Origin of the sequence: Streptomyces sp. NPDC085927, from assembly GCF_044540975.1 — a bacterium.
Classification (GTDB): domain Bacteria; phylum Actinomycetota; class Actinomycetes; order Streptomycetales; family Streptomycetaceae; genus Streptomyces; species Streptomyces hirsutus.
Genome location: NZ_JBITSN010000017.1, coordinates 57,672 through 114,294 on the forward strand (window position 1 = coordinate 57,672; position 56,623 = coordinate 114,294).

Consider the following 56,623-nt stretch of genomic DNA (forward strand, 5'->3'; position numbering starts at 1 on the left):
GGTGGCCGCGCTGCTCGTCTTCCTCCACCTGCGCGGCGACCTCACCGGCACGCCCTTCGACGGTTCCGGCACCGACTTCCTGGCCGCCGGCCGGCCGTTGCCGCTCCCGGCGACCCTGACCCTGCTGACGCTGGTGCCGGGGAGCGCCGCGGTGGCGGTGGCGGTGGCGCTGCGCCCGCGAGAGCGGGCGGCGGGACCGTCCCGTTCGGAGCGGACGGCGTACGGCCGCTTCGGCGCGTACCGTGCCACGGCCGCGCGGGAGACGTTCGGGGCGTACGGGCGCTTCGGCAGGCACCTGGAGACGGCGGCCCAGGGCCGCCGCCCGTCCGCCGCCCAGCAGCGCACGCCGGAGGAGGCACAGGCACAACTACAAGCCCAGGCACAGACGCAGACGCAGACACAGACACAGACACAGCAGGATCGGCTGCGGGCGGACCTTCCGGGGCAGGACCCCGAGCGGGCGCACGGGCCGCACGGCACGGAGGGCGACCCCGATTCGGCGGCCGCGGCCCCGGCGTCCGGCACCGGCACGGCACCGTCCGGTCTCCCCTGGGGCATCGCGGTCCTGGCCGTGGGCCTGGCCGTGGGGGCCTACGCGAGCCGTACCGGCGCCGGCACCGCGCCCGGCGACCGGCCCGGCGCGCCGGCCGGTCTGGTGCTGGCCGCCGTCGGCCTGGCCCTGGCCGGTCCCGGCCTCACCCATCTGTGCGGCCGGCTGCTCCAGTCGGTCCGCCCGGGTGCCCTGCGCCTGCTGGCCGGACGGCTCCTCATGACGGAGGCCACCAGGATCGGCCGTCCGCTGGGCGTGGTCTGCGCCGTGCTGTCGGGCACGTACGCCCTGAGCTCGCTGTACTACGCCGACGGCCGGCCGGCCGGCCCCCTCGCCCTGCTCGGCGTGCTCCTGGTGACCGGCTGCACCGTGGCGACGCTGCTGACGGCCGCTGTCGAGGCCAAGCAGGCGCAGGCCGGCACCACGGCGGCGCTGCTGCGTCTCGGGGCTCCCGCCTCGACACCGCGCCGGGCCGCGGCGCTCAGGGCCGGCGCGCTCCTCGCCCTGTTCGGTCCGCTGACCGTGATCGTGGCCCAACTGTCGGCACTGCCCCTGGCCCTGTGAGGCCGCGCACCACCCACCCCGGAATCCCGAGGAAAATCTCCGCGGGGCGATGAGTTCCGTACGCGGCCCCGGTCCACCCCCTCGAACAACACGGCACGGGACCGCTCAGGGACCGGCAGACCCACGGGAGAGGCACCTCCATGACGCAGCAGATGATCTTCGTGAACCTGGCCGCCAACGACCTCGATGCCTCGAAGAAGTTCTTCACGGCGCTCGGTTACGAGATCAACGGACAGTTCAGCGACGAGAACACCGCCTCCGTCGTGATCAGCGACACCGTCGTCGTGATGCTGCACACCAAGCAGCGCTACGCGGAGTTCACGAAGAAGGAGATCGCCGACCCCACCAGGACCAGCGAGGTGCTGCTGGCCCTGAGCTCCGAGAGCCGCGAGAAGGTCGACGAGCTGGTCGAGAAGGCCCTCGCGGCGGGCGGCTCGGTCAGCGGGGAGACCCAGGACCAGGGTTTCATGTACGGCCGCGCCTTCGACGACCTGGACGGCCACACCTGGGAGATCGTGTGGATGGACCCGTCCGCACTGGAGGGCTGAGGGCAGACCTGGACCGAACCGGGCCGGAAGGGCCTCGGCGGCCGGGCACTCCGGCACCCGGCCTCCCGCCGCGGTCCACCTCCCGGCGTGGGCGGGTGAAGCCGACTCCCGCCCACGCCGCCCCTCATGGCAACCACAGTGACCACGAGATCGAGACGCCCGAGGAGTTCGACGCGATCGTCTCGGCCCGCGGCACACTCGCCGGGTTCCGGATCCAGTCCCTCGAACTGATCGACCGAATACCGGAGTTGCTCACCACCGGCACCGCCGGCGCCGTCTTCCTCGGCACGGCCGAGCACTTCGCCAGCGCGGCCCTTCCCCCATTCCCGGCTTCGCTCGAGCGGGGCCTCCAAGGACGGGCTGCCGGCCCGCTGCACCGCGGGAGTGGTCTTCCTGCCGGGTGCGGCCGGCACCGCGCAGGAGATCTTCGACAACACCACGCCGAACCACTGCGAGTCGCACGGCGCCTTGACCCCGATGGTGCTGGTGAACCGGTCGCACCGGACGGAGAAGCTGCCCGCCCGGCCGCTGCTTCAGTCGCTCGCCCGGGAGCGCTCGACGGAGGCGCGCATCGCCCTGGTCGACCGGATCGAGGAGGCCCCTGAGGCGTTGAAACGCATGGGCAGTTAACGAATCGGTAAAGCGATGGCCTGCTGTCGGCATATGCGTTGACACTACTTATGCGACGCTTATAGACCTGGGAGCCTCATGGGGGTGCTGATGCTTCATCAACACTCCCTCAACCCCCCGCATTTGCGTATCCCGTAAAGGACAAACGTGACAGTTCTGTCCGTATCACGCCGTACGGCCTCGCGCCGTACCGTCGCACGCACCGTACGCGCCCTCGGTGTCGTCTCCGCGTCGGCCGCACTCACCATCGGCCTCGCCGGCAGCGCGGCCGCGTGCAACATCAACGAGTTCTCGGCCGAGGCGAAGTGCGTCGGTGACAAGGGTGTCATCACCGTCACCGACGTCGACCCGGCGGGCGTGCCCGCCACCGTCACCGTGTTCCTGGAGAACAACGGTGCCGACGAGAAGAAGATCGGCGAGCAGGTCGTCAAGGGTTCCCGCGAGGGTGTGACCATCACCTTCGAGGAGGACTGGCAGCCCAACGCGGAGTACCGCATCCACGTCAAGGCCAAGCCCTACGTGGACGAGGACATCAAGCCGAACCTGACCACCCCGGCCACGGCCTGCAAGGAAGAGGAGGAGCCCCCGGCTCCGTCGGAGCCCGCTCCGACGCCGTCGGACTCCGCCTCGACCCCGCCCGAGGACGAGGAGGAGCCCGGCACGCCGACTCCGTCGGAGTCCGAGCCCGAGACCACCGCTCCGGCGGACACCTCGGACAACGCTCCGTCGCCCGCCGTCGGTGAGTCGAACCTCGCCGAGACCGGCGCCGACTCCAACACCGGCCTGATCGCCGGTATCGCGGCGGCCCTGGTCGCCGTCGGTGGCGGTGCGGTCTTCTTCGGCATGCGCCGTCGTGGGGCGAACAGCGACAGCTGACGCCTCGAGGACATGATGTGGTGGCCCGTCCCGGAAGGGGCGGGCCATCGCCGTGCCGGAGCCGTCGCCCCCGGTGGTTCACCTCACCCGAACGTCGCCCGTTCCAGCCAGAACTCCAGCAGCTCCCGGTCGCCCAGCACCTCCACCTCGGGTGCGTCGAGGGGCAGTCGCCGGTAGAAGGCGAGGAGCACGGAGGTGAGCGGGCCGCGGAGGGCGACCGTGGCCTTCTCGTGGCCGCGGTGCCAGGAGATGCCCTCCTCGGTCAGCTCGATGCTCCATTCCGCGTTCACTTCCGGGCCGGTGTCGGTGGCGTGCAGATGGATGCTCCGGTGCGGGCCGCGCAGCTCCCGGGCCGCGTCCTCCGGCAGCGTCCGCTGCGCCCACTGCACGATCTCCAGCCACTCGTCGATCGCGTCGGCGGCGACATCGGGCGCGACCTCGTAGGGCAGCCCGGCGGCGAGGGTCGCGTCCGCGCGGTGCACGGTCATCTCGTGCGTCATACGGCGGGCCCAGAACCCGGCGTTGCAGATTCCCGCCCAGCTCCACACCCCGGCGTCCGGCCCGGCCTCCCGCAGCGCCTCGACTAGCAGTTCGCCGGACTCGGCCAGCCACGCGTCCAGCGCGGCGGGTTCGCCCCGCACGCCGGGCCCGTCGAATCCCGGCACCCGCTCCTCGGGGATCTCCTCCCCGGCCCGGGTGCGCACCATCAGCGCGGCCCAGCGCAGCGCGCCGCCGACATGCCGGACGAGCTGCTCCAGCGACCATTTCGGGGTGGTGGGCACCGTGCCGCCCAGATCGGCCCCCGAGGTCACCACGGACCGCAACCGGCCTACCTGGTCGGCGATTTCGTCACAGTAGCGGTCGTGCGCGAGGGGTGTCATGCCGCTCACCCTAGAGAGGAACGCTTACCCGAGCACGACAATTTCGGCCGCGTCGAACTCCACTCCGACCTCGTCCCCGACCTCCGGTGCCGTCCGGAGGGCGCAGGCGGCCTCCAGGCGGGGCCCGTCGCCGTCCCCCGGCTGGAGGCGGACGGCGACATGGGTGCCGCGGAAGGTGCGCGCGGTGACGGTGCAGCGCGGGCCCTCCCCGTCCGGGACCAGACGGACGCCGGCGGGCCGGACCAGCAGGGTGCGCGTGCCCTGCGGGGCGTCCGCCGGCACCGGGATCTTGCCCCAGGGCGTCACCGCGACGTCCGCGGTGACCGTCGCCTCGGCCACGTTCTCGAAGCCGAGGAAGCGGGCCACGAACGCGTCGGCCGGGCGCTGCCACACCTCGAGTGGCGTACCGGACTGGGCGATCCGCCCGTCCCGCATCACCACGACCCGGTCGGCCAGGGCGAATGCCTCACCCTGGTCGTGCGTCACGGCGAGCACGGTGGTGCCCAGCCGGCCGAACAGCTCCCGTAGTTCGACGACGAGCCGCTCCCGGAGCGAGCGGTCGAGCTGGCCGAGCGGCTCGTCGAGCATCAGCAGCCGAGGGCTGGGTGCCAGCGCGCGGGCCAGCGCGACGCGCTGCTGCTCTCCGCCGGACAGGGCGGCCACGGCCCGCTCCCGCGCCCCGGGCAGTCCGACGAGCTCCAGCAACTCCCTTACCCGGTCTGCTTGTTCCCTGCGAGACGCACCGTGCATCCGCAGCCCGAAGGCCACGTTGCCGCCCACGTCCCGCTGCGGGAACAGCTGGTGGTCCTGGAACATCAGCCCGACCCCGCGCCGGTGTGCGGGCACGCCCGCCTGGTCGCGCCCGGCGAGCGAGATCCGTCCCGCGTCGAGGGGCTGCAGTCCGGCCACCGCCCGCAGCAGGGTGGACTTGCCGCTGCCGCTGGGCCCGAGCACGCACACGGTCTCGTGCTCGGCGACCTGGAGATCCACGGCGTCCAGCACCGCGCGCCCGCCGAAGCGGACGGTGGCACCCTCGAGGCTCAACAGCATCTAGAACTCCCCGGATCTGTCGGTCCGCAGCCGCTCGAGGAGCAGCAGCGCCACCGCGCACACGATCATCAGAATCGTCGACAGGGCCATCGCCTGCCCGTAGTTGAGCTCCCCCGGCCGGCCCAGCAGCCGTGCCACGGCCACCGGCAGTGTCGGGTTGTCCGGCCGCGCGATGAACACCGTCGCCCCGAACTCCCCCAGCGACACGGCGAAGGCGAACCCCGCCGCGACGAGTACGGCCCGTCGCACCATCGGCAGGTCCACCTCCCGCCACACCCGCCACGGCGACGCCCCGAGCACCGCCGCCGCCTCCCGCAGCCGCGTGTCCACGGCCCGCAGCACGGGCAGCATGGTCCGTACGACGAAGGGGACACCGACCAGTGCCTGCGCGAGCGGTACCAGGATCCAGGAGGAACGCAGGTCCAGCGGCGGCTCGTCGAGGGCGAGCAGGAACCCGAAGCCGACGGTCACGGCGGACACCCCGAGCGGCAGCATCAGCAGGGCGTCGAAGCCCCGCACCAGCGGTCCCGCGTCCCGCCGGGTGAGCGCGACGGACGCCAGGGTTCCGATCACCACGGCGATGACGGTGGCCGCGACCGCGTACCGCAGGGAGTTGCCGACCGCCTCGATCGGCGCTACCAGGAACACGCCCCCGTCGTCGCGGGTCAGCGCCCGGTAGTGGCCGAGGCCCGCGTCGCCGAAGGACCGTTCCACCAGCACCACGAGCGGCAGGAGCAGCAGGACGGCGACGGTGGCGACGACCCCGGCGAGCAGCGCCCACTGCCCGGTGCCGTGCGGCCGCCGCGCGGTCTGGGAGGCGTCCACCAGCCGCAGCGCGGTCTCCCGCCGCCGTACGGTCCAGGCGTGCAGGGCGAGGATCGCGCCCACCGCGACGAACTGGATCATCGTCAGGACGGCGGCGGTGGACAGGTCGAAGATCTCCGACGTCTGCCGGTAGATCTCCACTTCCAGGGTGGCGAAGGTGGGCCCGCCGAGGATCTGCACCACACCGAACGAGGTGAAGGTGAACAGGAAGACCATCAGCGCGGCGGCGGCCACGGCGGGCGCCAGGGCGGGCAGCGTGACGGTCCGCCAGGCCGTGAACCGGGAGGCGCCGAGCATCCGCGCGGCCTCCTCCTGCCGCGGGTCGAGCTGTCCCCACAGTCCGCCGACGGTGCGCACGACGACGGCGTAGTTGAAGAAGACGTGCGCCAGCAGGATCGCCCACACGGTGGTGTCCAGCCGCAGACCCCACAGCTCGTCGAGGAGCCCGCCGCGCCCCACGAGCGCCATGAACGCCGTACCGACGACGACCGTCGGCAGCACGAACGGGACGGTGACCACGGCCCGCAGCAGCTGTTTGCCGGGGAAGTCGAAGCGGGCGAAGACGTACGCACCGGGCAGGGCGATCAGGAGGGTGAGGGCGGTGGAGACCAGCGCCTGCCAGGTGGTGAACCACAGCACCTGCCGGACGTCGGACTGCGCCAGCACCTCCCCGATCCGCCCGATCTGCCAGACCCCGTCGGTCTTCAGTCCTCGCGCGACGATCGCGGTGACGGGGTAGGCGAAGAAGACGGCGAAGAACGCGACGGGCACGGCCATCAGACCGAGCCGCGCCGCGGTCCCACGCCGCCTCGCCGCGGCTCGGCTCACTTCAGTACGAGCGAGGTCCACGACTTGACCCACTGGTCACGGTGGTCGGCGATCTTCGCCGGGTCCATGGTCTCGGGGTTCTTGGCCTGCGGACCGTACTTCGCGAAGTCCTCGGGCACCTGGGCGCCCTCGCGCACCGGGTGGACGAACATGTTCAGCGGCATGTCGTCCTGGAACTCCTTGGTGAGCAGGAAGTCGAGCAGTGCCTTCCCGCCCTCGGGGTTCTTCGCGTTGCTGAGCAGCCCCGCGTACTCGACCTGGCGGAAGCAGGTGCCGTCGGCGACACCGGTGGGAGCGGTCTTCGGCCTCGGGTCGGCGTAGATCACCTCGGCGGGCGGGGAGGAGGCGTAGGACACCACCAGCGGCCGGTCGCCCTTGGCCTGCTTGCCGCCGGCCGAGCCGGAGAACTCCTCGTTGTAGGCCTGCTCCCAGCCGTCGACCACCTTCACGCCGTTGGCCTTGAGCTTCTTCCAGTAATCCGTCCAGCCTTCGTCGCCGTATTTCGCGGCGGTGCCGAGCAGGAAGCCGAGGCCGGGCGAGGAGGTGGAGGCGTTCTCGGTGACGAGGAGGTTCTTGTACTCGGGCTTGATCAGGTCGTCGAAGGTCCGCGGCGGGGCCAGGTCGCGCTCGCTGAACCACTCCTTGTCGTAGTTGACGCAGACGTCACCGGTGTCGACGGGCGTGACCCGGTGGCCGGCCCCGGTGGCCCGGAGCCCGGGAAGGACGAAGTCGGAGTCCTTCGCCTCGTACGGCTGGAACAGCCCGTTGTCGAGGGCTCGGGACAGCAGGGTGTTGTCCACGCCGAAGAAGACGTCGCCCTGGGGGTTGTCCTTGGTCAGGATCGCCTTGTTGACGGCCTGCCCGGCGTCGCCGTCCTCCAGGACCCTGAGCTTGTAGCCGGACTCCTTCTCGAAGGCGGCGACGACGTCCTTGGACGCGGCCCACGAGTTGTGGCTGACGAGGGTCACGGTCTTCGACCCGCCGTCGCTCCTGCCTCCGCCGTCGGACGAGCCGCAGGCGGACAGCGTGACCAGGCCCAGCCCGAGGGCCAGGATCGTGACCTTCTTGGTGATGTTCACCGGTTTTTTCCTCCTGGGGGTGACCAGGAAGAGACGCGGCCCTGCCCGGGACCCCTCACAGGTGTCCCGGGCAGGGCGCAACAGCTCGAGTGATGACCGATCTCCCTACCCAGAATGACCTGGGCGAGGTTCGGAGGGTCTGCGGCCGATGCCGCACTCTCAGCGCTGTGGCGCTCCCCTGTCGGAAAATGAACGTGTGGTTACCCGGTATGCAGTTGTCGTCCTTGTGCCGGCCAGGCTACCTCTCGCTCGCGGCGAGCTGACCACAGGCCCCGTCGATCTCCTGTCCACGGGTGTCCCGGACCGTCACCGGCACACCGTGCGCGGCGATCGCGTCCACGAACGCCTTCTCGTCCTCGGGCCGCGAGGCGGTCCACTGGGAACCGGGCGTCGGGTTGAGCGGGATCAGGTTGACGTGCACCGGCTTGCCCCTGAGCAGCCGCCCGAGCCGGTCACCGCGCCACGCCTGGTCGTTGATGTCCCGGATCAGCGCGTACTCGATGGACAGCCGCCGCCCGGACCTGGCCGCGTACTCGAACCCGGAGTCCAGGACCTCGCGCACCTTCCACCGCGTGTTCACCGGGACGAGGGTGTCGCGCAGTTCGTCGTCGGGCGCGTGCAGGGAGATGGCCAGGCGGCACTTGAAGCCCTCGTCGGAGAACCGGTTGATCGCCGGCACGAGCCCGACCGTCGACACGGTGATCCCGCGCTGGGACAGCCCGAGGCCGTCCGGCTCGGGGTCGGTCAGGCGGCGGATGGCGCCCACGACCCGGTTGTAGTTGGCGAGCGGCTCGCCCATCCCCATGAAGACGATGTTGCTCAGCCGTGCCGGTCCGCCGGGAACCTCCCCGTCCCGCAGCGACCGCATCCCGTCCACGATCTGGTGCACGATCTCCGCGGTGGACAGGTTCCGGTCGAGACCGGCCTGCCCGGTCGCGCAGAACGGGCAGTTCATGCCACAGCCCGCCTGCGAGCTGATGCACATCGTCACCCGGTCCGGGTACCGCATGAGCACCGACTCGACGAGGGTTCCGTCGAACATCTTCCACAGCGTCTTGCGGGTGGTGCCCTGGTCGGTGGACAGATGCCGGACGACCGTCATCAGCTCGGGAAGCAGCGCCTCCCGCAGCTTGGCCCGGGACCCGGCGGGAATGTCGGTCCACTGCTCCGGATCGTGCGCGTACCGCGCGAAGTAGTGCTGCGAGAGCTGCTTGGCCCGAAACGGCTTCTCACCGGCCGCTGCGACCGCCTCCTTGCGCTCGGCGGGCGTGAGGTCGGCAAGGTGCCGCGGCGGCTTCTTGGATCCGCGCGGCGCGACAAAGGTCAGTTCTCCGGGCTTAGGCATGGCTGTACCAGTGTCGCAGATCCATTGGGGTGACCGCGCGGACCGGCCGCGGGGCCCCGGACCGCCTGGGACGTCCTGCCGAAGTCTCTCCGGCAAAGCCCTTCCAGGACGGCGCGAGCCCCCGCGTCCGACAGGGCGCGGGGGCTCGAAGGGTGCCGGGGCCGACCGGGTCAGCTCCCGACGAAGACCACCGGCAGCCGGCCACCGAGGCCGTCGGCAGCAGGGAGTCCGGGCGGTCCTGCTGTGTCCCTGTGCGGCCGGCGCCGCGCGGCGCCGTGACCTTCCCTCACCCGGACCCGACGAAGACCACCAGCAGCAGCCACACCACCGGCGCCGTCGGCAGCAGGGAGTCCAGGCGGTCCATGATGCCGCCGTGACCGGGCAGCAGGGTGCCCATGTCCTTGATGCCGAGGTCCCGCTTGATCATGGACTCGCCCAGGTCGCCGAGGGTGGCGCTGACCGAGACCGCGAGCCCGAGCAGCAGCCCCTGCCACCAGGTGCCGTCGTCGATCAGGAACTGCATGCACAGCGCACCCGCCACCATGGCGAACCCGACCGCGCCCAGCAGGCCCTCGCGGGTCTTGCCGGGGCTGATGCGCGGAGCGAGCTTGTGCGTGCCGAAGCGCCAGCCGACGGCGTACGCACCGGTGTCGGCGACGACCGTGATCACTATGAACGTCAGTACCCGCCAGGGCCCGTCGTCCGCGGCCAGCATCATCGACACGAAGGTCGCCAGGAACGGCACGTAGAACGCGGCGAAGACCCCCGCCGTGACGTCCCTGAGGTAGTTCTCGGGCGGTTGGGCCATCCGCCAGACCAGCACCGCCAGCGCGGTGAGCGCCATCGCGATCCACGCGCCGTCGCTGCCCCACACGTACCCGGAGACGATCGTGGCCGCACCGCCGGCCGCGAGCGGAACGAACGGCGCCTCGATGCCCTTGCGCTCTTCCAGCCGCTTGGTCAGCTCCCGCAGGCCCACCACGATGGCGACGGCGACGACGCCGACGAAGACGGCCTTGACGACGAACAGCGACACGGCGACCAGCACACAGAGCCCGACACCGACCCCTATCGCGGCACGCAGATCACGCCCCGCGCTCTTCTTCTGCGGCGGGGGCGCCGGCTGCGGGGTGTCGGACATGGGCTCCGGATTCTGCGGCATCTCCCCGGGGTGGGGACGCGCCCGTGTCGGCTCGTCTCGGACCAGGGGGCCGCTCGGCCGCGCGGCCCCCTGGTCCGCCTCCTGACCACCGCCGTGTTCGGGTTCACCGGGCACGACCGGCATGGGGCGAGTCTGCTGCGCGTAGTGCGCGTCGTACGGGGGACCCGCCGGGACAGCTCCCTGGACGGGCCCCTGGTCGGGCGGCCCCCAGTACCCGGCCTGCGGCGCCCCCCAGGAAGAGTCGTTCATCAGACCTCGAGGAGTTCCGCTTCCTTGTGCTTCAGGAGCTCGTCCACCTGGGCGACGTACTTCGCGGTGGTGTCGTCGAGCTCCTTCTCCGCACGGCGGCCCTCGTCCTCGCCGACCTCGCCATCCTTGATCATCTTGTCGATGCTGTCCTTGGCCTTGCGGCGCACGGCGCGGATGGAGACCTTGGCGTCCTCGCCCTTGGCCTTGGCGACCTTGATGAACTCGCGGCGGCGCTCCTCGGTCAGCTCCGGGAACACCACGCGGATGATGTTGCCGTCGTTGCTCGGGTTGACGCCCAGGTCGGAGTCCCGGATGGCCTGCTCGATGTTGCGCAGCGCGCTCTTGTCGAACGGCGTGACCACGGCCATGCGCGGCTCGGGCACGGAGAACGAGGCCAGCTGGTTGATCGGCGTCAGTGCGCCGTAGTAGTCGGCCACGATCTTGTTGAACATCGCCGGGTGCGCACGGCCGGTGCGGATCGCGGCGAAGTCCTCCTTGGCGACCACGACGGCCTTCTCCATCTTCTCCTCGGCTTCGAGGAGGGTCTCTTCGATCACCACTTGCTCCTGCGTGTCTTGAGTAGGCCCGGCCGCGGTTCCCTGTCGGGGCGGCGGCCGGCTGCGTCGCGTCTTCTTCCTGCACGGTTCCCGACCGGTGGGACATTGTCCATCCCCCGGCCCGGCCCGTCCCGTCCGTCCCCCGGGGGCGTCACCCCTCGGACGGGTGCTTGTGGTCCGGTCACTTCCGGTCCGTCGGGTCACCCACCAGTGTGCCGATCTTCTCACCCTTGACGGCGCGCGCGATATTGCCCTCCGTCAGCAGTTCGAAGACGACGATGGGGAGCTTGTTGTCGCGGCACAGGGTGACGGCCGTGGCGTCGGCGACCTTCAGATCACGCGTGATGACCTCGCCGTACCCGAGGTGGTCGAACTTCACCGCGTCGGGGTTGGTCTTCGGGTCGGAGTCGTAGACCCCGTCCACGCCGTTCTTGCCCATCAGCAGTGCCTCGGCGTCGATCTCCAGGGCACGCTGGGCGGCGGTGGTGTCGGTGGAGAAGTACGGCATGCCCATGCCGGCACCGAAGATGACCACGCGGCCCTTCTCCAGGTGCCGTACGGCCCGCAGCGGGATGTAGGGCTCGGCGACCTGACCCATGGTGATGGCGGTCTGGACCCTGGAGTCCACGCCCTCCTTCTCCAGGAAGTCCTGGAGCGCGAGGCAGTTCATCACGGTGCCGAGCATGCCCATGTAGTCCGAGCGGGCCCGGTCCATGCCGCGCTGCTGGAGTTCGGCACCGCGGAAGAAGTTGCCGCCGCCGATGACGATGGCGATCTCGGCACCGTCACGGACGACCGCCGCGATCTCGCGTGCGATGGCGTGCACCACGTCGGGATCGACGCCGAGGCCTCCGCCACCGGAGAAGGCCTCTCCGGACAGCTTCAGCAGAAACCGTCCGTGCACTGTGCCGTCGTCGCTCTTCTCAGCCTTGGTCATCGGGGATCCCGCCTCTTTCACCTGTTGCACATACGAAGGAGGCCACTGCCGGTGGGGTGTGCTACGCATCCCATGCGGCAATGGCCTCCTCGTCAGATCTGCTGTCGTGCGGCACGCGCGCGTGCGTGACGGCGTGTCCGAACGACTGCTGACGACCCTATAGGGGTCGCACGCCCGTCGCGGTACGGACTCAGATGCCGACCTTGATGCGCGTGAAGCGCTTCAGGGTGACACCGGCCTCGTCCAGGACCTTCTGGACGGACTTCTTGTTGTCCAGCGCGTAGGGCTGGCCCAGCAGCGTGGCGTCCTTGAAGAAGCCGTTGAGGCGACCCTCGACGATCTTCGGCAGGGCGGCCTCGGGCTTGCCCTCCGCGCGGGTGGTCTCCTCGGCGACGCGGCGCTCGGTCTCGACGACCTCGGCCGGCACGTCCTCCTTGGAGAGGTACTGCGGCGCGAAGGCGGCGATGTGCTGGGCGACGCCCTTGGCCACCTCGGCGTTCGGCTTGTCGAACTCGACGAGGACACCGATCTGCGGGGGCAGGTCGGGCATCGTGCGGTGCATGTACGCCGACACGTAGCCGTCGGCGAACCGGGCGAAGCGGTCCAGGACGATCTTCTCGCCCAGGTTGGCGTTGGCCTCGTCGACGTACGCCTGGACGGTCTTGCCGGCCTCGATCTCGGAGGCGAGCAGGGCCTCGATGTCGGCCGGGGAGGTCGCGACGACGTGCTCGGCGATGGCGGTGGCCACGGCCTGGAACTTCTCGCCCTTGGCGACGAAGTCCGTCTCGCACTTCAGCTCGACGAGGACACCGGAGGAGTTGTCGTCGGCGATGATCGAGACCACGGCGCCGTTCTCGGCGGAGCGGCCCTCGCGCTTGGCGACGCCCTTCTGGCCCTTGATACGGAGCGCCTCGACGGCCTTCTCGACGTTGCCCTCGGCCTCGTCCAGCGCCTTCTTGCAGTCCATCATGCCGGCGCCGGTGAGCTCCCGGAGCTTCTTGACGTCGGCGGCGGTGTAGTTCGCCATGAGTCTGTAAATCTTTCTCGAAGTCTGGAGAATGGGAGATCTGCGGGGTCTGCGGTCCACAGTGGACTGTCCGAGCCGGGGAACCGTGACACGCCGCGCACCTACGGGTGAACGGCGGGAGCGGACTTCATGTCGCCCGCTCCCGCCGTCATCAGCACTGACGGGCAGATCAGGCCTGGTCGGCCTCGGCTGCCGGGGCGGCGTCGGCCGCGGGGGCCTCCTCGGCCGCGGGGGCCTCCTCGGCCGGCTTCTCGGCCTCGGCCTCGGCGGCGGCCGGAGCGTCGGCAGCGGGGGCCTCGGCGGGCTTCTCCGCCTCGGCGGCGGCCGGGGTCTCGTCGGCCTTCTTCTCACCCTCGAGCAGGTCGCGCTCCCACTCGGCGAGGGGCTCGCCGGCGGTCTTCTCGCCCTTGCCCTCGGTGGCGACACCGGAGCGGGAGATGAGGCCCTCGGCGACCGCATCGGCGATCACACGGGTGAGCAGGGTGACGGAGCGGATCGCGTCGTCGTTGCCCGGGATCTTGTAGTCGACCTCGTCGGGGTCGCAGTTGGTGTCGAGGATGGCGACGACCGGGATGTTGAGCTTCCGGGCCTCGCCGACCGCGATGTGCTCCTTCTTGGTGTCCACGATCCAGACGGCGCTGGGCACCTTCTGCATCTCGCGGATACCGCCGAGGGTCTTCTCCAGCTTGGCCTTCTCGCGGGAGAGGACCAGCAGCTCCTTCTTGGTGAGGCCGGAGGCGGCCACGTCCTCGAAGTCGATCTGCTCGAGCTCCTTGAGGCGCTGCAGACGCTTGTAGACGGTCGAGAAGTTGGTGAGCATGCCGCCCAGCCAGCGCTGGTTGACGTAAGGCATGCCGACGCGGGTGGCCTGCTCCGCGATGGCCTCCTGCGCCTGCTTCTTCGTACCGACGAACATGACCGTGCCGCCGTGGGCGACGGTCTCCTTGACGAACTCGTAGGCGCGGTCGATGTACGACAGCGACTGGAGCAGGTCGATGATGTAGATGCCGTTGCGCTCCGTGAAGATGAAGCGCTTCATCTTCGGGTTCCAACGACGGGTCTGGTGACCGAAGTGGACGCCGCTCTCCAGCAGCTCCCGCATCGTGACGACGGCCATGGCCGTATCTCCTTGATTTTCTCGGTTGTGCCGCGGGAGCCGGCGGCTCCCGCGCCTGACGCCCACGACGCGCCATTGCCACGAAGGACCGAGGGGCGCTGACACCGGGAGCGGCCGTGACCAGTCCTGATGTCGGGGCGTGCGAAGTCGACCCGGTGACCCGGGTCGCCACCAGAAGTGTACGGGACCCGCGGGGCACCGGGTGACGCCGTTGTCCACAACCGGGTGATGGTCCACAGGTCCGGGCCGTGATCACCGATTCCGGGGAGGCTCTCCGGCATGCGAGTGAGCCGATTTCCGAGGACATGGGCACGCCTGATCGTCCTGCTGGTCCTGGCCCCGACGGCCCTGTTGTCGCCGCCGCCGTCGTCACTGCCGACGGTACTGCCGCTGCTGCTCACGGCCGGTGCCGGGGACCCGGCTGGGGCTGGGGACATGAGTGAGGCTGGAGACACGGCTGCGGCCGAGGACACGGCTCCAGTTCCCGGTGCCGGGGCGCCGGAGGCCGAGGCCGGAGTGCCGGCCGTCGGGCGGGTCTGGCCCGTGGGAGTACGCCCCCGGGTGCTGCGGGGCTGGGAACCGCCGGAGACCAGGTACGGGCGCGGGCACCGGGGAGTGGACCTGGCGGCGACGCCGGGGACGCCGGTGCGGGCGGTGGCGGCGGGCCGGGTCTCCTTCGCCGGGCAGGTGGCCGGACGGGGCGTCGTCTCGGTGGAGCTGTCGGGCACGGGGACGCCGCCGCTGCGTACGACCTACGAGCCGGTTCTCCCGTCGGTGGAGAAAGGGGCCGAAGTGGCACCGGGCGAGGTGATCGGCGCGGTGGCGGCGACGGACCCGGCGAGGAGCCCCCACTGCACGGCCCCCTGCCTTCACTGGGGCCTGCTCAGAGCGGACGTCTACCTCGACCCGCTCGCCCTGCTGCCGCCCTGGCTCCTGCGCAACGGCCCGCCGAGGCTCCTCCCGGTCCTCGGCCTGCCGGTACCCGGGTGACCGGCCGGGCGGGCGACGTGAGGCCGGGCCTACGAGGCGGCGGCCGTCAGGGCCGGACGCCGCGCAGGGTCATGGCGACCGCTGCCTCCGTGATCGTCTCCGGGTGCTCGGCGGCGCCGAGTTCGATGCGGCGCACCGCCGCGTCGACCACACCCTGGAGCAGCATCGCCGCGAGCCGGGGCTGGTCGTGCCCCAGGTCGCCCAGAGCCTCGACGATCATCGCGATGAGGCCGCCGTGTGCCGCGCGGATCTTCTCCCGGGCGCCCGAGTCGAGTTCGCTCGCGGAGATCGCCACCACGGCCCGGTGACGCCGGTCCCCGACCAGTTCCAACTGTTTGCGGACGTACGCCTCGATCTTGGCCTCGGCTCCGTCGGCCGCGGCCATCGACGTCTCCACCTCGGCCGCCCAGAGCGGGAAGTCGACCTCGCACAGTTCCTCGACGACAGCCGCCCGGGACCGGAAGTACTCGTAGACGGACGAGCGCGCCAGGCCCGTGCGCTCGGCGAGGGCGGGGAAGGTCAGCGCCTCCGTACCGCCCTCGGACAGCAGGGAGCGTGCCGCGTCCAGCAGGGCGGCGCGTTGCATCGACCGGTGCTCGGCCACGGAGGCCGCTCGAATCCTTGGCACGCCACCACTTTACGGACGCGCCGCGCCAGACGGGAGTCCCCCGGCCGAAACCGCAGGTCGGACGGCCGTATCCCATCGGCGGGCCCGGCGACGGGTCCGGCGGCCGGCTCGGACGGCAGGCCGACCCGGCCGGCTCAGCCCCGGAAGCTCGCCAGCTTCGCCCTGAGCTGGAGCACGGACTTGGTGTGGATCTGGCTGACCCTGCTCTCGGTGACCCCCAGCACATGGCCGATCTCGGCCAGAGTGAGCCCTTCGTAGTAGTACAGCGTCACCACGGTCTTCTCCCGTTCCGGGAGGGTGTTGATCGCCCGCGCCAGGAACCGTCGCAGCTCCCGGTCCTCGGCCACTTCCACCGGGTTGTCGGCGGCGGTGTCCTCCAGGGTGTCCATCAGGCTGAGCCGGTCGCCGCCGTCACCCCCGGCATGCAGCAGCTCCTCCAGGGCGACGACGTTGGCGAGCGACAACTGGCTGAAAACCGCGTGCAGCTCCTCCACGGCGATGCCCATCTCGCCGGCGACCTCGCTCTCGGTCGGCGTCCGCCTGAGCCGTGCCTCCAGCGTCGCGTACGCCCGCTCCACCTTGCGCGCCTTCTGCCGCACCGAGCGCGGAATCCAGTCCAGGGCCCGCAGCTCGTCGATCATCGCGCCCCTGATGCGGGTGATCGCGTAGGTCTCGAACTTGATCTCCCGGTCGACGTCGAACTTCTCGATCGCGTCGATCAGTCCGAACACCCCGGAGGAGACGAAGTCCGCCTGGTCGACATTGGGCGGCAGCCCCACGCTGACCCGGCCCGCGACGTACTTCACCAACGGCGAGTAGTGCAGGATCAGCTGCTCCCGCAGCCGCTCGTCACCCGTCGCCTTGTACGACCGCCACAGCTCGTCGAGCGTCGAGGGAGCGGGCGGCCGCACGCTGCCACCGTCGCGGGCGGCTGGGTGGATCGCCGCCCGGTCGGACCCGGAGGTGTGCTGGGGCATTCGTCGCCTTGTGCCGTTCTGCAGTGGACTGGTACTGCCTGGGTGAGCTGTCTGTCTGATGCCGGGCTGCCTGTCTGTGCTGCCTGCCCGGTATCGCCTGCGGTATCGCCGGCCGGGCGTCCTCCCCTGCTGCCGTTCCATGCCGGCGTTCCATGCCGGGACGCTTGTGAGCGTAGCGTGACTGTGGGGTCGCGGTGTGCGAGGAAATGAGGTCGGGGCGGGTACGGGGGCGTCCCGCACACCACTCCACCGGGTGAACCACGTCGCTCTGCGTGATCACCCGGGTGCTCCAACTGACGTATTTTCCAAGGGCTGTAGCCGTTCCCCCGGACGGCCGAACACCCTCCGTCAGGGGACCCCGGAACCGTTGTCGGCGGGAATCACCGCCTGGCGTGTCAACTTCCAGCCGTCGCCGTGTCGTTCGACGTAACCAAGTGCTCGCAGTTCGTACAGTCTCGCGATCGCGTCGTCCCGGGTGGTCCGTGCGTCGCGTGCGATCCCGTCGGCGAGGGCCGCGCCGCGCGCGGGCAGCGCGTCGAGGACCTGGCGGACGAGGGGTTGCAGCAGGTCCCGGGGCAGCACCGGCCCGCGTCGTTCCGGGGCCAGTTCGCCCATGTCCCCGACCAGTTCTACGATCTCCGCGGCATCGGTGACCAGTACCGCGCCCTGCCTCAGCAGTTCGTGCACCCCGGCCGAGCGCCCGCTGGTGGCCGGTCCCGGTACTCCCATCGTGTGACGTCCGAGGCGTCCGGCCGCCCTGGCGGTCACCAGGGAGCCACTGCGGTGCGCGGCCTCGACGACCACGGTGCCCCGGGTGAGCGCGGCGATGACCCGGTTGCGGAGGATGAACCTGCTCGGGGTCGGGTGATCGCCGGGCGGCAACTCGCCGATGACCAGACCTTGTTCCGCGATCCTGGTGATCAGCCCGGTGTGTCCGCGCGGGTAGGGCCGGTCGACGCCGCAGGCGAGTACGGCGACGGTGGCGCCGCCCGAGCCGAGCGCTCCGCGGTGAGCGGCGCCGTCGACTCCGTAGGCACCGCCGGAGACCACGACCCAGCCGCGCTCGGCGAGCTCGGCGGAGAGGGTGGCGGCCATGTGGGCGCCGTACTCGGTGCAGGCGCGGGCACCGACGACGGCGACCGAGCGCAGCGCCCACATCCGCAGGTCGGCGGGGCCGCGCACCCACAGTCCGACGGGCCGGCCGTCCCTCAGGTCGTCGAGCTGCCGGGGCCACTCGGCCGTCCCGGGGTACACGAACCGCACCCCGGCGCCCCGCGCGACGGCGAGATCCCGGCCGGGGTCGGCCTGCTCGGCCCGCGCCAGCAGCCCGGCCCAGCGCCGGCCGCTCGCCCCCGGCAACGGTTCGCCTCCTGCCCGCAGCCGCGCCGCCACCTCCCGCGCGCCCAGCTCCCGCACCCACCGCCCGCCGGTCTCGTCGCCGGGTTCGACGACGCGCGTGAGAAAGATCCGGGCGAGGAGTTCGCCGTCCACAGGTTCGTCCACCGGTCCGTCCACCGATCCGTTCACGGGCTCGGCGGCGCCGCTCATGTCAGCGCTCCGATCGCCATGGGCACCCCGCGCGGGACGCCGGTGCGCAGGTGCAGTGCGAGGGCGACGTCCCTGGCATCGGGCCGGTCGCGGCCGACCAGGTCGGCGACGGTCCACGCGACCCGCAGCACCCGGTCCAGTCCGCGCGCGCTGAGCACGCCCCGCTCCAGGCTCCGCTCGGCGTCGTCCATCGCGCCGGGGACCGCGTGCCAGCGGTTGCGCAGCTCCCGTCCGGGGATGTCGCTGTTGGTGCGCCACGGGGTGCCCGCGAGCCGCCTCGCGGCGCGTTCCCGGGCCGCGCGCACCCGGTCGGCGACCGTGGCGGTGGACTCGCCGCAGGCTCCGTCGGCGGTCAGTTCGGCGCGGGTGACGCGTTCGGCCTCGACCCTCAGGTCGACCCGGTCGAGCAGTGGGCCGGACAGCCGGGCCTGGTAACGGCGGATCGACGAGGGCGGGCACTCGCACAGGGTGTCCTTCGGCGAGTAGCGGCCGCAGGGGCAGGGGTTGGCGGCGAGCACCATGAGGAACCTCGCCGGGAAACGCACCACGCCCGAGCTGCGCGCGATGACGACGTGCCCGGCCTCCAGCGGCTGGCGCAGGGCGTCCAGGGCGTGGCTGCCGAACTCGGGGGTCTCGTCGAGGAAGAGCACGCCCCGGTGCGCGAGCGACACGGCTCCGGGGCGGGCCGTGCCGGGGCCGCCGCCGACGAGTGCCTGCATGGTGGCCGAGTGGTGCGGGGCACAGTAGGGGGCGGTGTCGATCAAGGGCTTGTCCGGGGGCAGCAGGCCGGCCACCGAGTGCACGGCGGTGACCTCCAGGGACTCCTGCCGGTCGAGCGGGGGAAGGAGCGAGGGCAGCCGCTCCGCGAGCATGGTCTTGCCCGCTCCTGGCGGCCCCTCGAGGAAGAGGTGGTGCCCGCCGGCCGCCGCCACCTCCACCCCGGTCCGCGCAGGGAGCTGGCCGAAGACGTCCGCGAGGTCGTGGCCGGTGTCGTACTGTGCCGCGCCGGTGCCGTGCATGCCGGTGGCCGCGCCGGTGCCGGGCATCCGCAGTCCGGCGAGGAGCGGGTCGGGCCGTCCCTGGTGGGCGGGTTCCTCCTCGGGCACCGGCTCGTCGGTGAGCAGGGCGATCAGCTGGCGCAGGCTGCGGACGCCCAGCACGGACACGCCCGGCACCAGTGAGGCCTCGGCGGCGGCGCACTCGGGCACCACGACCTGTTCGTACCCGGCGTCGGCCGCCGCGACGACCGCGGGCAGCGTGCCCCGGACCGGCCGCACCCTGCCGTCCAGCCCCAGTTCGCCGATCATCACGAGGTCGGCGAGCACCCGCGGGTCGATCCGCTCGGCGGCGCCCAGGACGGCGCTGGCGACCGCGAGATCGAAGCCGCTGCCCGCCTTCGGCACCGACGCCGGGCTGAGCCCCACGGTGAGCTTCTTCTGCGGCCATTCCGCACCGGAGTTGACGACCGCTGCCCTGACCCGGTCGCGGCTCTCCGTCAGGCTCTTGTCCGGCAGCCCCACCAGCGTGAACGCCGCCACTCCCGGTTCCAGGTCGGCCTGGACCTCCACGACCACGCCCTCGACGCCGACCAGCGCCACCGAACACGTACGGGCGAATCCCATCTCAGGCCACCCCCCGGACATGCTCGACCCGGGGCGCGCCACGCTCGGGCAGTACGACGCCGACCAGGTCGATGCGGACGCCGCCGGGCGGTGCTCCCCCGTGTTCCTGGAGCCAGCGTTGCGCCAGGTTCCGCAGGCGGTCCGCCTTGGCGGGGGTGACCGCCTCCATGGGGTGCTGGAAGGACGCGGCCCTGCGGGTCTTCACCTCGCAGACGACGAGGGCGTCGCCGTCCCTGGCCACGATGTCGATCTCGCCGGTCCTGCCGCAGCGCCAGTTGCGCTCCAGGACCGTCATTCCGGCCTGCGCCAGCCGCCGCGCGGCCAGTGTCTCCCCGTACCTGCCGAGTGCGCCGCGTGCCTGCTGTCGTGGGTTCATGTCGGCACCACCTCCGGCGCCAACCGTCACGCAGCCGGCCATCCGGAGTGGATCTTGGTGGACAACCCGGCCGTTGTGGAAAACTCCGTCATCCACCGGGGTGCGTCATGTCCCCGCCGGGCCCCTCGGTCACCCGCCCGGGAGCTCCAGGTCGCTCTTGTTGAGCTCCTCGATGTTCACGTCCTTGAATGTCAGGACGCGCACCTGCTTCACGAACCTGGCCGGCCGGTACATGTCCCAGACCCAGGCATCCGCCATGGACACCTCGAAGAACACCTCGCCCTGAACCGAGTGCACCTGCATCTCGTAGTCGTTGGTCAGATAGAAGCGGCGCTCGGTCTCGATCACGTATTTGAACAGACCGACGACGTCGCGGTACTCCCGGTAGAGCTTCAGCTCCATCTCGGTCTCGTACTTCTCGAGGTCCTCGGCGCTCATGGCATGTTCCCCTTCACCCGTGCGATCCCACCATTGTGCGCCCGTCCCGGGGACCGCCGTCCCCGAACCGGGCCGACCCGCCGGACGCCGCCGGACGGCCCCCGGGGCCTGCGGCTAGACGATCTCGGTGTCCAGGGTCACGGGTCCGGCCGGGGGACCCTCGTCGAGCAGGGTGCGCAGCAGCTCGGCGAGTCTCGTCGGGTACACCGTCTCATGGGCCCGAGCCAGTTCCGGGCATGTCCACCAGCGTGCTCCGGTGACGCTGCGCCGCTCCAGCTCGGTCAGTGCCGTGGCTCCCGTGGCCGTCCTGGTGGTGCGGGCGAGGTAGTACCACTCGTCCTGGTCCCAGCGGCGGCCCGCGAACGGGAAGGAGCACGTCCGCCGCCACAGCACGGGCCCCAGCTCCACCTCCGTGATGCCGGTCTCCTCCGCGAGCTCCCGCAGCGCCGCCTGTTCACGGGTCTCGTCGCCCTCCACGCCGCCGCCGGGTGTGAACCACCAGTCGTCGGCGGGGTCGTCCGGCTCATGGCCGTGCAGCAGCAGGATGCGGTCCCTCGGGTCCAGCAGGACGACGCGGGCGACCCTGCGCAGCCCGCCTCCGTCCCCGCTCCCGCCCTCGTCCCGGCCCTCGCAGGAGTCGCCGGTGGGGCGGGGCGTCTCAGCGGGCACCGCCCGCCCTCGCTCCCTCGTCCGCACGACGGGCCCGGGAGGCGGCGGCCCGCTGGGCGAGCGGGCCGTACGCGGCCCCGCCGAGGATGAGCACGGCCCCGCCGAGGACCATGGCGAGGACCGTCGGCAGCGGTCCCGGCGCGGAGAGGTCGCCGAGTTCCTCGAAGCCTGTCGGGGCCTTCAGCATGCCGTCCATCGGCCAGACCACCGCGTCGACCCGGGCCTCGACCGCCTCGCGGGAGACGGTGCCGTTCGCGGTGTCGGTGAGACGGGAGGTCGAGTCCAGGGAGCCGCTTCGCTCGTCGCCGAGCAGGAACAGGCGGCCCTTCGGCACGGTCACCTCCGGGAAGGCGTTGAGCCCGCTCGCCTCGTTCTCGGAGAGATACGGCTCGTCGATCTCCGTGCCGTTGACCTCCAGCCTGCCGTCCTGCCCGGTGGAGACGGTGTCCCCGCCGACGGCGACCACCCGCTTGACGACCGGTACGTCGGCCCAGTTGTCGTCCTCGAAGACCACGACGTCGCCGCGGCGGACGTCGCCGCCGTCGACGCGCTGGGCCAGCACCCGGTCACCGGCACCGATGGTCGGCGCCATCGAGGGGGTGGGCACGGTGTACGGCAGGTACACCATCGCTCCCCAGACGAACCCGCCGAGGAACAGCGCCAGGCCCAGCGCCACGGCCACCGAGGACAGTCGCTGCCCGGTCCGGCTGCCCGCCGGGCCCCGGCCCGCATCGCCGTCCCGCGAAGCCGTACGTGTCGTGCTCCGACCAGTCATGGGCGGCACCCTACCCGGCAGTACTGGACCGGGTCAGCCCCCTCCTTCGGGCAGCCGGCCCGGCCTCCGGCCGCGGTGCTCAGGCCCTGGGCCCGTCCTCGCGCCGGCGGTCCCACCTGCGCCGCCACAGCACCAGCGGCACCGCGCCCACGAGCGCGACCCCCTGGGGCGCCACCGTCAGCGCCGCGGATGCCGATGCCTGCGTGTCCAGCGCCGGCTGGTCGAAGATGTCCGGGACCTCGAGCATGTCCCAGCGGCCGACCGGCCAGGCGATGACGACGGCACGGCCGACGACCTCGCTCACCGGGACCATGCCGTTGTTCTTGTCGGCCCGGTTGTAGCGGGAGTCCCGGGAGTTCTGCCGGTGGTCTCCCATGACCCAGATCTTGCCCTCGGGGACCTCGACCTTGAACTGGCCGCCCTGGTCGTCCTGGCTGCACGGGGTGTTGCCCGGGTAGACGTAGTCCGCCTCGTTCAGGGCGACGCCGTTGACCGTCAGCGGGCCGGTGCCCTTGCACTCGACGACGTCGCCGCCGACCCCGATGACCCGCTTGATCAGGTCCTTCTCCTCCGCCGACGGCATCAGACCGATCCAGCTGAGGAACGTCTGGAACGCGTTGGGGTCGGGCGTGGGCTCGCCCGCCAGCCAGTTGTCCGGGTCGTGGAAGACCACGACCTCGCCGCGCTCGGGCTCGGAGCCGAACCAGGGGGTGAGCTTGTCGACCAGGACACGGTCGCCCTGCTGCAGGGTGTTCTGCATCGAGTCCGACGGGATGGAGAACGCCTGCAGCAGAAACGTCTTGATCAGCAGTGCCAGGACCAGCGCGATACCGACCAGGATGGGCAGCTCCTTCCAGAAGGAGCGTGGTTTCTTCTGCTCGCGGGGCGGTTCGTCCGGCCCCCGGCCGCCGCTCTCCGACCGGTCGTCCGTCACTCTTCCCTCTCCTGCCGCCGGGGAGTCACTCCCGGAGGTCGCGACGCCGTCCTCGACCGGGACGAGGGACTCCGCGGGACGCCCGCGGTGCTCCTCTCCGTCGGCTCCGGACCGTGCGCCAACCGCCACATCCCCCACGCCAGCTCCTCACTCTGTGCCGCCGCCTGCCCCATGCACGGCGCAGGCCCACCACTCCCATAACGAGCGGGAGTTCCGCAGGGCTCGGGAGCTGAATCATTCCGTTCGAATCATCCGGGGCAACCCTATGCGACAGCTGGGCGGCAGCGGTCGACCCTGGCGCCGAGTCCGACACGGAGGCGTAGGCCGTCGGTTCGTCCAGCGTGTTCCAGTGGCCGAACGGCCAGGCGATGACCATGGCCCGGCCCACCACCTCCTCCTCGGAGACGGTGCCGCCGTAGTCGGTGTCCTGGTGGGCACGGGAGTCGGCGGAGTTGGACCGGTGATCGCCCATCACCCACAGGCGCCCCTGGGGCACGGTGACGTCGAACGGCGTGGTGGACGGGGCGTTGCCCGGGAAGAGGTAGTCGCCCTCCTCCAGTGGCACCCCGTTGACGGTGACCCGTCCCTGCTTGTCACAGCACTGGACCTGGTCGCCGCCGACCCCCACGACCCGTTTGATGAGGTCCTTCTCGTTCTCCGAGGGCAACAGGCCGATGAAGGTGAGCCCGGCCTTGACCTGCTTGATGCCGACCGGGTCCTCCTTCTGGGGGATGGGCTGCTCGTCCTGCAGCCAGCCGCCGGGGTCCTTGAACACGACGACGTCCCCGCGCTGCGGCTTGGAGCCGAACCACGGGGTCAGCTTGTCCACCAGGACACGGTCGCCGACCTGGATCGTCTGCTCCATGGAGCCGGAGGGGATGACGAAGGCCTGGACGAGGAACGTCTTCAGCACCAGCGCTATCAGGACGGCGACCCCGATGAGCAGCGGTATCTCCTTGACCGCGCCGCGTCGGCGGCGCCGTTTGACCTTCCGCTGGAGCTTGCGCCGGTCGGCCCGGCTGCGTCCGCTCGACGCGCTCACCGCGCGGCGCGCGCCGGTGGGCAGCAGGTTGTCCGCGGCGCTCGCCGGGACGCCGCGGGGTTTGCCGCGGTTACCCATGGGTCCCCTCCCCCGGGTGCGCCGCGTCCGCCCGGGCGGTCGGCACCGGAGCCGGCACGCGCGCGTAGGCGTCGGGGCGGTGCAGCCGGGTGGCGCGGCCGAAGGGCGAGACGATCCAGTCGGCGCGGCCGATCACCCTGTTCACCGGGACCATGCCGCCGCCGGGCGAACCGAGATGGTCACGGGAGTCGCTGGAGGAGCCGCGGTGGTCGCCGAGGACGAACAGGCGCTGCTCGGGGACGACGACGTCGAAGGGCACCGTGGAGGCGCTCTCGCCGGGGAACAGGAAACCCGACTCGTCGACCGTCCGGCCGTTCACCCGGATCCTCCCGTCCTTGTCGCAGCAGACCACGCGGTCCCCGCCCACACCGACAACGCGCTTGATGTAGTCGGCGTCCCCGAAATACCCGGTGCCGTCGAACACGACCACGTCGCCGCGCTGCGGTCCGGCACCGAAACGGTATGCCAACTTGAGTACGAGAACACGGTCCCCGGCCCTCAACGCGGGCTCCATCGAACCGCTGGGGATCTGGAACGGCCGGGCCACGAAGGTGCTGAGCACCGACAGGAACAGCAGCACGAGGAGCAGGGCCGCGGTGGCCCGTCCCCCGGGGAGCCGTCCCACGAGGCGCCCCGCCAACGCGGAACGCGACCGTCCCTCCGGGCCCGGGGCCCCCGAGGTGTCCTCGGGTCCGGCCGGGTGGGGGGAGCGGTCGCGCTCCGTCGACTGTGCTTCGGTGTCCATCGAGGCCAGATGTTATCCGGCCCCGGGAAGCGCTCACCTCTCGCGCTTCTCCTTGATCTTCGCCGCCTTGCCGCGCAGCTCGCGCAGGTAGTACAGCTTGGCGCGACGGACATCACCCTTGGTGACGAGCTCGATCTTCTCGACGATCGGGGTGTGCACCGGGAAGGTGCGCTCGACGCCGACGGAGAAGGAGACCTTGCGGACCGTGAAGGTCTCGCGCACGCCGGCACCCTGGCGACGGATCACCACGCCCTTGAACTGCTGCACACGGGAGCGGCTGCCCTCGATGACGCGCACGTGGACGTTGACGGTGTCACCGGGACGGAAGTTCGGGAGGTCGCTGCGCAGCGACGCGGAGTCGACGGAGTCGAGCAGGTGAGACATTTCGTCTGCTTTCTTCGCTGATGCCGCAGGTCATCAACGGCAATAGGGGTTCGGATCGGGGTGTGCGGTTCGGGGCGGGCGTCGTGTCCCCCTGCGGCAGGGGCGCACGCCGGACGACGCACAACAGCGGCTCATTCTTCCACGTCGCCGGTCCTGCGCCAAAATCGGCCGTACGCCTCCCCGGCCGGGTCCGGCTCCCAGCCCAGGATGGAGAGCATCTCGCGGTCCTTCTTGTCGAAGGCCTTGGGATCGCAGCCCTCGATGAGGTCGGGCCGGTTGGCCGTGGTGCGCCTCAGCGCCTCGTCGCGCCGCCAGCGGGCGATCTTCCCGTGGTGGCCGCTGAGCAGCACCTCGGGAATGCCCCGGCCGCGCCAGACGGGCGGCTTGGTGTGCACGGGGCCTTCCAGGAGGCCGGCCATGGCGCCCGGGGCGAAGGAGTCGTCCCGGTGGGACTCGGCGTTGCCCAGGACGCCGGGCAGCAGCCGGGCCACGGCCTCGGTGACGACGAGGACGGCCGCCTCGCCGCCGGCCAGGACGTAGTCCCCGATGGACACCTCGTACACCGGCATGCGGGTCGCGTACTCGTCGACGACGCGCCGGTCGATGCCCTCGTAGCGGGCCGGGGTGAAGATCAGCCAGGGGCGCTCGGAGAGGCGGACGGCGAGTTCCTGGGTGAAGGGGCGGCCGCTGGGGGTGGGGACGATCAGGGCGGGCGCGTGCGCACCGGCCTCGTAGCCGTCCGCCAGGATCTCGTCGAGCGCCTCGCCCCACGGTTCGGTCTTCATGACCATGCCGGGGCCGCCGCCGTACGGGGTGTCGTCGACGGTGTTGTGCCGGTCGTGGGTCCAGAAGCGGAGGTCGTGCACCTGGACGTTCAGCTGTCCACGCGCGCGCGCCTTGCCGACGAGGGAGACGTTCAGCGGTTCGAGGTACTCGGGGAAGATGGTGACGACGTCGAGCCGCATCAGACCTCGTCCCGCGAGGCGGCGGTCTCGTCCTCCGGGGGGACGGTCTCGTCCCGCGAGGAGGCGATCTCGGCCCGGTCGTCGATGAGGCCCGGCGGCGGGTCGATGACCGCGCGCTGTTCCTCGAGGTCGATCTCGGTGACGATCTGCTCCACGAACGGTACGAGCACCTCGCCGCCGTCGGGCCGCTCCACCACGAAGAGGTCCTGCGTCGGCAGGTGGGCGATCTCGGTGATCCGGCCCACCGGCTGCCCGTCCCGGGTGACGACGTCGAGGTCGATCAGCTGGTGGTCGTAGTACTCGTCCTCGTCCTCGGGCTGCTCGTCCGGGTCGATCTCGGCGATGAGGAGGGTGTTGCGCAGCGCCTCGGCGCCGGTGCGGTCACGGACGCCCTCGAAGCGCAGCAGGAGGCGGCCGCTGTGCACCCGGCCGGTCTCGATGGTGAGCGGTCCGGTGGAGGCGGGATCGGTGGCCAGGACGGCACCGGGCCCGAGCCTCAGCTCCGGCTCGTCGGTGCGGACCTCCACGGTGACCTCGCCCTTGATGCCGTGGGCACGGCCGATGCGAGCGACTACCAGCTGCACTGTGCTTGATCTCCTGTCGTACGACGACGGGCCGGGGACGGCCCTGAGGCCCTCCCCGGCCCGAGCCGGTTGCGCTGAGCGTCAGCGGACGTGGTCCACGTCGACGAGGTCGACACGGACACCGCGGCCGCCGATGGCGCCCACGACGGTGCGCAGGGCGCGTGCGGTGCGGCCGTTGCGGCCGATCACCTTGCCGAGGTCGTCCGGGTGGACCCGGACCTCGAGCACACGCCCGCGGCGCAGGTCGCGCGAGGCGACCTGCACATCGTCAGGATGGTCGACGATGCCCTTCACGAGGTGCTCGAGAGCCTCCTCGAGCATGCTCAGGCCTCGGTCGACGCGGACTCGGCCGGGGCCTCGTCCTTCTTCTCAGTCTTCTTCTTCTGGGTGATGGCTTCACCCTTGCCCTCGTCCTCGCCACCGAGTGCCTCGAACGACGGGCGGGCGGCCTTCTCGGCCTGCTGGAGCAGCGGAGCCGGGGCGGGCTCGCCCTTGAACTTCTGCCAGTCGCCGGTCTTCTTCAGGATGGCGAGCACGGGCTCGGTCGGCTGGGCGCCGACGCCGAGCCAGTACGCCACACGCTCACCGTCGACCTCCATCACCGACGGGTTGTACGTCGGGTGGTACTTGCCGATCTCCTCGATGGCCCGGCCGTCACGGCGGGTACGGGAGTCGGCGACGACGATGCGGTAGTGAGGCGAACGGATCTTGCCCAGACGCTTCAGCTTGATCTTGACTGCCACGGGAGTGGGTTCTCCTGGATTTTGACGTGGTTGGGCACGGCGAGATGGCCGCGTGGGGTTGCGGTACCCGAGTGCCCGATGGACGCGTCAGCCGGAGGAGAGAGGGTTCCTGTACGGCCGTCGAGTACAGCTGGCTATTCTGCCACATCCCGCGGGGCCCCGGGGACCGCGGGGTGCGGCAGGCCGCAGCGAGGCACGCTTCGCCGGCACGCGGCGCGACGGCGACCGTGCCGCCGCGCCGGGTGCCGGCACGACTGCCACGGATGCGTGGGAGTGGACGGCATCCGCGCGTCTGACGTGCGTCCGGCACCCACGAGGTGCCGATTGCTGTCAGCCCGCGGCCGCGGCCACCCCCTCGCGGATCCGGAACGGCTTGCCGCAGCCGCCGCAGACGATGGGGGCCTGCGCCAGGACCGACGGGACGACCCGTACGTTGCGGCCGCAGTCGCAGACGGCCTTGACGCGCACACCACCGCCGGACGAGCCATGACGCGCCGCCGGACCGCGGAAACTGCGGGCGGTGTCGCCCGCGGTCGCGGCGGAGTGCGCCTTCAGTGCGCGCTGGAGGCGCTCGATCGTGGGACGGTAGCGGCGCTTCGCCTCCGGGGTGAGGGAGACCAGCGAGAAGCCGCTGCTGGGATGCGGCTCGTCGGGATGGTCCAGGCCCAGCTCCTCGGCGATCGCGAGGAATCTGCGGTTGTGGTAGCGGCCTGCGCGGGAAGTGTCGCGTACGCCGCGTGCGGCGGCGATGCCATGGACTGCCTCGTGCAGCAGTCGCTCGAAGGAGAGCTCGTGACCGCACGCGGACGACGACTCCCCGATCAGGGACTCGGGCGCGGCAAGATCGGGCAGCTCGGGGTGGTACCGCTGAATATCGGCCCACGCCTGCGCCAGTTCTGCGGCGAGTACAGGTGGTGTCTGTGTCGTGCTCACGTAATGACAACGAGCCGGGGTGCCTCTGTGTTCCGATTCCGGGGCATCCCAAATAATTTGCCCTTACCCGTCAGTATGCGCTCATGCGTCCCGACGAGGGCGGGTGCGCTGATCTGCGGAGAAGCCTCACAGCTCACCTCAAGGTGGTGCGTAGGCTGACGTACACGGCCCCCCGGTCCGGCGCGTACGCGGTGTCCGCGCGCCGGTTCTCCCGTGACCCGCGGATGCGCAAGAGGCGTTTCGGCCGCACTCCCGACGGAGCGGTTCCGGCCCCGGCTCCGCGGGCGCGTGCCGGGGTCACGACGTTACCCCGTCCGCGGCCGGCACCCGGCACCGGGCCGTCCGCCCCTTCCGCCCTCCCCTCCCGGCGCCCGCTCCGGGCCCGTCCGTGATCACCGGTTTGTGGACCTTGGCCGGAACCATCCGGTCTCCCCCGGATTACCGGAATGTGAATTCTTGCCACTGGCACGAGCAACTCCCAAGCCATCGCCCCGCTCCACTGGACGCCGGGTCGAGGGCGGAGTTTCCTGGCATGACGGGGGTAGTGCGAGCGCGCCGCGCGGGGGCGAGGCGATCGGGCGGCGCGGCAACTCTCGGCTGATTGGGGCGCTCACCTATGACACCTACGCTCGTGCGGCAGCACCTTCCTCGCACAGGCCACGGCCCTCGCGTGGACCGGCGGGCACGCGCGCGTGACTGGTCCGAGATACAGGAGAGGATGCTCGTACCGCTCTACGAGGCCGTCCACGAGCGATTGGACGTGGGGTCCGGGACGCGGCTGCTCGGCCTCGGCTGCGGTTCGGGACTCGCCCTGCTGATGGCCGCCTCCCGGGGCGCCGCGGTCACCGGTGTCGACACCTCGTCGGACCGGCTGGCCGTCGCGCGCGAGCGGCTGCTGCCCACCGGGCGGGACGCACGTGCCCGTGCGGACGCCCGGATCGTGGACGGCTCCCCCGGGGACACGGTCCGCGGGGGCACGGCGGACACGGCGGCTTCCGGTACGGGCGCGGCCGGCGGGAACAGCCCCGTGTACACCGTGGTGACCGCCTTCGAACCCATCGGATGCCTCGCGGGGGACGCGGACGGACTGAGCGAACAGCTCGCCGAGGCGGTTCCGCTCGCCGGTCGCGGAGCGGCCGTGGTGCTCGCCGGCTGGGGTCCGCCGGAGCGCTGCGCCACGGCGTCCGTGCTCCGGGTGGCCACCGGGCCGGCGGAGCCGCTGCACGGCACGGGAACCTGGCGCCCCGCGCACCGCGACGACCTGGAGGACGTCGCCCGGCGGGCGGGCCTCCAGCCGGACGGCTCGGGGCGGGTGGCCTGCCCCTTCGGATACGCCGACGTGGACAGCGCCGTACGGGGTCTGCTGTCGACGGGACTGTTCGATCCGGCGATCGCGGCGACGGACCGGATCCAGGTGGACAAGGAAATCGCCGAGGCGCTGCATCCCTACGAACGGCAGGACGGGACGGTGTGGATGCCGAACGTCTTCCGGTATCTGATCGCCCGGACACCCTGACGCCGTCACGGACACCGCGCACCTACGCCACGGGGCACCCCTTGCCGAAGAGGTGCCCCCGTGACGAGGGAAGGGCCGCCGGCCCCGGAGCGGTCAGCCCATGAACTTCTTGAACTCGTCCGGCAGCTCGAAGTCCTGGCCGCCCTGCTGCGGCAGACCGAAGGCGTTGCCCCCCTCGGCCGCGGCGGCGCGGCGCTGGGCGGCCTCCTCCTCCTGCTGCTTGCGCTTCATGGGGTTGCCGGAGCGCTGCTTGCCCTTGGCCTGCTTCTGCTTCTTCTTCGTCCGGCCGGGACCGCCGCCCATGCCCGGCATCCCGGGCATCCCCGGCATGCCGCCGCCCTGGGCCATGCGGGACATCATCTTGCGGGCCTCGAAGAAGCGCTCGACGAGGTTCTTCACCGCGCTGACCTCGACGCCGGAGCCCTTGGCGATACGGGCGCGGCGGGAGCCGTTGATGATCGACGCGTCCTGGCGCTCGGCCGGGGTCATCGACTTGATGATCGCGGCCGTGCGGTCGACGTCCCGCTCGTCGAGGTTGTTGATCTGGTCCTTGATCTGTCCCATGCCTGGGAGCATGCCGAGCAGCTTCGAGATGCTGCCCATCTTCCTGACCTGCTCCATCTGGGCCAGGAAGTCGTCCAGGGTGAAGTCCTGGCCCTTCTTCGACGCCAGCTTGGAGGCCATCTTCTCGGCCTCGTCCTGGCTGAACGTCTTCTCCGCCTGCTCGATCAGGGTGAGCAGGTCACCCATGTCGAGGATGCGGGAGGCCATCCGGTCGGGGTGGAAGGCGTCGAACTCGTCGAGCTTCTCGCCGTTCGACGCGAACATGATCGGCTTGCCGGTCACCGAGGCGATCGACAGGGCCGCACCACCGCGGGCGTCGCCGTCGAGCTTGGAGAGCACCACGCCGTCGAAGCCGACGCCGTCGCGGAAGGCCTCGGCGGTGTTGACGGCGTCCTGGCCGATCATCGCGTCGACGACGAAGAGGATCTCGTCGGGCGAGACCGCGTCCCTGATGTCCGCGGCCTGCCGCATCAGCTCCTGGTCGATGCCCAGGCGGCCGGCGGTGTCCACGATGACGATGTCGTGGACCTTGGACTTGGCGAACTCGATGGAGTCCTTGGCGACCTTGACCGGGTCGCCCACTCCGTTGCCCGGTTCGGGCGCGTAGACGGCGACGCCGGCGCGCTCGGCGACGACGCTGAGCTGGTTGACGGCGTTGGGGCGCTGGAGGTCACAGGCGACCAGGAGCGGCGAGTGGCCCTGCTCCTTGAGCCAGCGGCCGAGCTTGCCCGCGAGCGTGGTCTTACCGGCACCCTGCAGACCGGCCAGCATGATCACGGTCGGCGGCTGCTTGGCGAACCGCAGGCGACGGGTCTCGCCGCCGAGGATGCCCACCAGCTCGTCGTTGACGATCTTGATGAACTGTTGTGCCGGGTTCAGGGCCTTGGAGACCTCGGCGCCGAGCGCCCGCTCCTTGACGTTCTTGACGAACGCCCGGACGACCGGCAGGGCCACGTCCGCTTCGAGGAGGGCGATACGGATCTCGCGCGCCGTGGCGTCGATGTCCGCTTCGCTCAGCCGGCCTTTTCCGCGGAGGTTTTTGAAGGTCGCGCTGAGGCGGTCGGAGAGAGTATCGAACACGGCGGCGTCGGTCCTCGAGGTCGGGGGCGGAACTGGGCTGCCCTCCAGGGTATCCGGCCCGGCAAGCAAATCGCCCCCGCCCGCTGCAGCCAGTGGACGGGGACGGGTCCCCGCGCCGGCGGGGAGCAACCGAGGATCGTGATGAACTCGTCGTTCACGATCGGACCGTCCCCGCACCGGCGGGGGGCACACCCGGTCGACGCATGGAACGGCCACAAGGTCACGCCCGCAATGTCTCCTCCAATCCTCGGGCCACCGCCGCAGCCTCCTCGCCCGGGAGGGGCGAGCCGTTCGGCCAGGTCACGTAGAAGGCGTCCACGGCGTTCGCGCCCAGTGTGCTCGCGTGGGCGCTGCGTACGCGTACGGCCGCGTCCTCCAGCGCCTGCCCGATCCGGAACAGCAGCCCCGGCGCGTCCTGCGCCCGGACCTCGATCACGGTGGCCAGGCGGGAGGCGGCCGGGGCGACCGTCACCCGGGCCGGGGGCGGGACCACGCCCCGGCGGCGCGGGTAGGCGGCGTCGCGTTCGGCGAGGCGGCCGGCGATGTTCAGGGTGCCGTCCAGGGCGCGGACGAGGTCGGCGCGCAGGCGGGCGGCCTGGGGCAGCGAGCCGTACTCGGCGGCGACCCGCCAGTCGAGCAGCAGGACGGATCCCTCGACGCCCTCCGGCAGTTCGAGGGTGCGCAGCTCGGCGGTGCGGACGGTCAGGCGGTGCAGGGCCAGCACACCGGCGACCGCGGGGAGCACGCCCGCCTGGTCGGGTACGGCGATCAGCAGTTCCACGCCGAGGGGTTCCGGCTCGTCGGCCGAGGCCGGTTCCGGTTCGGCCGGCGGTTCGGTCTGGGCGCGCAGGGACAGCACCGGGCCGCCGGTGGTGATCGCCTCGAGGGCGAGCCGTTCCTGCTGAGTGGTGGGCGCGGCGGCCTCGGGTTCCTCCAGCGGGTCCCCGGCCAGCACCGCCGAGACGCGTTTGACCAGGTCGGCGACGAGTGAGGCGCGCCAGACCGACCAGGCGGCCGGTCCGGTGGCCAGTGCGTCCGCCTCGGTCAGGGCGTGCAGCAGCTCCAGGGTGCCCTGGGTGCCGACGGCGTCGGCGACCGCGCGCACCGTGGCCGGGTCGTCGAGGTCGCGGCGGGTGGCCGTCTCGACGAGCAGCAGGTGGTGGCGTACGAGGGTGGCGAGGACGCCCGCGTCGGCGCGGTCGAAGCCGATCCGCGCGGCCATGTCCCGGACGATGGTCTCGCCCACCACGGAGTGGTCGCCGGGCCAGCCCTTGCCGATGTCGTGCAGCAGCGCGGCGACCAGGAGCAGGTCGGGGCGGTGCACGCGCCGGGTGAAGGCGCTGGCGCGGACCGCCGTCTCGATGAGGTGCCGGTCGACGGTCCAGATGTGCACCGCGTTGCGCTGCGGGCGGCAGCGGACCCGCTCCCAGTCCGGCAGCAGCCGCGTGATCAGGCCTTCCGCCTCCAGTGCTTCCCAGACGTCGACGGTGGGACGGCCGGCGCCCAGCAGGGTCACCAGCTGTTCGCGGGCCTCGGCGGGCCAGGGTGCGGGCAGTGGGCGCACGGTGGCGGCGAGGCGCCGGACGGCGTGGAGCGACAGCGGGAGTCCGGCCTGTGCGGCGGCGGCCGCGGCACGCAGCGGGAGGACGGGGTCGCGTTCGGGGCGGGCGGCACGGGCGAGGACCGCCTCGCCGTCCTGCTCGACGACGCCCTCGGCCAGCGGCGAGCGCTCGGCGTTCTGTTTTCCGCCGCCGATGATGGCGCGCAGCCGCGGCCGCATGGCCCGGGAGCGCAGCACGCGGCCGACTTCGCGCCAGGTGACGTCACCGGCGTACGCGATGCCCCGGGCGGCTTCGTACACCTGGCGCAGCAGGGTGTCGGCGTCGAGCAGGCCGAGTTCGGCGGCGACCTGGTCCTGTTCCTGGAGCGCGAGCCGGTCGGTGGCGCGGCCGGTCGTCAGGTGCAGCGCGTCCCGTACGTCGAGGAGCCGGCGGCGGGCGTCGGCGAGTCCCTCGCGCGGGGCGTCGGCGAGCCAGGAGGCGGCGACGGCGCGCAGCACGGTGGCGTCGCGCAGTCCGCCGCGGGCCTCCTTGAGGTCGGGTTCCAGGAGGTACTGCAGCTCGCCCTGCCGTTCGGCGCGTTCGGCGCAGAGCTCCTGGAGCTGGGGGAGGCGTTTGGGGGCCTGGTTGCGCCAGTCGGCCAGGACGGCGGTGCGCAGGGCGGCGGTGAGTCCGAGGTCCCCGGCGATGTGCCGGGCGTCCAGGAGGCCCAGCTGGACCTTGAGGTCCTCACCGGCGGTGCGGCGGGCCTCCGCCAGGGTGCGTACGGAGTGGTCCAGGGCGATGCCCAGGTCCCACACGGGGTACCAGAGCCGGTCGGCGAGGGCGGCGACGGCCCCGGGAGCGCTGCCGTCGTGCAGCAGGAGCAGGTCGAGGTCGCTGCGCGGGGACAGTTCGCCGCGCCCGTAACCGCCGACCGCGATCAGGGAGGTGCCGCGCAGTTGTCCGGTGCCCGCGGCGAACAGTCCGGTGAGCCAGTCGTCCGTGAGCCGGGCGAGGGCGGCACGGCGCGGCGGCCCGGACCGCGTCCCCTCGGTGAGGAGGTGCAGCCGGGCCGCCGCGTAGCCGCTGGGTCCCGAGTCCTGTGTCTCGTCGTGCGTGTCGGTGCTCGTCACCCGGCGACTCCTGTTCCGTCGGTCTGTCTCAGAGCGCTTCCGGGCCGCGTTCGCCGGTCCGGACCCGTACGGCCGTGTCGACCGGGATCGACCAGACCTTGCCGTCACCGATCTTGCCGGTGCGGGCCGCCTTGACGACGACATCGATCAGCTGCTCGGCGTCGTCGTCCTCGACCAGCACCTCGATGCGGATCTTGGGGACCAGGTCGACGGTGTACTCGGCACCGCGGTAGACCTCGGTGTGGCCGCGCTGGCGGCCGTAGCCGCTGGCCTCGGTGACCGTCAGGCCGTGTACCCCGAAGGCCTGCAGGGCCTCCTTGATCTCGTCGAGCCGGTGCGGCTTGACGACGGCGGTGATGAGCTTCATGCGTCCACCTTCTTGCTCTCGGCCTGGGCTGCGGGCGCCGTGGCGGTGTTGCGGGCACCGCCGCCGGCACCGCTGTAGTCGTAGGCGGTCTCGGCGTGCTCGGCCTGGTCGATGCCGGCCACCTCGTCGTCCTCGGAGACTCGCATACCGATGGTCTTGTCGAGGAGGAAGGCGAGGACCGCGGAGACGACCAGGGAGTAGGCGAGGACACCGAAGACACCGGCGCACTGCTTCCAGAACTGGTCGAGGCCACCGCCGTAGAAGAGGCCCTCGACCTCGGACTGGCCCTTGCCGCTGGCGAAGAAGCCGACGAGGAGGGAGCCGATGATGCCGCCGACGAGGTGGACGCCGACGACGTCCAGGGAGTCGTCGTAGCCGAACCGGTACTTCAGGCCGACGGCCATGGCGCACAGCACACCGGAGACGGCGCCGACGGCGATCGCGCCGAGCGGGGTGACCGCGCCGCCGGCGGGGGTGATGGCGACCAGGCCCGCGACCGCGCCGGAGGCGGCGCCGAGCGTGGTGAACGCGCCGTGGCGGATCTTCTCGTAGGCGAGCCAGCCGAGGACCGCGGCGGCGGCGGCGATCTGGGTGTTGACGAACATCAGCGCGCCGACGCCGTCGTCGTTGCCGAGCCAGGAACCGGCGTTGAAGCCGAACCAGCCGAACCACAGCAGCGCGGCGCCGAGCATGACCAGCGGCAGGCTGTGCGGGCGCATCGGGTCCTTCTTGAAGCCGATCCGCTTGCCGATCACCAGGATGACGCCGAGTGCGGCGGCACCCGCGTTGATGTGGACGGCCGTACCGCCGGCGAAGTCGATGACGCCCAGTTCGAAGGCCCAGCCGCCGGAGCCCCAGACCCAGTGGGCGACCGGGAAGTAGACGACGGTGGCCCACAGCGCGATGAACAGCGCCCACGCGGTGAACTTCACGCGGTCCGCGAGCGCACCGCTGATCAGGGCGGGTGTGAGGACGGCGAACATCAGCTGGAAGACCAGGAAGACGAAGACGGGGATGGTGTAGCCGTCCCACAGTTCGGTCAGGCCGACGTCGCTGAGGCCGACCCAGTCGGAGTTCCAGCCGACGACGCCGCCGGAGTCGGTGCCGAACGCCATGGAGAAGCCGTACAGCACCCACAGAATGGTGACGATTCCCAGGCTGATGAAACTCATCATCAGCATGTTCAGGGTGCTCTTGACCCGGACCATGCCTCCGTAGAAGAAGGCCAGGCCCGGCGTCATGAGCATCACCAGAGCGGTACAGATGAGCATGAACCCTGTGTTGGCGGCAGAGAGCGTGGGCGCTTCTGCGGCAAGGGTGATGGCTGGTGCCATCGGCGTCTCCTCGTCGTTGGTACGGCCCCGTGCGGGCGAAGCCTGAGCGGGTGGTGAGGGGTGGGCCGGTTCTGCGCCATGAGATTCGCGCAGCACCGTTTCGGTGGGAGCCCCTCGCTGTTTCGCCGCCGTGACGAAGGCACACGGTGTGTTACGCGTCGATGAACTGCCGGATGCGGGAAGTGCCGATCGTTATCGTGACGCAATCTTCGCCACAGGGCCCCGCGGCCGTCGGTCGAGGAACCACGACGGCGAGCGCCCGGGTCCGCGAGAGCGGTGCCGGCTCAGGCGCACAAACAGGAAGCCGGCCGCGGCGGGCCTTCCGATGACCTGGCATGGGGGAGCCGAGTCGGGCAGTTCGGGAGGGCCGGCCGCGGCCGGGGTTCTGGGTTTTCCCGGGGTTCCCCGGGATTCCTGAAGATCTCCGAGGTTCTTTTCGGGGTTCTTCCGGAGGACTCCTCGGGGTCCCTCCGGGCGTCAGACCGCTTCGGCGGTCTCCGGCAGTTCGATGGCGAGCCGCTCGGTGAGGTCGACGACCTCGGCCCGGTCGCCGAAGTCGCGGACGGCCGTGTCGACCGTCTTTCGGATACGAGTGTTGACGCGCTCGGAGCGGACCTTCTTGGCCGCCTTGATGGCGTCGGTGGCGAGAACCGCTCCCTGCTCGGGTTCACGCTGGAGCAGATGCACGGTGGCCATGCCGATCAGGTTGAGGGCGTACGACCGCTGGTGCCGCCCCGCCTCCGCGGCGAACAGCTCGACGGCCCGCTGCATCAGCGGCTCGGCGAGCGAGGCGTAGGTGGGGCTGCGGCCCGCCACGTAGGCGAGGTCGCGGAAGGAGTGCGAGTTCTCGCCGTACAGCTCGGCCTCGGAGAAGAAGCGGATCCAGTCGGGGTCCGGCTCGTCCCACTCGTCGGCCTCGGCGAAGGTGTCCTCGGCCATCCTGACCGCGCGCTTGCACCGGCCGGGCTGGCCCATGTTGGCGTAGGCGCGGGCCTCCATCGCATACAGCATCGACTGGGTGCGGGGGCTCGCGCAGTCACGGCTGCCGTACTGCGCGAGATGGATGAGCTCCAGGGCGTCCTCGGGCCGGCCGAGGTGGATCATCTGCCGGCTCAGATTCGACAGGATGTACGAGCCGAGCGGCCGGTCCCCGGCCTCCTTCGCCGCGTGGAGGGCGAGGACGTGGTACTTCTGCGCGGTGGGCTGCAGCCCGACGTCGTACGACATCCAGCCGGCCAGTTCGGCGAGTTCGGCGGCGACCTTGAACAGGCGCCGCCGGATCGGGTCGGGCTGGGGGTCCTGGAGCAGGTCCGTCACCTCGTGCAGCTGCCCGACGACCGCCTTGCGGCGCAGGCCGCCACCGCACTGGGCGTCCCACTGCCGGAACATCACGGTGGTGGTCTCCAGCAGGTCCAGCTCGGGCTGGGACAACCGGCCGCGCGCGCGGCCGACGGTGGCCGGCTCGGGCTCCGGGCGGGACTGCGCCGCGGACGGGGAGGGGACGAGCCAGCGCTGCATCGGCTCGATGAGGGACGGGCCCGCGGAGAGGGCCAGCGAGCTCCCGAGGAAGCCGCGCCGCGCGAGCATCAGGTCGCTGCGCGAGAACTCGCTGAGCAGGGCCACGGTCTGCGGGCCCGTCCAGGGCAGGTCGACGCCGGTCGCGGAGGGCGAGGGCCGGATGGTGCGCAGGCCCAGGTCCTCGACGGAGACGACGACACCGAAGCGCTCGGAGAACAGCTCGGAGAGGATCCGGGGGATGGGCTCGCGCGGATTCTCGCCGTCCAGCCAGCGGCGTACCCGCGAGGTGTCGGTGGAGATGTGGCTGGCCCCCAGCCGGCGGGCCCGGCGGTTGACCTGGCGGGCGAGCTCGCCCTTGGACCAGCCGCTGCGGACGAACCACGAGGCGAGCAGCTCGTTCGGACGCTTTTGCGTACTCGCAGCGTTCGTCCCGCCACCGCCGTTGCCGCTCACTGGAACGCCCCCATTCCCTGAAAACCACTTGCCGCTGAGTGCGCCAAGCCCTATCAGAATGCCGGTTGTCGGTACCGCCGTCCGGCGGTTCCCACTCTTCGAACGGGAAGCCGAGTTGCCTCCGGCATACCCGTGGGTGCATGTGCCCCGAGGAACCGTGCACACAACGTAGTCCCACGATCACCCGTCCAGCCATGGCGAACCCGTAATCGCCACCATTCGCCACCCCATCGGATGAACTCACCGTGGCCGCCCCGCGCTTCACTTGACACGGGACGGCCAAGAGTGGGTGCGACGACGCACACGGGGGCGCGCACCGTTGTGCGCACCACCCATGGTGCTTCGAAGCGCCGACTGAACAGGACCGCACGGGGAAGTCGAAAACAGAGAGTCACGCGTCGCGCCCACTGCGTAACCGCCGGTGCGCCGGACCCGTTGGAGGGGGCATGGGCTTCACGATCGGTATCAGCCGGGGCATCCGTGACATCCGGTCCGGCTCGCGCCGCCGGAGCCGCGGGCCGGGGGGCACCGCCGTGGCGGAGTACACCGGGCTGTGGGGCTGGGACGTGGTGCCGGGTGCCCGCGCCGCCGCCGGCACCTGCTCCTGCGGCCGGGCGGGATGCCGGGCGCCGGGTGCGCATCCGCTGGACTTCGCACCGGAGATCCCCGCCGGGTCCCCGCTGGACGACGTGTCGGAGATCTGGGCCGAGTATCCGGGCGCCGCGATGATGCTCCCGGTCGGACGGGCGTTCGACGTGATCGAGGTGGCCGAGCCCGCCGGGTGCCGCGCGCTGGCCCGGCTCGAGCGCATGGGCCTGCCCGTCGGCCCCGTCGCCGCCACCCCTGACGGCCGTGCCCAGTTCTTCGTCGCCCCCGGGGCCGCCGCCGCACTGCCCGAGCTGCTCTACCGCATGGGCTGGGACGACCCGGCCGCCCTCGACCTGCACGGCCTCGGCCCCGGTACGCACATCACGGCTCCGTCGTCCGACCGGGGCGGTCGCGGCCCGGTGCGCTGGCTCCGCTCCCCCGCCCTCGACTCGGCGCCCCGGCCGCCGGAGGCCCGCCTGGTGCTGGGCACGCTGGCGTATGTGGTGCACCGGTCGCAGACATGAGCGTCGGTACAGGCGTACCGGCCGGTTCCGGCAGCGGTGACCGGGTTCGGGGGCGGTGAACGGCGAAGCGCCCGTTTCCGGGTTCCGGAAGCGGGCGCTTCTTCGCTTTTCCGTGGCGGTCCGGTCCGGCCGGCCGCCCCGGGGTCTCACTCCCCGATGAGCGCGTCCACGAACGCATCCGGCTCGAACGGCGCCAGGTCGTCCGCGCCCTCGCCGAGACCGATCAGCTTGACCGGGACGCCCAGTTCGCGCTGGACGGCGACCACGATGCCGCCCTTGGCCGTGCCGTCGAGCTTGGTGAGCACGATGCCGGTGATGTTGACGACCTCGGCGAAGACCCGGGCCTGGACCAGGCCGTTCTGGCCGGTGGTGGCGTCGAGCACGAGGAGCACCTCGTCCAGCGGGGCGTGCTTCTCCACGACCCGCTTGACCTTGCCGAGCTCGTCCATGAGGCCGGTCTTGGTGTGCAGCCGGCCGGCGGTGTCGATGAGCACGACGTTCGCGGCCATCTCCTTGCCCTCCTTGACCGCGTCGAACGCGACGGAGGCCGGGTCGCCGCCCTCGGGGCCGCGTACGGTGTGGGCGCCGACCCGCTCGCCCCAGGTCTCGAGCTGATCGGCGGCGGCGGCGCGGAAGGTGTCCGCGGCGCCGAGGACGACGGTGTTGCCGTCCGCGACCAGCACCCGGGCGAGCTTGCCGGTGGTGGTGGTCTTGCCGGTGCCGTTGACCCCGACGACCATCACGATGCCCGGACCGCCGGTCCCGTTCTCGGTGCGCACGGTGCGGTCCATGCTGGGGTCGACCAGGGCGATCAGCTCCTCGCGGAGCAGTCCGCGCAGCTCCGCGGGGGTGCGCGTGCCGAGCACCTTCACGCGCTCGCGCAGCCGCTCGACCAGCTCCTGGGTGGGCTGCACACCGATGTCGGAGGTGAGCAGCGTGTCCTCGATCTCCTCCCAGGTGTCCTCGTCGAGGTGCTCGCGGGACAGCAGTGTGAGCAGGCCCTTGCCGAGCACGTTCTGCGAGCGGGAGAGACGGGCGCGCAGCCGGACGAGCCGGCCGGCGGTGGGCTCCGGGATCTCGATCGCGGGCGCCTCGGTGGGCGGCTCCTCGACGACGACCGGGGTGGAGCCGTCCGGAAGATCAACCTCCTCTACGGTGCGCCGCGGTTCCTCCCGCGGCGTCTCGGCCTCGTCGCCGACGTGCGGCTCGGCCGGGGGGGCGGTGATGTCGGGGGCGGCGGGCGGCGGCGGGGGCAGCTGCTTCTTGCGGCGGCTGCCGACGATGAGCCCGCCGAGCGCGCCGACCACGACCACGGCGATGACTACAGCAAGGATGACGATGTCCATAACAGCCCCAGTATCAGCCATGGGCCTCCCGGTCGCGCCGATGGCGGCCCGCACGACACGGTCCGTGCCGCCCGGGGCGCGGTGGAGGGGGGCGAGGCCGTGCCCGTCACGGTCGCACGTTTCGCCCCGGTCGCCCCGGTCGCCCCGGTCGCCCCGGTCGCCCCGGTCGCTCCGGACGCCTCCCCCGCCGAGCTCGTCCCGGCAGGCGGACCGCGCCTGCCGGCTCCGGCCCCAGAAGTGCGGCCGGTGTACGGCACACCGCCGCCCCGGCCCGGACGAGGTCCGGAGCGGGGCGGCGGGGGTACGAGGAGAGGGGCAGCGGGGACTTGAACCCTTCTCCTCGGTTCATGGGACGGGCCGGCCCTGAGGGGGCCCGTCGGCACCGGCCTCGCGGCCGCGGTCAGCCCATTTCCTCCAGGGCCTTGCCCTTCGTCTCCTTGACGAACTTCAGGACGAACGGGATGGAGAGCGCGGCGAAGAACGTGTAGATCACGTAGGTCGTCGACAGGTTCCAGTCGGCCAGCGAGGGGAAGCTCGCGGTGATGGCCCAGTTGGCGATCCACTGCGCGGCGGCGGCCACGCCCAGGGCGGCGGCGCGGATCCGGTTGGGGAACATCTCGCCGAGCATGACCCAGACGACCACACCCCACGACAGGGCGAAGAAGAGGACGAACACGTGGGCGGCGATCAGCGCGACCCAGCCCTGGGTGGCGGGGAGTTTGCCGTCGACGAGGTCGAAGGAGAACGCCCAGGCCTCCAGCGCGAGGCCGATCACCATGCCGACGGAGCCGATGATCGCGAGCGGCCTGCGGCCGATGCGGTCGACGAAGATCATCGCGATGACGGTGCCGACGATGTTGATGATCGACGTGGTGAAGGAGTAGAGGAACGAGTCCGTCGGGTCGACGCCGACCGACTGCCACAGCGTCGAGGAGTAGTAGAACGCGACGTTGATGCCGACGAACTGCTGGAAGACCGACAGGCCGATACCGACCCAGACGATCGGCTTGAAGAAGAAGCTGCCGCCGAGCAGGTCCTTGAAGCGGGACTTCTCCTCGCTGCGCATCGCCGACTCGATCTCGGTGACGCGCGCGTCCAGGTCGATGCCCTGGCCCTCGACCTCACCGAGGATCTTCCGGGCGCGCTCGTGCTTGCCGACGGAGATCAGGTAGCGGGGGGACTCGGGAATGGCGAAGGAGAGCAGCCCGTAGAGCACGGCCGGGACGACCATGACACCGAGCATGAGCTGCCAGGCCTCCAGGCCCAGCAGTTCGCCGCGCTGGTCGCCGCCGGCGGCGTTCAGGATGCCCCAGTTGACCAGCTGCGACACGGCGATGCCGATGACGATCGCGGCCTGCTGGAAGGAGCCGAGCCGGCCGCGGTAGGCGGGCGGGGCGACCTCGGCGATGTAGGCCGGGCCGATGACGGAGGCCATACCGATGGCTATGCCGCCGACGACCCGCCAGAAGGCGAGGTCGTAGAGGGAGAAGGGGAGGGCGGAGCCGATGGCGCTGACGGTGAACAGAACCGCGGCGATCTGCATGCACCGGATGCGGCCGATGCGGTCGGCCACGCGGCCGGCGGTGGCGGCACCGATGGCGCAGCCGATCAGCGCGATCGCGATGACCTGCGCGAGGGCGGCCGAACCGATGTCGTAGCGGTCGCGGATGGCCTCGACGGCGCCGTTGATCACGGAGCTGTCGTAGCCGAAGAGGAAACCGCCCATGGCGGCCGACGCCGCGATGAAGACGACGTGCCCGAGATGCTCGGGGCGAGCCGTACCGGCTCCTGACTTCTGTGCCTGCGCTGCGCTGGTCACGTGTAACTCCTCGGGCCACCGGCATCGTCGCCGGGTGGGGGTCAGCCCTTCCAGGTCCACCTGAAGGTACCTGAAGGTACATACGATGACGTTGAGACTATGTCTTCAAGTTCTGAAGTCAAGAGAGGGGATGGGTCGCGAAATGGTCACAAATTTCGCAGGATGCATGCACAGGTACGGCGAGCTTGAGTTCACAATGTGAAGCCAAAGAGCCCGGGGGACCGGGCGCCCGTCAGGTCGCCCGGCTGAGGCGCTGGCTGATGACCTTGGACACGCCGTCGCCCTGCATGGAGACGCCGTAGAGCGCGTCGGCGACCTCCATGGTGCGCTTCTGGTGCGTGATCACGATCAGCTGCGAGGCCTCCTGCAGCTCCTGCATGATCCGGATGAGCCGCTGGAGGTTGGTGTCGTCGAGAGCGGCCTCGACCTCGTCCATGACGTAGAACGGGCTCGGCCGCGCCTTGAAGATCGACACCAGCAGCGCCACCGCGGTCAGCGACCGCTCACCGCCCGAGAGCAGCGACAGCCGCTTGACCTTCTTCCCCGGCGGACGCGCCTCGACGTCCACGCCCGTGGTGAGCATGTTGTCGGGGTCGGTCAGCACCAGCCGCCCCTCGCCGCCGGGGAACAGCCGGGAGAAGACTCCTTCGAATTCCCTGGCCGTGTCCCAGTAGGCCTCGCTGAAGACCTGCTCGACGCGCTCGTCGACCTCCTTGACGACCTGGAGCAGATCCGCGCGGGTCTTCTTCAGGTCCTCCAGCTGCTCGCCGAGGAACTGGTGGCGTTCCTCCAGCGCGGCGAACTCCTCCAGGGCGAGCGGGTTCACCTTGCCGAGCTGCTGGTACGCGCGCTCGGCCGTCTTCAGGCGCTTCTCCTGCTCGGCCCGCACGAAGGGGCGGGGCCTGTTGCGCGGGTGCTCCGGATCATCCGGCAGCTGCTCGCCCTCGGCGGGGGGCGAGGGCGGCACCAGCTGGTGCGGTCCGTACTCCGCCACCAGTCCCCCCGGTTCGACACCCAGTTCCTCCAGCGCCTTGGTCTCCAACTGCTCCATCCGCAGCCGTTTCTCGGCGCCGAGTACCTCGCCCCGGTGAACTGAATCCGTCAACTTGTCGAGTTCTGCCTTGAGATCGCGTCCCTCGGTCCGCGCGCGGGCGAGTTCCTGCTCGCGGTGGGCCTTCGCCGCCTCGGCGGCGGCGCGCTCCTCGTCGGCACGCGCGAGGGACACCTCGATGTGCGCGAGCAGTTGCCGGGCGCCGGCGGCGACGGCCTCGGCGACGGCCGCCTCGTGCCGCAGCCGGGCCCGCCGCTGCTCGGCACGCGCGCGTGCCTCGCGTTCCGTGCGGGCGGCCCGGTCCAGGGAGTCGGCCCGCCCGGTGAGTCCTTTGACGCGCTCCTCGTGCGTCCGCACCTGGAGGCGGGCCTCCATCTCGGTCTGCCGGGCGTTGGCCCCGTCGGCGGCGAGCCGGTCGCGCACGGAGGTGTCGGGCTCCTCGTCGAACGGCATCTCCTCGGCGACGGCGAGCCGTTCGGCGAGTTCCTCCACATCGTCGAGCGCCTTGTCGAGGGCCTCCTGCGACCGGGCCGCGGCGGCGGCGGACCGCTCGGCCTCCCCGGCGGCCCCGCGGGCCTGCCCGGCGAGCCGGCCGAGCTGCTGGGCGACGGAGGACTTCTCCCGGTCGGCCGTCCGGCGCCGCTCCCCCAGTTCCTCGACGAGGGCGGCGCACCGGCCGCGCTCCTCGGTCGCCGCGTGCTGCGCCCGGGTCAGCTCCTCGCACCGCACGGCAAGCTCCTCCAGCTCGGCGGCGGCCTCGTCCACGGAGGCCTGCACCTCCAGCAGGCTCGGGGCGCCCGCCGAGCCGCCGTGCGCGAAGTGCGCGCCCAGCAGGTCGCCTTCGGCGGTCACGGCGGTCAGTTCGGGCCGCGCGTACAGCAGCTCCTCGGCGTCCTCCAGGGTGCCGACGACGACGGTCCCGCGCAGCAGCCGGCGTACGGCGGGCAGCAACTCGGCGGGGCCGCGCACCAGATCGGCGGCGTACCGGGGGCCGCCGGGCACGCCGGTGAGCGGCTCGTGTCCTCCGGACGGCTCGTGTGCCCCGGCCGAACTGTCGGCCCGCCGCTCGTGCGGACCGTCGTGCGCTCCGGCATGCGGCGTGTCCGGGGCGGCGGCCAGGAGCAGGGCGGCGCGGCCCGCGTCCTGTTTGCGCAGCAGGCGGATCGCCTCGGCGGCGGCGGAGGGACCGGTCACGGCGAGGGCGTCGGCGGCGGCCCCGAAGGCGGCGGCGAGGGCGGTCTCGTGGCCGGGGGTGACGGTGAGCAGTTCGGCGGCGGGGCCGAGCAGTCCGGTGAGCCGGTCCTGGGCCGCGAGCAGCGCGCCGGTGCCGTCCTTGCGGCGCAGGCCCAGGGCGAGGGCCTCGTGGCGGGCCCGGGTCGCCGCGCGCTCGCGTTCGGCGGCGGTGGCCGCCTCGCGGGCGACGGTGAGGGCGGCCTCGGCCCGGGCGAGACGCTGCCTGGCCCCGTCGTGCCGTCCGGCGAGTTCCGCGTCGTCGGCGTCGAGGCCGTCGACCTCGGCCCGCAGGGTCTCGTACTCCTCCTGGGCGGCGGCGGCCCGTTCCCGGGCCTCGTCACGGGCGGCCGCCAGGCGCTCGATCTCGGCCTGGGCCGCCGCGGCGCGCGAGCGGGCGGCGCCGACCTTACCGGTGAGGCGGGCGAGCTCCTCCCGCCGGTCGGCGACGGCACGCGCGGCGTCCTTCAAACGCCGCTCCTCCCGGGTGAGTTCGCGTTCCAGCTCGGCGCGGTGGGCGACCGTGTCCTCCAGGGCGCGTTCGGCGGCCTCGAGGGCGGCCTCCAGCTCGGCCTCCTGCTCGCGGACGCGGGCGGCCTCGCGCTCCAGGTCCTCGGGGTCGCGTCCGCGGCGTTCCTCGGGGGGTGCGGAGGTGGCGCTCTTCACGCGCGCGTCGGCGAGCGAGATGGTGCCGCGGACCCGCTCGGCGAGCTGGGACAGCTCGTACCAGGTCTGCTGGGCGTTCTGCAGGCGCGGGGTGAGGCGGCGGACCTCCTCCTCGAGGACCGCCTCGCGCTGGAGGGCCTTGCGCAGTTCCTGCTCGGCGGTGTCCTTGCGCTCCTTGAGGGCGGCCTCGTCGGCGATCTCCGCCGTGAGGGCCTCGCGCAGGCGCGCGAGGTCGTCGGCGAGCAGGCGCAGGCGGACGTCGCGCAGGTCGGCCTGGATGACGGCGGCCCTCCGGGCGACCGCCGCCTGGCGGCCGAGGGGTTTGAGCTGGCGCCGCAGTTCGTCGGTGAGGTCCTGCACGCGTGCGAGGTTGGCCCGCATCGCGTCCAGCTTGCGCAGCGCCTTCTCCTTGCGCTTGCGGTGCTTGAGGACGCCCGCGGCCTCCTCGATGAAGGCGCGGCGGCCCATCGGGTCGGCGTGCAGGACGGAGTCCAGCTGGCCCTGGCCGACGATGACGTGCATTTCACGGCCGATGCCGGAGTCGGAGAGCAGTTCCTGGATGTCGAGGAGGCGGCAGGTGTCGCCGTTGATCTGGTACTCGCTGCCGCCGTTGCGGAACATGATCCGCGTGATGGTGACCTCGGCGTACTCGATGGGCAGGGCCCCGTCGGCGTTGTCGATGGTCAGGGACACCTCGGCCCGGCCGAGCGGCGGGCGGCCCGTGGTGCCGGCGAAGATGACGTCCTCCATCTTGCCGCCGCGCAGTGACTTGGCGCCCTGCTCGCCCATGACCCAGCTGAGCGCGTCCACGACATTGGACTTGCCCGAGCCGTTCGGACCGACGACGCACGTGATCCCCGGTTCGAACCGGAGCGTGGTCGCCGAGGCGAACGACTTGAAGCCGCGGAGGGTCAGGGCCTTGAGGTGCACGCCGCCGGACTTTACCCGCCCGGGATGTCCCACTCCATGAACCGGCGGTTTCACGGGTGAACGCGCAGGGCACACCAAACGTTAAAGACGGTGAAAGGATGCGCGGGGCAAGGAATTCGGAGGTCCGGGCGGCGCGGGGGGTGCGGAGGCAGGAAAGAAGGGACGCCGGGGCGTCCCTTGCACTTCTGACAACGTGGCGGTGGTGACGGGCGGACCGGCCACTGCTGCGCCGTGGTGGAGCGGTGCAGTGATCAGGTCAGCGCAGGCTCCGCCTGGTGTGCGTCAACGCTCTCCATGATCCTGTCGTGAGAAGCGGCAGCCGCAAGCTCGTCGTTCTCCGCCTGGATCCGTACGAGTTCGGATTCCAGGTCCTGGACGCGCTGCTGGAGCCGTCGCATCTCGGCGAGGAGTCGAGGGTCGGAGCCGCCGACGTAACCGAGAAGCGCCTTTGCCATGATGAATGGTCCTCCACAATGCGTGACCGACCTGTGCGGTGTGGGTCGTGAGGGATGAGCACCCGCGATGCTTGGCAGACCTGGAGTTGTACTGCCGTTCAGCCATGCCAAACAGCTAAGGTGCGCGGGGACTTTCAGCGTCTCACCAAAAAGTTTGACGGTCAACACGATCACACGCCGTATCGGCCGACGACGCGGCGTACACGGCCGCCGGGCGGCTGAGCCGCGATTCCCGCGGGCGCTCTCGGCGTGGCGGCCGTCGGTGCGGGGGAGCCTCCCACGATCTCGCGGGCCTTGGCAATCACCAGGACTTTTCCGCTCCGCGGACCCTGCCGCGACGGCGGCCCGGCACTCCCACCGGCCCTCCGGGACGGCGGGCTCAGCGGATGGCGAAGCCGTCGTATCCGCCTCGGGGTGTGTCCCAGATCTCGGTGACGCCGTCCACGTGTCCGGGCGTGTCGCCGTCCTGGAGCCAGTCGAGCAGCCCGTCGCACTGCTCGCGGGAGCCCTCCGCAACCACCTGGACGCGTCCGTCCGCCAAATTGAGAGCAAAGCCACTCAGGCCGCCGATCTCCAGCGCCTTGGCCCGCGTGAACCAGCGAAAACCCACACCTTGGACGCGTCCTCTCACCCAGGCCACCAGTCGCACATCCTCGCTCATGACTGCAACCTAACCGGACAATGTCACTCGGGGCACTCCCTCCCCTGACGGCATGCGGTACCGTCCCGATCGAATGAATCTCATATGAAACTCACTCGTTGGTGTGAGTTTCGTGTTGAACGCGAGGACGAGTCGACCGACGCAAGGACGAGGAAGGCCAGGACATGGGACGCCACCGACGCTCCGCCGCCGGCCGCGCCGCCACGGGCCGCGCCGCCACGGGGGTCACTCAGCACGACGACCTGTACGACGGAAGCCGCGGCCCGCTGGGGGCCCACGCCGAAGACGCTCCGACGATGGGTATCGCCCCCTACCTGAACCCGGAGGCGTACGCCGAGACGTCCGCGCGGAGCGCGGCCTACCTCTTCGCGACGGAGGAAGCTCCCGGGGGCGGCTACGCGGGGCACTTCACGCAGGGCGGCTTCCCCGGAGGCCCCCACCGCGAGGCCGGCCACCAGGGCGGCGGCTTCGCCGCGGGCCCGGGCCGCTCCAGGTCCGCTGACACGGCCGCCGCCGACACGGCCGTGTTCGCGGGTGACGGCCTCCGGCGCGGGGGCGTCCCGCAGCAGGGCGGCTCCCCGGACGACGGCTTCACACCCGGCGAGAGCGACCGGCACTCGGGCGGACGACGCCGGAAGAAGAAGGCCGCGACCCCGGTCCGCTCCGGCCTGCTCGGGGTGTCCGCCGCGGTGGCCCTCGGCACGGTCGCGGTGGCCACGGGCGCGGTTCCCGGTCTCGAGAACTACAAGCTGGGCGGCGACCGTGCCCCCGGCGACAGCGTCGAGGCCGCGGGCACCCCGACCAACACGCCCGGCGAACTGGGCGGCACCTCGGGCAGCCTCGAGAGCCCGAGCCGCGACGCCGGCAACCCCGCGAGCCGCGACGCCGATCGCGCGGCCTCCCCCAAGCCCTCGCCGTCGGACTCGTCCGACGGGAAGGCGACGAAGACGCCGGAGAAGAAGGCGCCCGCGGAGGCCGGGACGGCGGAGGAGAAGCCGTCGGCGACACCGAGCGAGGAGGTGTCGGAGAAGACGACGGCTCCGGAGCGCAAGACCGCCCCGCCACCGGAGAAGAAGGCGCCCAGCAGTCCGGTGACCGTCTCCGAGGAGGCCGCCGCCGGAGCCCAGGTGCTCCAGCTGGTCAACCAGGAGCGGGCCAAGGTGGGCTGCAGCCCGGTGGCCGCGAACAGCTCGCTGACCGATCTGGCCACGGCGTTCAGCAAGGACATGGCCGGCCGCGGTTTCTTCGACCACACCGACCCCGACGGCGACACGCCGTGGGACCGGGCGTCGGCGGCCGGGATATCCGACCTGGGCGGGGAGAACATCGCCCGCGGCCAGGCCACCGCCGCGGACGTGATGGAGGCCTGGATGAACAGCCCCGGCCACAAGGCGAACATCCTGAACTGCGACTTCAAGACCCTGGGCGTGGGCGTGCACTTCGGCTCCGGCGGCCCGTGGTGGACCCAGAACTTCGGCTACTAGAGGTTCCCGTACCAGAGGTTCGCAGCAGGACGCGCACGGAGACGGACGGCGGCCCGGGATGTCCCGGGCCGCCGTCCGCGCTTGCTCGCATGCCTCCCGCCCGCCTTCCCACCCGGCCTCCCGGGCGCTGTCGTGCGGTGAGCGCTGCCCATGGGTGAGCGCTGGGCCGAAGTACGCTGAAGGCATGACAAGCACGCGGCCGCACCCGGAGGACTCGGCGGAGCAGCGGCTCCCCTACAACGCGTTCGCCCGGGTGTGCCCGTCGCGCGGCACGCTGGAGCACGTGACGGGACGCTGGGGCGCACTGACGCTCGGGGCGCTGTCCGGGGGTTCGCTGCGCTTCAACGAGTTGCGCCGCCGGGTCGACGGCGTGAGCGAGAAGATGCTCTCCCAGACTCTGCACGCGCTGGAGCGCGACGGCCTGGTCCACCGCGAGGCGCAGCCGACCAATCCCCCCCGGGTGGACTACGAACTCACCCCGCTGGGCCACGAGGTGGCGCGGCGCGTGCTGTCCCTCATCCGTTTCCTGGAGGACAGCATGGACGACGTGCTCCGGGCCCGCGAGAACTACGACGAGGCGCGCGGAGCCCTCTGACACTTCGGGCAGAAGTAGCTGGACCGGTTCATCCAGGGCCGTCGGCGCATCGGCGTACCGCAACGGCGACAGGGCAGGCCCTCCCGGCCGTAGGCGTCCAGGGACCGGTCGAAGTAGCCCGATTCGCCGTTGACGTTGACGTACAGGCTGTCGAAGCTGGTGCCGCCCACCGCGAGGGCGGCGTTCATCACGTCCCGGACGTGGTCCAGGAGCAGTTGGGAGCGCGGGCGGGTGAAGGTCTTCGTGGGGCGCTCGTAGTGGATGCGGGCCCGCCACAGCGCCTCGTCCGCGTAGATGTTGCCCACTCCGCTGATCAGCGACTGGTCCAGCAGGGCCCGCTTGATCGTGGTGCGCTTGCGGCGCAGCGCCCGGTGGAAGGCCTCGTCGTCGAAGAGCGGGTCGAGGGGGTCGCGGGCGATGTGCGCGATGACGTCGGGCAGTCCGTCGGGGGTGTTGTCGTGCAGCGAGAGGCCGCCGAAGGTGCGCTGGTCGACGAAGCGGAGTTCGGTGTCCAGGTCGTCGGTGAAGCGGACCCTCACGCGCAGGTGCTTCTCGTCCGCCGCGGTGTGCGGCTGGACCAGCAGCTGACCGCTCATGCCGAGGTGGGCCAGGACCGACTGGTCCGAGTCCTCCAGGGGCAGCCACAGGTACTTGCCGCGGCGGCTGGGGACGCCGACGCGGTGGCCCTTCAGACGGTGCGCGAAGTCGTCGGCGCCGGCGAGGTGGCGGCGGACCGCGCGCGGGTGCAGCACCTCGGCCGCGGCGACGGTCCGGTGGGCGACCCACCGCTCCAGTCCGCGGCGTACGACCTCGACCTCGGGCAGCTCGGGCATGGTTCCCCCTCCGAGGACCTCTCTCGACGACCACGACCCGAGCGCCCGCCCCGGCAGGGGGGCGGGCGCTCGGGTCGCGCTCTGCGTGCAGCGCGACCCCCGAAGACCGCGGGTGCCGCGTGATCCGCTCGATCCGCGTACGGATCGTCAGGCGGAGGCCGCCGACGTGTCGGCGGCAGGCTCGGCGCTCGCCTCGGCGGCCGGGCCGGCCGTTCCGGTCGAAGCGGCCGTTGCTGCCGAGGCAGCCGTTTCGGTCGAAGCAACCGCTTCGGCCGGGACAGCCGCTTCGGCCGAGGCAGCCGCCTTGGCGCGCTCGTCCGCCGCGGCCCGGATGGACCGCCAGGCGGACTCGGCGGCCTGCTGCTCCGCCTCCTTCTTGCTGCGGCCGGTGCCGGTGCCGTACGAGACGCCTCCGACGCGGGCGGCAGCAGTGAAGGTCTTCTCGTGGTCGGGGCCGGTCTCCGTGACCAGGTACTCGGGCACACCGAGTCCTTCGGTCGCGGTGAGCTCCTGGAGACTGGTCTTCCAGTCCAGGCCGGCACCGAGGTTGGAGGACTTCTCGATCAGCGGGTCGAACAGACGGTGCACCAGCTCCGCCGCCGAGTCGAGTCCCTGGTCGAGATAGACCGCGCCGATCACCGCTTCGAGGGTGTCGGCGAGGATGGATGCCTTGTCCCGGCCACCTGTGCCCTCTTCACCGCGGCCGAGCCGGATGAAGGAACCGAGGTCGAGCCCGCGGCCCACCTCCGCCAGCGCACGCGAGTTGACCACCGCGGCCCGCAACTTGGCCAGCTGGCCTTCGGGCAGATCGGGGTGGGTGCGGTACAGCGTGTCCGTGACGACGAGGCCGAGCACGGAGTCCCCGAGGAACTCCAGTCGCTCGTTCGTCGGCAGACCGCCGTTCTCGTACGCGTAGGAACGGTGGGTCAGCGCGCGCACCAGAAGGGCGGACTCGAGCTTGTAGCCGAGCCGCCCTTCCAGAAGCGTGTGGGACGAGGCCTGGTGGTCCGCCGATCCGCTCCCGCTCGCGCGGGGCGACTGCTTCTTGGGCGTGGACACAGTGCCTCTCACCAGCCGCTCAGACCTCGAGGACCTGGCGCTTGTTGTAGGTGCCGCAAGACGGGCACGCGATGTGCTGCTGCTTGGGCTCGTGGCAGCGCTCGCACGCAACCAGGGTGGGGACCGCAGCCTTCCACTGCGACCGGCGGTGGCGCGTGTTGCTGCGCGACATCTTCCGCTTCGGAACAGCCACGGCTACTTCTCCTGCTTCTCGTCGACGCCCGGTTCGGCGCCGCTCATCTCGTCCTTCTCGCCATCTTCGGGTGAACCGGCGAGTCCCTGCAGTGCCGCCCAACGGATGTCGACGGCGTCGTGGTGGTGGTCCGGGTCGTCCGCGAGCCGGGCTCCGCATTCGGAGCACAGGCCGGGGCAGTCGTCCTGGCACACCGGCTGCATCGGCAGTGCGAGCACCACCGCATCGCGCAGCACGGGCTCGAGGTCGAACATGCCGTCCTCGAGAGGGAGCCTGTCCTCGTCGTCCTCGGCGTCGTCGCCCGGTTCCGCCTTCACGCGGCCCCGGTCGTCGGCGTCAGGGTACGAGAACATCTCCTGGTATTCCGCGACGAGCTCCTGCTCGAGCGGCTCCAGACACCTTACGCACTCCCCCTCGGCCGTCGCACGGGCGGTGCCTGTGACGAGCACACCTTCCATGACCGACTCGAGCCGGAGTTCGAGCTCCACCGGGGCGCCTTCCGGCACTCCGATGACTCCCTGGATCCCGAGGTCCCTGGGCGCCTCGATCGAGCGGGTCAGGCGCTGCAGCGCGCCCGGCCTCCGTCCCAGCTCGTGCGTATCGAACACGAGGGGATTGCGGTGGTCGAGGCGGGCGTTCAGAGCCATTCCTGCTTTCGATCTTCGAGCTCGGAGAAACGCTGTCCCGTGGTGTTCCCGGGCAGCATGGATCGCGGACGTCTACGGAGTCGAAGCAGCGCACACACGACCGATGAGCCAGGATACTGGACCTTCGGCTCTCGTCCCAATCCGGGCCCGTGACGGGCTGTGGCCCGGGCGCCGCCCGGGCCGTGGCCGGACGGTCAGCCGTTGCCGCGGCCCTGTTCGTAGGCGCGCAGCTGCTCGGCGCTGATCATGCTGGTGTCGAAGAGGCTGGCCTCGTCGAGGGCCGCCGGGTTCTGCTGCTGCGGGGCGTAGCCCTGCCGGCCCTGTCCGGGGTCGTAGGCCGGCTGCTGCGGCGTCTCGTAGCCCTGGTAGGCGGCGTACGGGTCGGCCTGCTGAGCGGCGGCCTGCTGCGGGTAGCCGTAGGGGTCCTGCCCGCCGCCGTACTGCTGCTGGTAGCCGCCGTACGGATCGGGCTGCTGGTTCTGCTGCGCGTAGCCGTACGCCTGTTCCTGCTGGGCGTAGTCCTGCTGGGCGGCCTGCGGAGCCTGCTGGGGCTGCTCGGGCACGGTCTGCTGCGGCCGGGCGGGCCGCTGGACCGGGGCGTCCGACATGGCCGCGAGGTCGGCGAGGTAGTCGGCGTCGCTGGAGTGCTGGACCGTCGTCATGTCCTCGGCCAGGGCGCCGAGGTCGTCGCTGGCGATCCGGCCGTGCAGGGTCTGGCGGCCCCGGCCGACCGCCTCCAGGGTCTTGGCGAGGACCGCCTCGAAGGCGCCGAGCTTGACGTCGACGTACTCGTCGGCGCTGCGGCGCAGGGTCTCCGGGTCGTGGCTGCGCTCGGGGGCGTCCTCGTCCTCGTAGCCCTGCTCGTCGAGGCCGGGCCCGGTACCGAGCAGCTTCTCGCGGCCGCGGCCGACGGAGCCGAGGGTCTTGGTGAGGACGACCTCGAAGTTGGCGAGCTTGGAGTCGACGTAGTCGTCGGCCTCGGCGCGGACCTCCTCGGCCTCCCTGCGGGCCTCGCCGAGAATCCGGTCGGCCTCGGACTGGGAGCGGCGGGCGACCTCGGTGCCGGAGATCAGGGAGCCGCGCTCGGCGTGCGCGCCCTCGATGATCCGCTCGGCCTCCTGACGCGCCTGCTCGACCATCTGCTCGCGGCCGCCGATGAGTTCCTGGGCCTGGGCGAGGGAGTCGGGCAGCGCCGCGCGCACCTCTTCGAGCATCGAGAGCAGGTCGGCGCGGTTGACCACGCACGAGGCCGACATGGGCATCGAGCGGGCCCCGGAGACCAGGTCGACGATCTCGTCCAGCTTCTTCTGCACGTCCACCGTGTGCTCGCCACTCTCTACAGCTGTGTTGGAGACGGACGCAACGACTGTACGGCCCTGGGGCGGGTGGGGAACACCGCCCGGCGGATTGCCCGGGGGCCGGCGGCTCCGGGCCCGGAGCCGCCGGGCTTCGCCGGGCGCTCAGTGCCTGCGCGGGCGGGGCCCGGACCGTGCGCGGGAGGGCTCTCAGTCCTTGCGGAGGCGCTCGGAGAGGGCGGAGAAGACCTCCGGGGGCACCAGGTGCGAGACGTCGCCGCCCCAGGTGGCGACCTCCTTGACCAGGGAGGACGACAGGAAGCTGTAGGTCGGGTTGGTGGGGATGAAGAGGGTCTCCACGCCCGAGAGGCCGTTGTTCATCTGGGCCATCTGCAGCTCGTAGTCGAAGTCGCTGACCGCGCGCAGGCCCTTGACGATCGCGGGGATGTCGCGCTGCTTGCAGAAGTCGACGAGCAGGCCGTGGAAGGCCTCGATCCGGATGTTCCCGTACTCGGCGGTGACCCGGCGGATCAGGTCGATCCGCTCCTCGATCTCGAACAGGCCCTTCTTGGACTGGTTGATCATCACCGCGACGTAGACCTCGTCGTAGAGGCTCGAGGCGCGGCCGATGATGTCGAGATGTCCATTGGTGATGGGGTCGAACGACCCGGGGCATACGGCGCGGCGCACTTGTGATCCCTCGCTCTCCGGTCCGGTCATCGTGCGTCTTCGCACGTAGAGGCCGCGCGACCGTACCAAAACGTTCCCTCTCCGTAGCGACGGGCCCGGAGCGCCTCGAAGCCGGGCGGCCACGCGAACTCCCCGCCTCTGGTGCTGCGCTCCACGGTGACGAGGGCTTCGCCGGCGAGCCAGCCCCCGGCACGGAGTGTGAGCAGGATCTCGCGAAGATCGTCGTCGGAGACGGCGTACGGGGGGTCGAGGAAGACGAGGTCGTACGGTTCGGCCGGCGGGGGCGTACGGATGATCTGTTCCGCTTTGCCCGGTCTGACCTCCGCGCCGGGAAGCCCCAGGGCCTTGACGTTGTCCCGGACCGTGCGGACGGCTCTGGCGTCGGCCTCGACGAGGAGGGTGTGCCCGGCTCCCCGGGACAGGGCCTCCAGGCCGACGGCGCCGGAACCGGCGTACAGGTCGAGGACGCGCTCGCCCTCCAGCGGGCCGCCGAGGAGGGCCTGCCAGGTGGAGAACAGGCCTTCGCGCGCGCGGTCGGAGGTGGGGCGGGTGCCGTTGCCCGGCGGTACGCCCAGGCGGCGTCCGCCGGCCCGGCCGGCGATCACGCGGGTCATGTCCTCGTCCTTGTCCTTGTCGGTGTACCGGCCGGTGCCCGGAGGCCGGCCGCCCCAGTCTGTCAGCCCTTCTCCAGGTACTGCTCCCTCTCGTCGTCCAGCAGAGCCGCCAGCGCGGTGCGCAGTCCCGGCAGGCGCTCCAGCTCGGGGTCGGCGGCGACGACCGCGGTGGCCTCCTCGCGGGCTTCGGCGATGACCTCCTCGTCGTCGATGACGGCGAGCATGCGCAGGCTGGAGCGGGTGCCGGACTGGGCCTGGCCGAGGACGTCGCCCTCGCGGCGCTGTTCGAGGTCGAGGCGGGAGAGCTCGAAGCCGTCGAGCGTGCCGGCGACCGCGCCGAGCCGCTGCCGGGCCGGGCTCGCCTCGGGCATCTCGGTGACGAGCAGGCACAGGCCGGGGGCCGAGCCGCGGCCGACCCGGCCGCGCAGCTGATGGAGCTGGGAGACGCCGAAGCGGTCCGCGTCCATGATCACCATGGCGGTGGCGTTGGGAACGTTGACACCGACCTCGATGACGGTGGTGGCGACCAGGACGTCGGTCTCGCCGGCCGCGAAGCGGCGCATGACGGCGTCCTTGTCGTCCGGCTGCATCCTGCCGTGCAGGACCTCCACGCGCAGGCCGCTCAGGGGCCCTTCGGCCAGGTGCGCGGCGACGTCGAGGACGGCGAGCGGGGGGCGCTTCTCGGCGTCGTCCGCGGAGGACGCGGGCTTCGCCTTCCCGGTCTTCTTCGGGTCGTCCTCCTCGTCCCCGATGCGCGGGCAGACCACGTACGCCTGGTGGCCGTTCCCGGCCTCCTCGCGGACCCGCTCCCAGGCGCGGGCCAGGAAGTGGGGTTTGTCGGCGGCGGGGACGACATGGCTGGCGATGGGCGAGCGGCCGGCCGGGAGCTGGTCCAGGACGGAGGTCTCCAGGTCGCCGAAGACGGTCATCGCGACCGTGCGCGGGATGGGGGTGGCGGTCATGACGAGCAGGTGCGGGGGCTGTTTGCCCTTGCCGCGCAGGGCGTCGCGCTGTTCGACGCCGAACCGGTGCTGCTCGTCGACGACGACCAGGCCCAGGTCGTGGAACTGCACCTTGTCCTCGATCAGCGCGTGGGTGCCGATCACGAGGCCGGCCTCGCCGGTGGCCAGGTCGAGCAGGGCGTGGCGGCGGGCCGCCGCGCCCATCGAACCGGTGAGCAGCACCACCTTCGTGGCGTTCTCCGCCCCGCCCAGCATGCCGCCCTCGGCCAGCTCGCCCATCATCTCGGTGATCGAACGGTGGTGCTGCTGGGCGAGCACCTCGGTGGGCGCCAGCATGGCCGCCTGTCCCCCGGCGTCGACGACGGCGAGCATGGCGCGCAGGGCGACCATGGTCTTTCCGCTGCCGACCTCGCCCTGGAGCAGCCGGTGCATCGGATGTTCGGTGGCGAGGTCGTCGAAGATCTCCGCGGAGACCTTCTGCTGGCCGTCGGTGAGCGTGAAGGGGAGCCGGTCGTCGAAGGCGGCCAGCAGGCCGTCGGGCTTCGGTCGGCGGGCGACGGCGGGGAGCAGACCGTCGGCGTGCCGGCGGCGGGCGAGGGCGACCTGGAGGACGAAGGCCTCGTCCCATTTCAGGCGGGCGCGGGCTTCCTCGACGTCCGCCCTGGTGTGCGGGCGGTGGATCTTCAGCAGGGCCTCGGGGAGCGGGAGCAGACCGCGCCCCTCGCGCAGCGGGCCGGGGAGGGGGTCCACGGCGTCCCGGGCGTGGGGCAGAACGGTCTGGAGTGCCTTGCCGATCTTCCAGGACTCCAGTTTGGCGGT

At 71.6% G+C, this 56,623-nt stretch carries 53 protein-coding genes, 1 pseudogene and 1 riboswitch (2 of these 55 only partly in view); of the genes and pseudogenes, 9 read left to right on the forward strand and 45 right to left on the reverse strand.

What is annotated here, in order from left to right:
- From ACIF80_RS31810 to ACIF80_RS31825, 4 genes and pseudogenes are all read left to right on the forward strand, one after another.
- Positions 1-1,114, forward strand: partial view of a hypothetical protein gene (locus ACIF80_RS31810; protein WP_399810967.1) — the 3' portion only. 326 nt of this gene lie to the left of the window's left edge; only the last 1,114 of its 1,440 coding nucleotides appear in the window; its start codon lies off the left edge, out of view; the stop codon is at positions 1,112-1,114.
- Between the two features lie 140 nt (positions 1,115-1,254).
- Entirely contained in the window at positions 1,255-1,662 is a 408-nt protein-coding gene (locus tag ACIF80_RS31815) for a VOC family protein (protein ID WP_399810969.1), read from the forward strand.
- Positions 1,663-2,013: 351 nt separating this feature from the next.
- Positions 2,014-2,292, forward strand: a pseudogene (locus ACIF80_RS31820) (Rossmann fold nucleotide-binding protein); the annotation flags it as partial.
- Positions 2,293-2,439: 147 nt separating this feature from the next.
- Positions 2,440-3,168, forward strand: a complete 729-nt coding sequence (locus ACIF80_RS31825) for an LAETG motif-containing sortase-dependent surface protein (RefSeq protein WP_399810972.1) — start codon at positions 2,440-2,442, stop codon at positions 3,166-3,168.
- An 83-nt stretch (positions 3,169-3,251) separates the two neighbouring features.
- Here the strand turns inward: ACIF80_RS31825 and ACIF80_RS31830 are convergent, their stop codons facing one another.
- From ACIF80_RS31830 to rpsB, 10 genes are all read right to left on the reverse strand, one after another.
- A complete protein-coding gene (locus ACIF80_RS31830) occupies positions 3,252-4,049 on the reverse strand; it encodes a maleylpyruvate isomerase family mycothiol-dependent enzyme (RefSeq protein ID WP_399810974.1) in 798 nt (265 codons plus the stop codon).
- A 24-nt stretch (positions 4,050-4,073) separates the two neighbouring features.
- Positions 4,074-5,099 (reverse strand): ABC transporter ATP-binding protein, encoded by a 1,026-nt coding sequence (locus ACIF80_RS31835; protein WP_399810977.1) that lies wholly within the window; start codon positions 5,097-5,099, stop codon positions 4,074-4,076.
- Positions 5,100-6,701 carry an ABC transporter permease gene (locus ACIF80_RS31840; protein ID WP_399810979.1) on the reverse strand — a complete coding sequence of 534 codons (1,602 nt, stop codon included), beginning with the start codon at positions 6,699-6,701 and terminating at the stop codon, positions 5,100-5,102. It lies immediately after the preceding gene.
- A 47-nt stretch (positions 6,702-6,748) separates the two neighbouring features.
- Positions 6,749-7,831, reverse strand: a complete 1,083-nt coding sequence (locus ACIF80_RS31845) for a thiamine ABC transporter substrate binding subunit (protein ID WP_399810981.1) — start codon at positions 7,829-7,831, stop codon at positions 6,749-6,751.
- Positions 7,832-7,915: 84 nt separating this feature from the next.
- A riboswitch (TPP riboswitch) is annotated at positions 7,916-8,021 on the reverse strand.
- Positions 8,022-8,069: 48 nt separating this feature from the next.
- Positions 8,070-9,176 (reverse strand): 23S rRNA (adenine(2503)-C(2))-methyltransferase RlmN, encoded by a 1,107-nt coding sequence (gene rlmN, locus ACIF80_RS31850; RefSeq protein WP_399810983.1) that lies wholly within the window; start codon positions 9,174-9,176, stop codon positions 8,070-8,072.
- 286 nt (positions 9,177-9,462) lie between these two features.
- A complete protein-coding gene (locus ACIF80_RS31855; protein WP_399810986.1) occupies positions 9,463-10,587 on the reverse strand; it encodes a phosphatidate cytidylyltransferase in 1,125 nt (374 codons plus the stop codon).
- Positions 10,587-11,144 (reverse strand): ribosome recycling factor, encoded by a 558-nt coding sequence (frr, locus tag ACIF80_RS31860; protein WP_399810989.1) that lies wholly within the window; start codon positions 11,142-11,144, stop codon positions 10,587-10,589. The genes ACIF80_RS31855 and frr overlap by 1 nt, the downstream gene beginning before the upstream one ends.
- A gap of 181 nt (positions 11,145-11,325) precedes the next feature.
- Positions 11,326-12,081: a UMP kinase gene (gene pyrH / locus ACIF80_RS31865; protein WP_055593126.1), complete on the reverse strand. Its 756-nt coding sequence runs from the start codon at positions 12,079-12,081 to the stop codon at positions 11,326-11,328.
- 190 nt (positions 12,082-12,271) lie between these two features.
- Positions 12,272-13,108, reverse strand: a complete 837-nt coding sequence (tsf, locus tag ACIF80_RS31870; protein WP_388436465.1) for a translation elongation factor Ts — start codon at positions 13,106-13,108, stop codon at positions 12,272-12,274.
- Between the two features lie 169 nt (positions 13,109-13,277).
- Entirely contained in the window at positions 13,278-14,225 is a 948-nt protein-coding gene (rpsB, locus tag ACIF80_RS31875) for a 30S ribosomal protein S2 (protein ID WP_399810992.1), read from the reverse strand.
- 435 nt (positions 14,226-14,660) lie between these two features.
- Here rpsB and ACIF80_RS31880 point away from each other — a divergent pair, with 435 nt between their 5' ends.
- Positions 14,661-15,215, forward strand: a complete 555-nt coding sequence (locus tag ACIF80_RS31880) for a M23 family metallopeptidase (protein WP_399810994.1) — start codon at positions 14,661-14,663, stop codon at positions 15,213-15,215.
- Between the two features lie 46 nt (positions 15,216-15,261).
- Here ACIF80_RS31880 and ACIF80_RS31885 read toward each other — a convergent pair whose 3' ends face one another.
- From ACIF80_RS31885 to ACIF80_RS31965, 17 genes are all read right to left on the reverse strand, one after another.
- Positions 15,262-15,819, reverse strand: coding sequence for a TetR/AcrR family transcriptional regulator (locus ACIF80_RS31885; protein ID WP_399811184.1), 558 nt, complete (start codon positions 15,817-15,819; stop codon positions 15,262-15,264).
- Between the two features lie 158 nt (positions 15,820-15,977).
- Positions 15,978-16,820 carry an RNA polymerase sigma factor WhiG gene (gene whiG, locus ACIF80_RS31890; protein WP_399810996.1) on the reverse strand — a complete coding sequence of 281 codons (843 nt, stop codon included), beginning with the start codon at positions 16,818-16,820 and terminating at the stop codon, positions 15,978-15,980.
- A 348-nt stretch (positions 16,821-17,168) separates the two neighbouring features.
- A complete protein-coding gene (dprA, locus tag ACIF80_RS31895) occupies positions 17,169-18,368 on the reverse strand; it encodes a DNA-processing protein DprA (protein ID WP_399810998.1) in 1,200 nt (399 codons plus the stop codon).
- Positions 18,365-19,990 carry a YifB family Mg chelatase-like AAA ATPase gene (locus ACIF80_RS31900; protein WP_399811000.1) on the reverse strand — a complete coding sequence of 542 codons (1,626 nt, stop codon included), beginning with the start codon at positions 19,988-19,990 and terminating at the stop codon, positions 18,365-18,367. Before ACIF80_RS31900 ends, dprA begins: the two co-directional genes overlap by 4 nt.
- Before the next feature lies 1 nt (position 19,991).
- Positions 19,992-20,396, reverse strand: coding sequence for a YraN family protein (locus tag ACIF80_RS31905; protein ID WP_399811002.1), 405 nt, complete (start codon positions 20,394-20,396; stop codon positions 19,992-19,994).
- A 99-nt stretch (positions 20,397-20,495) separates the two neighbouring features.
- Entirely contained in the window at positions 20,496-20,804 is a 309-nt protein-coding gene (locus ACIF80_RS31910; RefSeq protein ID WP_003965949.1) for a DUF2469 domain-containing protein, read from the reverse strand.
- A gap of 114 nt (positions 20,805-20,918) precedes the next feature.
- On the reverse strand, positions 20,919-21,473 hold the full coding sequence (locus ACIF80_RS31915) for an NUDIX hydrolase (RefSeq protein ID WP_399811005.1): 555 nt from the start codon (positions 21,471-21,473) through the stop codon (positions 20,919-20,921).
- Positions 21,463-22,248 (reverse strand): signal peptidase I, encoded by a 786-nt coding sequence (gene lepB, locus ACIF80_RS31920; protein ID WP_399811009.1) that lies wholly within the window; start codon positions 22,246-22,248, stop codon positions 21,463-21,465. The genes ACIF80_RS31915 and lepB (ACIF80_RS31920) overlap by 11 nt, the downstream gene beginning before the upstream one ends.
- A 79-nt stretch (positions 22,249-22,327) precedes the next feature.
- Entirely contained in the window at positions 22,328-23,320 is a 993-nt protein-coding gene (gene lepB / locus ACIF80_RS31925; RefSeq protein ID WP_399811011.1) for a signal peptidase I, read from the reverse strand.
- Entirely contained in the window at positions 23,208-24,302 is a 1,095-nt protein-coding gene (lepB, locus tag ACIF80_RS31930) for a signal peptidase I (RefSeq protein WP_399811013.1), read from the reverse strand. The genes lepB (ACIF80_RS31925) and lepB (ACIF80_RS31930) overlap by 113 nt, the downstream gene beginning before the upstream one ends.
- A complete protein-coding gene (gene lepB / locus ACIF80_RS31935) occupies positions 24,295-25,047 on the reverse strand; it encodes a signal peptidase I (protein WP_399811015.1) in 753 nt (250 codons plus the stop codon). The genes lepB (ACIF80_RS31930) and lepB (ACIF80_RS31935) overlap by 8 nt, the downstream gene beginning before the upstream one ends.
- Before the next feature lie 33 nt (positions 25,048-25,080).
- Positions 25,081-25,431, reverse strand: coding sequence for a 50S ribosomal protein L19 (gene rplS, locus ACIF80_RS31940; RefSeq protein ID WP_399811017.1), 351 nt, complete (start codon positions 25,429-25,431; stop codon positions 25,081-25,083).
- Positions 25,432-25,562: 131 nt separating this feature from the next.
- Complete coding sequence (gene trmD, locus ACIF80_RS31945; RefSeq protein WP_399811020.1) at positions 25,563-26,396, reverse strand: tRNA (guanosine(37)-N1)-methyltransferase TrmD; 834 nt, start codon at positions 26,394-26,396, stop codon at positions 25,563-25,565.
- Positions 26,396-26,980 (reverse strand): ribosome maturation factor RimM, encoded by a 585-nt coding sequence (rimM, locus tag ACIF80_RS31950; protein WP_399811023.1) that lies wholly within the window; start codon positions 26,978-26,980, stop codon positions 26,396-26,398. The genes trmD and rimM overlap by 1 nt, the downstream gene beginning before the upstream one ends.
- An 81-nt stretch (positions 26,981-27,061) precedes the next feature.
- A complete protein-coding gene (locus tag ACIF80_RS31955) occupies positions 27,062-27,301 on the reverse strand; it encodes an RNA-binding protein (RefSeq protein ID WP_055597159.1) in 240 nt (79 codons plus the stop codon).
- 2 nt (positions 27,302-27,303) lie between these two features.
- A complete protein-coding gene (gene rpsP, locus ACIF80_RS31960; protein ID WP_399811025.1) occupies positions 27,304-27,723 on the reverse strand; it encodes a 30S ribosomal protein S16 in 420 nt (139 codons plus the stop codon).
- A gap of 330 nt (positions 27,724-28,053) precedes the next feature.
- A complete protein-coding gene (locus tag ACIF80_RS31965) occupies positions 28,054-28,656 on the reverse strand; it encodes a hypothetical protein (protein WP_399811027.1) in 603 nt (200 codons plus the stop codon).
- 616 nt (positions 28,657-29,272) lie between these two features.
- On the opposite strand from ACIF80_RS31965, the gene ACIF80_RS31970 reads away from it, so the two are divergent.
- The gene (locus tag ACIF80_RS31970) at positions 29,273-30,172 is read left to right on the forward strand and encodes a methyltransferase domain-containing protein (RefSeq protein WP_399811029.1); all 900 of its coding nucleotides are present in this window, start codon (positions 29,273-29,275) and stop codon (positions 30,170-30,172) included.
- A 93-nt stretch (positions 30,173-30,265) separates the two neighbouring features.
- Here the strand turns inward: ACIF80_RS31970 and ffh are convergent, their stop codons facing one another.
- The 5 genes from ffh to ACIF80_RS31995 all read right to left on the reverse strand — a co-directional run bounded on the left by ffh (position 30,266) and on the right by ACIF80_RS31995 (position 38,162).
- The gene (gene ffh, locus ACIF80_RS31975; RefSeq protein ID WP_399811032.1) at positions 30,266-31,816 is read right to left on the reverse strand and encodes a signal recognition particle protein; all 1,551 of its coding nucleotides are present in this window, start codon (positions 31,814-31,816) and stop codon (positions 30,266-30,268) included.
- 220 nt (positions 31,817-32,036) lie between these two features.
- A complete protein-coding gene (locus ACIF80_RS31980) occupies positions 32,037-34,490 on the reverse strand; it encodes a [protein-PII] uridylyltransferase (RefSeq protein ID WP_399811033.1) in 2,454 nt (817 codons plus the stop codon).
- Positions 34,491-34,518: 28 nt separating this feature from the next.
- Positions 34,519-34,857 carry a P-II family nitrogen regulator gene (locus ACIF80_RS31985; RefSeq protein WP_042168077.1) on the reverse strand — a complete coding sequence of 113 codons (339 nt, stop codon included), beginning with the start codon at positions 34,855-34,857 and terminating at the stop codon, positions 34,519-34,521.
- The gene (locus ACIF80_RS31990) at positions 34,854-36,191 is read right to left on the reverse strand and encodes an ammonium transporter (protein WP_399811036.1); all 1,338 of its coding nucleotides are present in this window, start codon (positions 36,189-36,191) and stop codon (positions 34,854-34,856) included. Before ACIF80_RS31990 ends, ACIF80_RS31985 begins: the two co-directional genes overlap by 4 nt.
- A gap of 477 nt (positions 36,192-36,668) precedes the next feature.
- Positions 36,669-38,162 (reverse strand): hypothetical protein, encoded by a 1,494-nt coding sequence (locus ACIF80_RS31995; RefSeq protein WP_399811039.1) that lies wholly within the window; start codon positions 38,160-38,162, stop codon positions 36,669-36,671.
- A gap of 446 nt (positions 38,163-38,608) precedes the next feature.
- Here ACIF80_RS31995 and ACIF80_RS32000 point away from each other — a divergent pair, with 446 nt between their 5' ends.
- Positions 38,609-39,274 (forward strand): bifunctional DNA primase/polymerase, encoded by a 666-nt coding sequence (locus tag ACIF80_RS32000; protein WP_399811041.1) that lies wholly within the window; start codon positions 38,609-38,611, stop codon positions 39,272-39,274.
- Positions 39,275-39,420: 146 nt separating this feature from the next.
- On the opposite strand, the gene ftsY is transcribed toward ACIF80_RS32000, so the two are convergent.
- The 5 genes from ftsY to ACIF80_RS32025 all read right to left on the reverse strand — a co-directional run bounded on the left by ftsY (position 39,421) and on the right by ACIF80_RS32025 (position 47,432).
- Positions 39,421-40,620 carry a signal recognition particle-docking protein FtsY gene (gene ftsY / locus ACIF80_RS32005; RefSeq protein WP_399811187.1) on the reverse strand — a complete coding sequence of 400 codons (1,200 nt, stop codon included), beginning with the start codon at positions 40,618-40,620 and terminating at the stop codon, positions 39,421-39,423.
- 400 nt (positions 40,621-41,020) lie between these two features.
- A complete protein-coding gene (locus ACIF80_RS32010) occupies positions 41,021-42,439 on the reverse strand; it encodes a sugar porter family MFS transporter (RefSeq protein ID WP_399811044.1) in 1,419 nt (472 codons plus the stop codon).
- 232 nt (positions 42,440-42,671) lie between these two features.
- Positions 42,672-46,316: a chromosome segregation protein SMC gene (smc, locus tag ACIF80_RS32015; RefSeq protein ID WP_399811047.1), complete on the reverse strand. Its 3,645-nt coding sequence runs from the start codon at positions 46,314-46,316 to the stop codon at positions 42,672-42,674.
- 251 nt (positions 46,317-46,567) lie between these two features.
- On the reverse strand, positions 46,568-46,771 hold the full coding sequence (locus ACIF80_RS32020; RefSeq protein WP_004924871.1) for a hypothetical protein: 204 nt from the start codon (positions 46,769-46,771) through the stop codon (positions 46,568-46,570).
- 379 nt (positions 46,772-47,150) lie between these two features.
- Complete coding sequence (locus tag ACIF80_RS32025) at positions 47,151-47,432, reverse strand: acylphosphatase (RefSeq protein WP_399811049.1); 282 nt, start codon at positions 47,430-47,432, stop codon at positions 47,151-47,153.
- Between the two features lie 164 nt (positions 47,433-47,596).
- On the opposite strand from ACIF80_RS32025, the gene ACIF80_RS32030 reads away from it, so the two are divergent.
- Positions 47,597-48,916, forward strand: coding sequence for a CAP domain-containing protein (locus ACIF80_RS32030; RefSeq protein ID WP_399811052.1), 1,320 nt, complete (start codon positions 47,597-47,599; stop codon positions 48,914-48,916).
- A 184-nt stretch (positions 48,917-49,100) separates the two neighbouring features.
- The gene (locus ACIF80_RS32035; protein WP_399811054.1) at positions 49,101-49,511 is read left to right on the forward strand and encodes a winged helix-turn-helix transcriptional regulator; all 411 of its coding nucleotides are present in this window, start codon (positions 49,101-49,103) and stop codon (positions 49,509-49,511) included.
- Here the strand turns inward: ACIF80_RS32035 and mutM are convergent.
- From mutM to recG, 8 genes are all read right to left on the reverse strand, one after another.
- A complete protein-coding gene (mutM, locus tag ACIF80_RS32040; protein ID WP_399811056.1) occupies positions 49,484-50,344 on the reverse strand; it encodes a bifunctional DNA-formamidopyrimidine glycosylase/DNA-(apurinic or apyrimidinic site) lyase in 861 nt (286 codons plus the stop codon). The two genes, ACIF80_RS32035 and mutM, sit on opposite strands and share 28 nt — an antisense overlap.
- Before the next feature lie 147 nt (positions 50,345-50,491).
- Positions 50,492-51,415 (reverse strand): ribonuclease III, encoded by a 924-nt coding sequence (gene rnc / locus ACIF80_RS32045; RefSeq protein WP_399811058.1) that lies wholly within the window; start codon positions 51,413-51,415, stop codon positions 50,492-50,494.
- Positions 51,416-51,422: 7 nt separating this feature from the next.
- Complete coding sequence (rpmF, locus tag ACIF80_RS32050; protein ID WP_003951102.1) at positions 51,423-51,596, reverse strand: 50S ribosomal protein L32; 174 nt, start codon at positions 51,594-51,596, stop codon at positions 51,423-51,425.
- A gap of 2 nt (positions 51,597-51,598) precedes the next feature.
- Positions 51,599-52,243 (reverse strand): DUF177 domain-containing protein, encoded by a 645-nt coding sequence (locus tag ACIF80_RS32055; protein ID WP_055592479.1) that lies wholly within the window; start codon positions 52,241-52,243, stop codon positions 51,599-51,601.
- 194 nt (positions 52,244-52,437) lie between these two features.
- On the reverse strand, positions 52,438-53,562 hold the full coding sequence (locus ACIF80_RS32060) for an ATP synthase F0 subunit B (protein ID WP_399811060.1): 1,125 nt from the start codon (positions 53,560-53,562) through the stop codon (positions 52,438-52,440).
- A 186-nt stretch (positions 53,563-53,748) separates the two neighbouring features.
- The gene (gene coaD, locus ACIF80_RS32065; RefSeq protein WP_399811062.1) at positions 53,749-54,228 is read right to left on the reverse strand and encodes a pantetheine-phosphate adenylyltransferase; all 480 of its coding nucleotides are present in this window, start codon (positions 54,226-54,228) and stop codon (positions 53,749-53,751) included.
- 26 nt (positions 54,229-54,254) lie between these two features.
- A complete protein-coding gene (gene rsmD / locus ACIF80_RS32070; RefSeq protein ID WP_399811064.1) occupies positions 54,255-54,842 on the reverse strand; it encodes a 16S rRNA (guanine(966)-N(2))-methyltransferase RsmD in 588 nt (195 codons plus the stop codon).
- 62 nt (positions 54,843-54,904) lie between these two features.
- On the reverse strand, positions 54,905-56,623 hold the 3' portion of the coding sequence (gene recG, locus ACIF80_RS32075; RefSeq protein ID WP_399811066.1) for an ATP-dependent DNA helicase RecG. 519 nt of this gene lie beyond the right edge of the window; 1,719 of the gene's 2,238 nt are visible here — the last part of the coding sequence; its start codon lies off the right edge, out of view; the stop codon is at positions 54,905-54,907.

What these genes read in the sequence shown, in the direction of transcription:
- ACIF80_RS31815 (WP_399810969.1), top strand. Translation starts at nt 1,255, where the DNA reads ATGACGCAGCAGATGATCTTCGTGAACCTGGCCGCCAACGACCTCGAT.
- ACIF80_RS31830 (WP_399810974.1), bottom strand. Translation starts at nt 4,049, where the DNA reads ATGACACCCCTCGCGCACGACCGCTACTGTGACGAAATCGCCGACCAG.
- ACIF80_RS31835 (WP_399810977.1), bottom strand. Translation starts at nt 5,099, where the DNA reads ATGCTGTTGAGCCTCGAGGGTGCCACCGTCCGCTTCGGCGGGCGCGCG.
- ACIF80_RS31840 (WP_399810979.1), bottom strand. Translation starts at nt 6,701, where the DNA reads ATGGCCGTGCCCGTCGCGTTCTTCGCCGTCTTCTTCGCCTACCCCGTC.
- rlmN (WP_399810983.1), bottom strand. Translation starts at nt 9,176, where the DNA reads ATGCCTAAGCCCGGAGAACTGACCTTTGTCGCGCCGCGCGGATCCAAG.
- ACIF80_RS31855 (WP_399810986.1), bottom strand. Translation starts at nt 10,587, where the DNA reads ATGAACGACTCTTCCTGGGGGGCGCCGCAGGCCGGGTACTGGGGGCCG.
- pyrH (WP_055593126.1), bottom strand. Translation starts at nt 12,081, where the DNA reads ATGACCAAGGCTGAGAAGAGCGACGACGGCACAGTGCACGGACGGTTT.
- tsf (WP_388436465.1), bottom strand. Translation starts at nt 13,108, where the DNA reads ATGGCGAACTACACCGCCGCCGACGTCAAGAAGCTCCGGGAGCTCACC.
- rpsB (WP_399810992.1), bottom strand. Translation starts at nt 14,225, where the DNA reads ATGGCCGTCGTCACGATGCGGGAGCTGCTGGAGAGCGGCGTCCACTTC.
- ACIF80_RS31880 (WP_399810994.1), top strand. Translation starts at nt 14,661, where the DNA reads ATGAGTGAGGCTGGAGACACGGCTGCGGCCGAGGACACGGCTCCAGTT.
- whiG (WP_399810996.1), bottom strand. Translation starts at nt 16,820, where the DNA reads ATGCCCCAGCACACCTCCGGGTCCGACCGGGCGGCGATCCACCCAGCC.
- dprA (WP_399810998.1), bottom strand. Translation starts at nt 18,368, where the DNA reads ATGAGCGGCGCCGCCGAGCCCGTGAACGGATCGGTGGACGGACCGGTG.
- ACIF80_RS31900 (WP_399811000.1), bottom strand. Translation starts at nt 19,990, where the DNA reads ATGGGATTCGCCCGTACGTGTTCGGTGGCGCTGGTCGGCGTCGAGGGC.
- ACIF80_RS31910 (WP_003965949.1), bottom strand. Translation starts at nt 20,804, where the DNA reads ATGAGCGCCGAGGACCTCGAGAAGTACGAGACCGAGATGGAGCTGAAG.
- lepB (WP_399811009.1), bottom strand. Translation starts at nt 22,248, where the DNA reads ATGACTGGTCGGAGCACGACACGTACGGCTTCGCGGGACGGCGATGCG.
- lepB (WP_399811013.1), bottom strand. Translation starts at nt 24,302, where the DNA reads ATGGGTAACCGCGGCAAACCCCGCGGCGTCCCGGCGAGCGCCGCGGAC.
- lepB (WP_399811015.1), bottom strand. Translation starts at nt 25,047, where the DNA reads ATGGACACCGAAGCACAGTCGACGGAGCGCGACCGCTCCCCCCACCCG.
- rplS (WP_399811017.1), bottom strand. Translation starts at nt 25,431, where the DNA reads ATGTCTCACCTGCTCGACTCCGTCGACTCCGCGTCGCTGCGCAGCGAC.
- trmD (WP_399811020.1), bottom strand. Translation starts at nt 26,396, where the DNA reads ATGCGGCTCGACGTCGTCACCATCTTCCCCGAGTACCTCGAACCGCTG.
- ACIF80_RS31955 (WP_055597159.1), bottom strand. Translation starts at nt 27,301, where the DNA reads ATGCTCGAGGAGGCTCTCGAGCACCTCGTGAAGGGCATCGTCGACCAT.
- ACIF80_RS31970 (WP_399811029.1), top strand. Translation starts at nt 29,273, where the DNA reads ATGACACCTACGCTCGTGCGGCAGCACCTTCCTCGCACAGGCCACGGC.
- ACIF80_RS31985 (WP_042168077.1), bottom strand. Translation starts at nt 34,857, where the DNA reads ATGAAGCTCATCACCGCCGTCGTCAAGCCGCACCGGCTCGACGAGATC.
- ACIF80_RS31990 (WP_399811036.1), bottom strand. Translation starts at nt 36,191, where the DNA reads ATGGCACCAGCCATCACCCTTGCCGCAGAAGCGCCCACGCTCTCTGCC.
- ACIF80_RS32000 (WP_399811041.1), top strand. Translation starts at nt 38,609, where the DNA reads ATGGGCTTCACGATCGGTATCAGCCGGGGCATCCGTGACATCCGGTCC.
- ftsY (WP_399811187.1), bottom strand. Translation starts at nt 40,620, where the DNA reads ATGGACATCGTCATCCTTGCTGTAGTCATCGCCGTGGTCGTGGTCGGC.
- ACIF80_RS32020 (WP_004924871.1), bottom strand. Translation starts at nt 46,771, where the DNA reads ATGGCAAAGGCGCTTCTCGGTTACGTCGGCGGCTCCGACCCTCGACTC.
- ACIF80_RS32025 (WP_399811049.1), bottom strand. Translation starts at nt 47,432, where the DNA reads ATGAGCGAGGATGTGCGACTGGTGGCCTGGGTGAGAGGACGCGTCCAA.
- ACIF80_RS32030 (WP_399811052.1), top strand. Translation starts at nt 47,597, where the DNA reads ATGGGACGCCACCGACGCTCCGCCGCCGGCCGCGCCGCCACGGGCCGC.
- ACIF80_RS32035 (WP_399811054.1), top strand. Translation starts at nt 49,101, where the DNA reads ATGACAAGCACGCGGCCGCACCCGGAGGACTCGGCGGAGCAGCGGCTC.
- mutM (WP_399811056.1), bottom strand. Translation starts at nt 50,344, where the DNA reads ATGCCCGAGCTGCCCGAGGTCGAGGTCGTACGCCGCGGACTGGAGCGG.
- ACIF80_RS32055 (WP_055592479.1), bottom strand. Translation starts at nt 52,243, where the DNA reads ATGGCTCTGAACGCCCGCCTCGACCACCGCAATCCCCTCGTGTTCGAT.
- rsmD (WP_399811064.1), bottom strand. Translation starts at nt 54,842, where the DNA reads ATGACCCGCGTGATCGCCGGCCGGGCCGGCGGACGCCGCCTGGGCGTA.